General features: G+C 45.8%; 46 protein-coding genes, 2 tRNA genes and 1 riboswitch (2 of these 49 cut by a window edge). Of the genes, 25 read left to right on the top strand and 23 right to left on the bottom strand.

Translation table 11 applies throughout. The features are described 5' to 3' along the window. The 6 genes from M2134_RS10190 to M2134_RS10165 form a co-directional block, all read right to left on the bottom strand. Positions 1-449, bottom strand: partial view of an OmpH family outer membrane protein gene (locus M2134_RS10190; RefSeq protein ID WP_280752437.1) — the 5' portion only. 55 nt of this gene lie to the left of the window's left edge; only the first 449 of its 504 coding nucleotides appear in the window; it begins with the start codon at positions 447-449; the stop codon falls past the left edge of the window. 66 nt (positions 450-515) lie between these two features. Then, on the bottom strand, positions 516-1,031 hold the full coding sequence (locus tag M2134_RS10185) for an OmpH family outer membrane protein (protein WP_280752436.1): 516 nt from the start codon (positions 1,029-1,031) through the stop codon (positions 516-518). An 81-nt stretch (positions 1,032-1,112) separates the two neighbouring features. Then, positions 1,113-3,803: an outer membrane protein assembly factor BamA gene (bamA, locus tag M2134_RS10180; protein ID WP_280758173.1), complete on the bottom strand. Its 2,691-nt coding sequence runs from the start codon at positions 3,801-3,803 to the stop codon at positions 1,113-1,115. Between the two features lie 6 nt (positions 3,804-3,809). Continuing rightward, positions 3,810-4,559 (bottom strand): isoprenyl transferase, encoded by a 750-nt coding sequence (locus tag M2134_RS10175; protein WP_280752434.1) that lies wholly within the window; start codon positions 4,557-4,559, stop codon positions 3,810-3,812. Between the two features lie 36 nt (positions 4,560-4,595). Continuing rightward, positions 4,596-5,297 carry a DUF6089 family protein gene (locus tag M2134_RS10170; protein WP_280752433.1) on the bottom strand — a complete coding sequence of 234 codons (702 nt, stop codon included), beginning with the start codon at positions 5,295-5,297 and terminating at the stop codon, positions 4,596-4,598. Between the two features lie 105 nt (positions 5,298-5,402). After that, positions 5,403-6,773 carry a DUF6242 domain-containing protein gene (locus M2134_RS10165; RefSeq protein WP_280758172.1) on the bottom strand — a complete coding sequence of 457 codons (1,371 nt, stop codon included), beginning with the start codon at positions 6,771-6,773 and terminating at the stop codon, positions 5,403-5,405. A gap of 1,266 nt (positions 6,774-8,039) precedes the next feature. Between M2134_RS10165 and M2134_RS10160 the strand changes: the two genes are divergently transcribed. Continuing rightward, on the top strand, positions 8,040-9,680 hold the full coding sequence (locus tag M2134_RS10160) for a fumarate hydratase (protein WP_280758171.1): 1,641 nt from the start codon (positions 8,040-8,042) through the stop codon (positions 9,678-9,680). A gap of 465 nt (positions 9,681-10,145) precedes the next feature. Here M2134_RS10160 and M2134_RS10155 read toward each other — a convergent pair whose 3' ends face one another. From M2134_RS10155 to M2134_RS10145, 3 genes are all read right to left on the bottom strand, one after another. After that, positions 10,146-10,505, bottom strand: coding sequence for a DUF3244 domain-containing protein (locus M2134_RS10155; RefSeq protein WP_280751194.1), 360 nt, complete (start codon positions 10,503-10,505; stop codon positions 10,146-10,148). 120 nt (positions 10,506-10,625) lie between these two features. Continuing rightward, the gene (locus M2134_RS10150; protein WP_280758170.1) at positions 10,626-12,332 is read right to left on the bottom strand and encodes a tetratricopeptide repeat protein; all 1,707 of its coding nucleotides are present in this window, start codon (positions 12,330-12,332) and stop codon (positions 10,626-10,628) included. Between the two features lie 341 nt (positions 12,333-12,673). Then, the gene (locus M2134_RS10145; RefSeq protein ID WP_280758169.1) at positions 12,674-14,482 is read right to left on the bottom strand and encodes a long-chain fatty acid--CoA ligase; all 1,809 of its coding nucleotides are present in this window, start codon (positions 14,480-14,482) and stop codon (positions 12,674-12,676) included. Between the two features lie 439 nt (positions 14,483-14,921). Here M2134_RS10145 and M2134_RS10140 point away from each other — a divergent pair, with 439 nt between their 5' ends. Together M2134_RS10140 and M2134_RS10135 are read left to right on the top strand one after the other, a co-directional pair. Then, complete coding sequence (locus tag M2134_RS10140; protein WP_280751190.1) at positions 14,922-15,248, top strand: PadR family transcriptional regulator; 327 nt, start codon at positions 14,922-14,924, stop codon at positions 15,246-15,248. 11 nt (positions 15,249-15,259) lie between these two features. After that, positions 15,260-16,399, top strand: a complete 1,140-nt coding sequence (locus tag M2134_RS10135; protein WP_280751189.1) for a PspC domain-containing protein — start codon at positions 15,260-15,262, stop codon at positions 16,397-16,399. A 191-nt stretch (positions 16,400-16,590) separates the two neighbouring features. On the opposite strand, the gene M2134_RS10130 is transcribed toward M2134_RS10135, so the two are convergent. The 3 genes from M2134_RS10130 to M2134_RS10120 all read right to left on the bottom strand — a co-directional run bounded on the left by M2134_RS10130 (position 16,591) and on the right by M2134_RS10120 (position 18,821). After that, entirely contained in the window at positions 16,591-16,986 is a 396-nt protein-coding gene (locus tag M2134_RS10130; RefSeq protein WP_280751188.1) for an HIT family protein, read from the bottom strand. 11 nt (positions 16,987-16,997) lie between these two features. Continuing rightward, complete coding sequence (gene greA / locus M2134_RS10125) at positions 16,998-17,468, bottom strand: transcription elongation factor GreA (protein ID WP_280751186.1); 471 nt, start codon at positions 17,466-17,468, stop codon at positions 16,998-17,000. A 189-nt stretch (positions 17,469-17,657) separates the two neighbouring features. After that, positions 17,658-18,821, bottom strand: a complete 1,164-nt coding sequence (locus M2134_RS10120; RefSeq protein ID WP_280751185.1) for a TlpA disulfide reductase family protein — start codon at positions 18,819-18,821, stop codon at positions 17,658-17,660. 250 nt (positions 18,822-19,071) lie between these two features. Between M2134_RS10120 and hisS the strand changes: the two genes are divergently transcribed. The 4 genes from hisS (at position 19,072) to dusB (ending at position 23,674) form a co-directional block, all read left to right on the top strand. Continuing rightward, a complete protein-coding gene (gene hisS / locus M2134_RS10115; RefSeq protein WP_280751184.1) occupies positions 19,072-20,430 on the top strand; it encodes a histidine--tRNA ligase in 1,359 nt (452 codons plus the stop codon). A gap of 199 nt (positions 20,431-20,629) precedes the next feature. Beyond that, positions 20,630-20,899, top strand: a complete 270-nt coding sequence (locus M2134_RS10110; protein ID WP_280751183.1) for a co-chaperone GroES — start codon at positions 20,630-20,632, stop codon at positions 20,897-20,899. Positions 20,900-20,933: 34 nt separating this feature from the next. After that, on the top strand, positions 20,934-22,574 hold the full coding sequence (gene groL, locus M2134_RS10105) for a chaperonin GroEL (RefSeq protein WP_280751182.1): 1,641 nt from the start codon (positions 20,934-20,936) through the stop codon (positions 22,572-22,574). Positions 22,575-22,684: 110 nt separating this feature from the next. Continuing rightward, positions 22,685-23,674 (top strand): tRNA dihydrouridine synthase DusB, encoded by a 990-nt coding sequence (dusB, locus tag M2134_RS10100; protein WP_280751181.1) that lies wholly within the window; start codon positions 22,685-22,687, stop codon positions 23,672-23,674. Positions 23,675-23,882: 208 nt separating this feature from the next. Here the strand turns inward: dusB and M2134_RS10095 are convergent, their stop codons facing one another. The 3 genes from M2134_RS10095 to M2134_RS10085 form a co-directional block, all read right to left on the bottom strand. Then, positions 23,883-25,562, bottom strand: a complete 1,680-nt coding sequence (locus tag M2134_RS10095) for a putative transporter (protein WP_280751180.1) — start codon at positions 25,560-25,562, stop codon at positions 23,883-23,885. A gap of 372 nt (positions 25,563-25,934) precedes the next feature. Beyond that, positions 25,935-28,319, bottom strand: coding sequence for an ABC transporter permease (locus tag M2134_RS10090; RefSeq protein WP_280751179.1), 2,385 nt, complete (start codon positions 28,317-28,319; stop codon positions 25,935-25,937). A 174-nt stretch (positions 28,320-28,493) separates the two neighbouring features. Further along, positions 28,494-29,345 (bottom strand): LytTR family DNA-binding domain-containing protein, encoded by an 852-nt coding sequence (locus tag M2134_RS10085; protein ID WP_280751178.1) that lies wholly within the window; start codon positions 29,343-29,345, stop codon positions 28,494-28,496. Between the two features lie 199 nt (positions 29,346-29,544). On the opposite strand from M2134_RS10085, the gene M2134_RS10080 reads away from it, so the two are divergent. After that, positions 29,545-30,693 carry a DUF6051 family protein gene (locus M2134_RS10080; protein ID WP_280751177.1) on the top strand — a complete coding sequence of 383 codons (1,149 nt, stop codon included), beginning with the start codon at positions 29,545-29,547 and terminating at the stop codon, positions 30,691-30,693. A gap of 255 nt (positions 30,694-30,948) precedes the next feature. Here M2134_RS10080 and M2134_RS10075 read toward each other — a convergent pair whose 3' ends face one another. After that, positions 30,949-31,938, bottom strand: coding sequence for a hypothetical protein (locus tag M2134_RS10075; protein WP_280751176.1), 990 nt, complete (start codon positions 31,936-31,938; stop codon positions 30,949-30,951). Positions 31,939-32,166: 228 nt separating this feature from the next. Between M2134_RS10075 and M2134_RS10070 the strand changes: the two genes are divergently transcribed. Further along, positions 32,167-33,180 (top strand): ATP-dependent 6-phosphofructokinase, encoded by a 1,014-nt coding sequence (locus tag M2134_RS10070; RefSeq protein WP_280751175.1) that lies wholly within the window; start codon positions 32,167-32,169, stop codon positions 33,178-33,180. Between the two features lie 50 nt (positions 33,181-33,230). After that, the gene (locus M2134_RS10065) at positions 33,231-33,947 is read left to right on the top strand and encodes a hypothetical protein (protein ID WP_280751174.1); all 717 of its coding nucleotides are present in this window, start codon (positions 33,231-33,233) and stop codon (positions 33,945-33,947) included. A 125-nt stretch (positions 33,948-34,072) separates the two neighbouring features. Here the strand turns inward: M2134_RS10065 and pnp are convergent, their stop codons facing one another. From pnp to M2134_RS10050, 3 genes are all read right to left on the bottom strand, one after another. After that, on the bottom strand, positions 34,073-36,331 hold the full coding sequence (gene pnp / locus M2134_RS10060; protein ID WP_280751173.1) for a polyribonucleotide nucleotidyltransferase: 2,259 nt from the start codon (positions 36,329-36,331) through the stop codon (positions 34,073-34,075). A gap of 93 nt (positions 36,332-36,424) precedes the next feature. Continuing rightward, positions 36,425-38,191: a DEAD/DEAH box helicase gene (locus M2134_RS10055; protein ID WP_280751200.1), complete on the bottom strand. Its 1,767-nt coding sequence runs from the start codon at positions 38,189-38,191 to the stop codon at positions 36,425-36,427. 117 nt (positions 38,192-38,308) lie between these two features. Next, entirely contained in the window at positions 38,309-39,364 is a 1,056-nt protein-coding gene (locus M2134_RS10050) for a tyrosine-protein phosphatase (protein WP_280751172.1), read from the bottom strand. A 767-nt stretch (positions 39,365-40,131) separates the two neighbouring features. On the opposite strand from M2134_RS10050, the gene M2134_RS10045 reads away from it, so the two are divergent. Then, a complete protein-coding gene (locus tag M2134_RS10045; RefSeq protein WP_280751199.1) occupies positions 40,132-41,544 on the top strand; it encodes an arylsulfatase in 1,413 nt (470 codons plus the stop codon). Here the strand turns inward: M2134_RS10045 and M2134_RS10040 are convergent. Next, on the bottom strand, positions 41,519-42,184 hold the full coding sequence (locus tag M2134_RS10040) for a hypothetical protein (protein WP_280751171.1): 666 nt from the start codon (positions 42,182-42,184) through the stop codon (positions 41,519-41,521). The genes M2134_RS10045 and M2134_RS10040 overlap by 26 nt on opposite strands. An 84-nt stretch (positions 42,185-42,268) precedes the next feature. Beyond that, a riboswitch (TPP riboswitch) is annotated at positions 42,269-42,369 on the top strand. 84 nt (positions 42,370-42,453) lie between these two features. Here M2134_RS10040 and M2134_RS10035 point away from each other — a divergent pair. From M2134_RS10035 to M2134_RS10010, 6 genes are all read left to right on the top strand, one after another. Next, complete coding sequence (locus M2134_RS10035) at positions 42,454-44,673, top strand: TonB-dependent receptor (RefSeq protein ID WP_280751170.1); 2,220 nt, start codon at positions 42,454-42,456, stop codon at positions 44,671-44,673. Positions 44,674-44,675: 2 nt separating this feature from the next. Beyond that, positions 44,676-45,263, top strand: coding sequence for a nicotinamide riboside transporter PnuC (pnuC, locus tag M2134_RS10030; protein ID WP_280751198.1), 588 nt, complete (start codon positions 44,676-44,678; stop codon positions 45,261-45,263). Beyond that, on the top strand, positions 45,260-45,916 hold the full coding sequence (locus tag M2134_RS10025; RefSeq protein WP_280751197.1) for a thiamine diphosphokinase: 657 nt from the start codon (positions 45,260-45,262) through the stop codon (positions 45,914-45,916). Before pnuC ends, M2134_RS10025 begins: the two co-directional genes overlap by 4 nt. Then, positions 45,913-47,196: a DUF4861 domain-containing protein gene (locus tag M2134_RS10020; RefSeq protein WP_280751169.1), complete on the top strand. Its 1,284-nt coding sequence runs from the start codon at positions 45,913-45,915 to the stop codon at positions 47,194-47,196. The genes M2134_RS10025 and M2134_RS10020 overlap by 4 nt, the downstream gene beginning before the upstream one ends. 132 nt (positions 47,197-47,328) lie before the next feature. Beyond that, positions 47,329-47,403, top strand: a tRNA-Val gene (locus M2134_RS10015). A 39-nt stretch (positions 47,404-47,442) separates the two neighbouring features. Next, a tRNA-Val gene (locus tag M2134_RS10010) sits at positions 47,443-47,517 on the top strand. A gap of 102 nt (positions 47,518-47,619) precedes the next feature. On the opposite strand, the gene M2134_RS10005 is transcribed toward M2134_RS10010, so the two are convergent. Next, the gene (locus M2134_RS10005; RefSeq protein WP_280751168.1) at positions 47,620-48,573 is read right to left on the bottom strand and encodes a nucleotidyl transferase AbiEii/AbiGii toxin family protein; all 954 of its coding nucleotides are present in this window, start codon (positions 48,571-48,573) and stop codon (positions 47,620-47,622) included. Further along, positions 48,566-49,333, bottom strand: a complete 768-nt coding sequence (locus M2134_RS10000) for a hypothetical protein (RefSeq protein WP_280751167.1) — start codon at positions 49,331-49,333, stop codon at positions 48,566-48,568. The genes M2134_RS10005 and M2134_RS10000 overlap by 8 nt, the downstream gene beginning before the upstream one ends. Before the next feature lie 743 nt (positions 49,334-50,076). Here M2134_RS10000 and M2134_RS09995 point away from each other — a divergent pair. Together M2134_RS09995 and M2134_RS09990 are read left to right on the top strand one after the other, a co-directional pair. Continuing rightward, positions 50,077-50,292 carry a hypothetical protein gene (locus M2134_RS09995; RefSeq protein ID WP_280751166.1) on the top strand — a complete coding sequence of 72 codons (216 nt, stop codon included), beginning with the start codon at positions 50,077-50,079 and terminating at the stop codon, positions 50,290-50,292. Further along, a complete protein-coding gene (locus M2134_RS09990; protein ID WP_280751165.1) occupies positions 50,264-51,217 on the top strand; it encodes a hypothetical protein in 954 nt (317 codons plus the stop codon). The genes M2134_RS09995 and M2134_RS09990 overlap by 29 nt, the downstream gene beginning before the upstream one ends. A 772-nt stretch (positions 51,218-51,989) precedes the next feature. Here the strand turns inward: M2134_RS09990 and M2134_RS09985 are convergent. Next, a complete protein-coding gene (locus M2134_RS09985; protein ID WP_280751164.1) occupies positions 51,990-52,241 on the bottom strand; it encodes a hypothetical protein in 252 nt (83 codons plus the stop codon). A gap of 218 nt (positions 52,242-52,459) precedes the next feature. Here M2134_RS09985 and M2134_RS09980 point away from each other — a divergent pair, with 218 nt between their 5' ends. From M2134_RS09980 to M2134_RS09955, 6 genes are all read left to right on the top strand, one after another. After that, positions 52,460-53,086 (top strand): recombinase family protein, encoded by a 627-nt coding sequence (locus tag M2134_RS09980; RefSeq protein ID WP_280751163.1) that lies wholly within the window; start codon positions 52,460-52,462, stop codon positions 53,084-53,086. 142 nt (positions 53,087-53,228) lie between these two features. Further along, positions 53,229-53,387, top strand: a complete 159-nt coding sequence (locus M2134_RS09975) for a hypothetical protein (protein WP_280751162.1) — start codon at positions 53,229-53,231, stop codon at positions 53,385-53,387. Then, positions 53,380-55,008: a recombinase family protein gene (locus M2134_RS09970; RefSeq protein WP_280751161.1), complete on the top strand. Its 1,629-nt coding sequence runs from the start codon at positions 53,380-53,382 to the stop codon at positions 55,006-55,008. The genes M2134_RS09975 and M2134_RS09970 overlap by 8 nt, the downstream gene beginning before the upstream one ends. 164 nt (positions 55,009-55,172) lie before the next feature. Beyond that, positions 55,173-56,630 carry a site-specific integrase gene (locus M2134_RS09965; RefSeq protein ID WP_280751160.1) on the top strand — a complete coding sequence of 486 codons (1,458 nt, stop codon included), beginning with the start codon at positions 55,173-55,175 and terminating at the stop codon, positions 56,628-56,630. Between the two features lie 4 nt (positions 56,631-56,634). Next, positions 56,635-57,414, top strand: coding sequence for a hypothetical protein (locus M2134_RS09960; protein ID WP_280751159.1), 780 nt, complete (start codon positions 56,635-56,637; stop codon positions 57,412-57,414). 207 nt (positions 57,415-57,621) lie between these two features. Further along, a protein-coding gene (locus tag M2134_RS09955; protein ID WP_280751158.1) for a helix-turn-helix domain-containing protein crosses the window boundary here: on the top strand, positions 57,622-57,671 show its beginning. Its footprint extends 229 nt past the window's final position; only the first 50 of its 279 coding nucleotides appear in the window; its start codon is at positions 57,622-57,624; its stop codon lies off the right edge, out of view.

Below are 57,671 nucleotides of genomic sequence, written 5' to 3'. Positions count from 1 at the left end.
CCGACATAAATCAAATTGGCCACATCGATGATATAGGTAAATCCTTTTTCCGCGCCTACATCGCTGATCGCTTTCTGCAGTTTCTGATTCACAGGAGCCAGGAGTTCGCCTTGTTTCTTTTGAATATCCTGTTGAGCAAACTGGTACAACTCTTCAGAGCGAGCATTAATCTGTTCGATTTCCTGCATACGTCTCATCTTGATATTTTCACTCAGTGAATCTTGTTGCGCCATAAAGGCCTGGTATTTATTCTGAGCATCCTCTTGCATACCCTTCAATTCGACCATATACTCTTCGTTCAAAGCCTCCAGTTTCTTCATGGCCGCTTCTAATTCCGGCATAGCCATGTAAACCTCATTCGCTTTTACACAAGCAATTTTCGCACCACTCTGCGCGAACGCGCCTAAGGGTAATAACATAACAACCACAAGGGCAATAATCTTCTTCATCTGTATTCAATTATTTATGATTAATATTTCAACTATTTTAAGTCTAAAGTGCACAAATGTACATATTTATTTGGAATATCCTAACTTCACCAATACCTCGTTGCTGATATCGATCTTTGGTGAAGCATAGAGCACGCTCATGGCTGAGGCACGGTCGACCACCAACTGATAGCCCTGGTTTTCCGATATCTCCTTGATCGCGTTATAGATCTCGTCCTGAATAGGCTTCATCAGACTTTCACGTCTTTTGTAGAGTTCGCCTTCCGGTCCGAAATATTGTCGTTTCAGATCCTGCGCTTCCTGCTCTTTCTTGATGATCTCTTCTTCGCGTTTGGTTTTCATCTCCGCGGAAAGGAATACCAGGTCGCTCTGGTAGGTCTTATACATGTTTTGCGCCTCCTGCTGGATGGCTTCGACCTCATTCTGCCATTTCTGGGAGAGTTGTCCCAACTGCTCATTGGTCATCTCATAAGCCGGTATATTCTTCAGGATATACTCCATATCTATCAAGGCAAACTTCTGCGCCATTGCACCGACAGTAGTTAATACCATCAACATGCATACAATCATACTCTTTTTCATAACTTCTCCTTTTTTAATTATATACATAGGACTCATAAACAGATCCAAGGGTTTATTGCCTGGTCATTAAATTAGGTTAATTTAGAATTCCTGCCCTAAGATAAAGTGGAACTCCCCTTTACGTCCGCCACCACCGTAATTCGCATTGTCGAAACCGTATGCCCAGTCGATACCCATCAACCCGATCATCGGCAGGAAGATACGCACACCTACACCGGCAGAGCGTTTCAGGTCGAACGGATTGAAGTCTTTCAGGTCGGTCCAGGCATTACCCGCTTCTAAGAAAACAAGCCCGTAGATCGTGGAGGTCGGTTCCAACAGGAACGGATAGCGAAGCTCCATGCTCAGGCGGGAATAGGCATATCCATACGAGGCATATCCTCCATTACCGGCGATACTACCGTTGGCATACCCACGAAGCCCGATCGTTTCGGTCGCATAGGTACTGGAATAGCCACTCATACCGTCACCCCCCATATAGAAGGTTTCAAACGGTGTCTTCTTAGCGCTGGTGTATGATCCCAACAGTCCGTATTCGGCGCGTGCCATCAATACAGGCGTACGTTTGATGCCTGAGGTGATCGGAATCAACGGTACGAAGGTTTTTGCTTTCAACTTCCATTTATGGTATTCGATGAAACGATTCTTTTCCGGATCCTGGTCGCTCATGGAGGCAAAATCCTTGTTGGAAAACAACGAATAGGGAGGTGTAGCACTCACCGAGAACATAAACTGCGAACCGGAACGGGTGTACAGCGGGTTGTCCATAGAGTTGCGCTGAAGCATCAATTCCAGGTTGATATTGTGGCAAACACCATTCTGAACCAGGAAGTAATCCCAGTCTTTCATCTTATACATCTGGTAATTCAGCGTAGCCATAAACTGGAAATAGTCATCCGGCCAGTTCAGACGTTTCCCATACCCGGCAGCAATCCCCATCATAACAATGTATTGATCCGGGTCGTAGGCCAACTCATAGTTGTTATAGTAGCTATTGCCATAACCATAGTTTCCATAGCCATAGCCGTAGCCTCCATAACCTCCATAACCACCATATCCGTAGGTATAGGGATCGTATCCATAGCTTGTATTGCTGAGGTAACGGCTACTTACATTGGTCATCTTCGAATAGTAGGCGCTGACCGAGAGCGTGTTTGGGCGTTTGCCTCCAAACCAGGGATCCATAAAAGAGAGGCTGTATGCCTGGTAATACCGCCCGTTGGTTTGTCCGCTGAGCGTAAGTGTCTGCCCCTCACCCTGCGGGATCACCCCTTTGTAGGTCGTCGGGTTGAAGAGGTTCTTCATCGAGAAGTTGGTAAACTTCAAACTCAACTTACCGATAATACCTGTCTGCCCATACCCGGCAGAGAGTTCTATCTGGTCGTTCGCCTTCGATACCAGGTTGTATTCGATATCTACCGTTCCATTGTCCGGATTGGGAATAGGACGCGGATCCATATTTTCCGGGTCGAAGTGCCCCATCTGGGCAATCTCACGCAACGAACGCATCAACTCTTCGCGGCTAAACAGAGCGCCCGGTTTGGTGCGCAGTTCGCGGCGGATCACATCTTCATACAAACGGTCGTTCCCGTTGATGATGATACGATTGATACTTGCCTGCGGTCCTTCCTGAATACGGATCTCCAACGAAATGGAGTCGTTCTCCACCTCTACCTCCACCGGGTCGGCGCTGAAGAAGAGATAGCCGTTGTTCATATAGAGATTGGCTACCGCGTCATCTTCCACCAATAGGCGATCGTCCAGCTTCTTTTGGTTGTACACATCTCCGGCTTTCATCCCTAAAAGGTATTCCAACTGCTCGGTCGCATACTGCGTATTCCCCACAAAGCGTACATCTTTCAGGTAATATTGTTCCCCTTCGTCGATGTCGATGTAGATATCGACATACTTATCGTTGATATTGATCACACTGTCGACCAAGAGCACCGCGTCGCGGTAACCATGTTCGTTGTATTTGGAAAGGATATTGGCTTTGTCGTTCACATATTCTTCGGTCGTAAACTTCTTCGTACTGAAAAGCTCCCGCAAGCTGGTCATAAAGTCATGTTTGAAGTTGGCCTTTTCATTGGTCTTTTTCATGGCCTTTTTCAGATCTTTGTCTTTCAGCGCTTCATTACCGGCAAAATGGATCCGGTGAATCTTCGTCTTTTCGTTTTTGTCGATATTGATATTCAGGATCACCTCGCCTTCGTTTGTCAGGTCGTCCTGCTGGATGATATCAACATCTACATTCTTAAATCCTTTGTTGTCGAAATAGCGGTTGATGACTACCTTGGCGCGATCGACCGCGGCGGGGTGAATCTGCATCCCTTTACGCATGTTCAACGCGGCTTCCAGGTCTTCCCGTTCGCCCTTCTTTATGCCGGAGTAGTTGACCTGCGAAAGCTTGGGGCGCGGCTGCAAACGAAACTCCAGCCACACCTGATCGTCTTCGATTTTGGTCGCTAATATTTTCACGTCGGAGAACAGTCCATGTCGCCAAAAGCGGGTCATGGCACTTGTGATCTCATCGCCCGGAACAGAAATCATATCGCCTACCGACAGGCCTGAATAGCCGATCAATAGATAATCTTCATAATTGGGCATACCCGTCACCTGAATATCCGCAATGCGGTATTTTCGGGGTGAAAGGGTATACGAAATGGTCGGCACCTCCGCCGGCTTCTCAACCTGTGTCGTATCAATCTCCTGGGCAAAAGCACCCACAGCACAACTTACGACAATCAATAACAGCACTAATTTTTTGTACATAGACAACTATTCTTTATAGTTTAATTGCTCACTTATTTTTCCGAAACGACGCTCCCGTTTCTGGAAATATAAGATCGCCTCATACAGTTCTTCCTCTCTGAAGGCTGGCCACGCGATATCGGTGAAATAGAACTCCGCGTAGGATCCTTGCCATAACAGAAAATTACTGATCCGCTTTTCTCCACCGGAACGAATCAACAGATCCGGATCGGGGATCCCTTTGGTCGTCAGGTAGTCGGCAAACAGCTCTTCTGTAATGTCTTCCGGTGCCAGTTTCTTATCGGCCACATCAGCCGCTATCATTTGAGCCGCCCGGGTGATCTCCCAGCGCGAAGAATAGCTCAACGCCAACACAAGCGTCGTGCCTGTATTAGCGGACGTCTCCTCGATGCAACTCATCAAATTGGCATAGACCTCTTCCGGCAAACGGGAGAAGTCGCCTATTGCTTTCAAGCACACGTTGTTCTTCATCAGATCCGGTGTTTCCTTCTGGATGGCGGATACCAACAAAGCCATCAGGGCCAATACCTCGGCTTCCGGACGGTTCCAGTTCTCTGTCGAGAAGGCATACACCGTCAGGTAGCGCACCCCGATCTTCGAAGCAGCTTCCAGTACACGCCGAACGGAGACCACCCCTTCTTGGTGACCAAACGAACGATCTTTGCCCTGAGCCTTGGCCCAGCGACCGTTTCCATCCATAATAATTGCCACGTGTTGCGGCAATCCGTTTCTGTCTATCTGTTCAATCAACGACATGCTGTCCATCTATCAGCCGGCTATTCGCCGGTTTCTCTAAAAAGAAATGCTCTCGGCATTGTTGCAGGGCCTGTTGCGCGGTCCAAAGTCCCACGTGATGGAAAACATCAGGCTTGTGTACCAGTCCTTATTTTTCCAGACGCTGCTTTTTATCTCATACGGATCCTCCAGCGCCGCGTTCCCTTCCAGATTATCTTTGAATAGCTTCCGGAAAGCAAACTCACAGCCCAGGTTCACCCTGTTTTTTAACTTGTATTTCACACCTACCCCCAAGGGAATATGCACACTAAAAAAGGTCTCATCGCCACCCGGCGCCAGGGTTACGCCTAACCCGGTCAATAGGTATGGGGTTATCCTTTGCGTGTTCAGATAACCGAATTTATCACTGTAAGGAAGGAAGTTGAACTCCACATGCCCTCCAAACTCTATGATATTGCGGCTGAAAGAAATCTCCTCCTCAAAAGGAAAGACATTCTTCAAACCGGCTGTCGTGCCCGACACCCCCGCCCACATCAGATCGGCCTTAAAAGCCAGCCTGAAATTGGCATTATACCGGAACACGGCTCCAAAAGCAGGGTTTATCTCCTTGAAAAGAGAGGTCTTGTTGGCATCCCCCATATAGAGGTTGCCACCGGCCATCCCGCCTATTTCGTATTTATATTCCTGCGCATACGATGCCAGGAATAGGTTTACTCCTAAAATAATGAGGAAAAGACGTTGAAGAAAAGTCGAAGTCATATGCTGTTGTTATAATCTACACCTCTTTTCTTAACGCTAAAAGCCTCATAAAATTATATTTGCACCACGGATTCCCCCTTTGCCGGAAAGAATTGTGTAGTGAGATTAAAAGCCTAAGCGATTGATACGTCCTCTCCATATTTCCCGAAGCACGTTCCCATTCGCTGACGTTTTCCCTCCAAATATATTAATGTATTGATTCTTATCAACAATCACGGAACCATACCCACGCGCGCGGTAGGTGTCGGGCAGGATAATCAGCGCCGTCACCTTTTGCCAGGTTACCCCCTTATCGATCGATTCGTAGATGTCACGATAGGCATTGCCCGCGGCATCGATACCACCGATCAAGTAGATCTTATCGTCATAGGCGGTCACCATCACCCCTTCGCGGGCAGCAAAATAGCTGGCATTGATGTCGCTCAAACGAGCCCACAACACGCCGTCCATCGTGCCCCACGACTGATTAGTCAACTGATTAGACAGAGTACGTCCACCAACAATCATCAAATAGGAATTATAATGAGAGGAATAATACTCTTTGCCAAAACCGATCAGGGGGAAGTCTTCCGGAATAGTCTCACCCACGGTCCAGAGGCCTTCGCCGTCCATCGCCGCGAATTTCAGTTCGCCAGCCTCTTCAATCACGACAGCCAAAGCAGCCTTCGAGCGGCCACCCTCTTTCACATCGCTGATAATGTAGGCAACATAAGGCGTGTCACCAACCACCGACCAGCGCTGCCCATCCACTGATTTATAGAGTTTTCCATTGACAGAGGGGACATAAAGAGCCTGGTCAAAACAAACCATCTGATAGAGCATAATCTCATCAGTCGGCAATCCCTCCAGAGCAATCGGTTCCCAGTTGATCATATCGTCGAGCGCTGAGAAATAAAGGCGATAGGGCAAACCGGCACCGGCGGGTTGTCCGTAAAGGAGGTAGCCCTCCTGTCCGTTATATGCGAAAGGAACTACTTGTTGTTCCTTCATTTTAATGGGAAAGCTTTCCTCCTTAGCATAGAACTCCCACTCCAAAGTGTCGGGGATGATCTGATGCGTGTTTACCCGCGCCGTATAATTCTTCTTGGTCAGCCCGTCGTAAGCCGTCACAATAAATTTGACCGGCTTCGAGAAGTCGATCGAATCAGTCTCCGAATAGGTCATCACGGTGTCTCCGACAGCCTCCGGCGTATATTCAAGACTCAACACGGTAGAGGCATACGTCAGGTTACAAACAGCCATCTTCAGATCCGATCCATAGGGAAGGGAGTCCAGATTGAAAATCAATCCGTTGATCTGGTCTATCGTAAATTTAACATTGCTCAACTCTTCTACATCACCACTATTCAGCGTAAACTCCGTGATCTGACAGTCCTTAGCTGCCTCCGCTTCTATCGTAGAGCTACTATCGCCCAAACAAGAAGACATCAACCAAACAAAACCTCCTGTTATTAACAGTACTAAATTCTTTTTCATCCAAACAAAAGTTGTTGCATATTAAGGCACAAAAGTAGAAACATTTTTTGCTTTATCACCCATACCTACTAATATTTATGTTATTTTAGTTTACATAATGCTTTGTGTAAGCCTATTTTACAAAAAAAAGGGGCTCATCCGCTGAATGCGTGTTTTTTACATTATAATCAAATCGGAAAAGATGGAGAAGGAGGGAGGGGCTTCGGATAGGAGGGGAGTTGGAAGGGAGAAGGGAGAAGGGAGAAGGGAGAAAGGAAGGGGGAAGATGTGAAGATTGCGGGGATGCACGCCGCAGGCGTGAGATTATGCATAACCGTATGCAAGCGTAGCGCAGCTTACGGTAGTGAATCCTCTCTATAAAAAGCCCCGCATGGGGCGGGATTATGGCAGATCTCGCACCTGCGGCGCTTGATTGATAGAGAGTCGCTATACCGTAAGCTGCGCTATGCTTGTATACGGTTATGCATAATCTCGCGCTTGCAGCGCGATCCCCACCTTCAAATTTTGTAAAAATTGAAGATTTGAAGGAATTGGGATATATATTCATGGCTGAAGGCCACAGAGGGCCTGAAGGGCCGAGTCCCAACGGGACGAAGACTTAGCCCACGGGTAAGCAGGCTGAAAGACTGCGCCACCCTGGGTATCAAAACAATACAATAAATGGAGTTCTGAAAGAACGATAGATATTATGATAGGATAGCGCCTGTAAATATTGGTTTTCTTCTTTCGTTCTTACAGAACTCATTTTTTATATATCCATGGAATCCCAGGGTGGCGCAGTCTTTCAGCCTGCTTACCCGTGGGCTAAGTCTTCGTCCCTTCGGGACTCGGCCTTCCAGGCCCGCTGTGGCCTTCAGCCATGAATATAATATCCCCGCCTTCCAATCTTCCCAAATTGGAAGATCCTATTTTTGATCCGCATCCATCAGAACAATCATATTAAATCAACTCAATCACATCCCGAAAATCCCCCAATCAGCGTAATCACGGTTCTGACATTTTGTCAAATCCGCCCGACTATTTTCCCAAAAACGTAGGGGTATTTAAAATTAGTCCTGCGAGTAACACTTTTTAACGTATCATATTGTAAAGCAAAATGGCATTTTTGCTTACACTTTGCAAAAAGGACCTTAAAGACTTTAAAGACGCTGGGGACTTTAAAAGAACCTATCCCCTAAATCCCCCTATCGGGGTAGCTATTATCTGAATAATTGCGTACTTTTGCAGCTATTGAAAAATCAATTAAAAAACTAATAGTTAAGTAATATGGCAACACCTCCTTTTAAGTATCAGGAACCGTTCCCTATGGGGAAAGACACGACCGAATACTATCTGTTGACAGATGAACATGTTTCGGTAAGTGAGTTTGAAGGAAAAGAAATGTTGAAAGTAGAAGCGGAAGGGCTGACAAAACTAACAAAAGCCTGCTTCCATGATGTGGCGTTTTATCTTCGCCCGGATCACCAGCAACAGGTGGCTAACATCCTGTCTGATCCCGAGGCAAGCGATAACGACAAGTTTGTGGCGCTTACCTTTTTGCAGAACGCAGAAGTATCGGCCAAAGGACAGCTTCCTTTCTGCCAGGACACGGGAACGGCTATTATCGTAGCCAAAAAGGGACAACAGGTATGGACCGGTTATAACGACGCGGAAGCCATGTCGAAAGGGGTCTATGAAACCTATACCGAAGACAACCTGCGCTATTCCCAGAATGTGCCTTTGAATATGTACGACGAAAAGAATACCGGAACCAATCTGCCGGCACAGATCGATATCTATGCCACAGAGGGGATGGAGTATAAATTCCTTTGCGTAGCCAAAGGGGGCGGATCGGCCAACAAGACCTATCTGTTCCAGGAAACAAAAGCGCTGTTGAATCCCGACACCTTGGTTCCTTTCCTGGTGGAAAAGATGAAGACCTTGGGAACGGCTGCCTGCCCTCCGTATCATATTGCGTTTGTGATCGGTGGTACATCGGCCGAAACCAACCTGAAAACGGTGAAACTGGCCTCGGCACACTACTACGACAACCTGCCAACCGAAGGCAACGAAGGCGGCCAGGCTTTCCGCGACATCGAACTGGAAAAGAAAGTGTTGGAAGAGGCACAGAACATGGGCTTGGGTGCTCAGTTCGGCGGTAAATATTTTGCACACGATATCCGCATCATCCGTTTGCCGCGCCATGGCGCTTCCTGCCCGGTGGGTATGGGTGTTTCCTGCTCGGCCGACCGTAATATCAAGGCGAAGATCAACAAAGAGGGAATCTGGATCGAGAAGCTGGAAACCAATCCCGGTCGCCTGATTCCGGAAGAATACCGCAAAGCAGGCGAAGGCGAAGTGGTTAAGATCGACCTCAACCAGCCCATGGCGGATATCCTGAAGGAGCTGGATAAATATCCGGTATCAACCCGTCTCTCATTGAACGGCACCATCATCGTTGGTCGCGACATCGCGCATGCCAAACTGAAAGAGCGTTTAGACCGCGGAGAAGGTCTGCCGCAATACGTGAAAGACCATCCGATCTATTACGCCGGCCCGGCAAAGACACCGAAAGGCATGCCCTCCGGCTCGTTTGGCCCGACAACGGCAGGACGTATGGACTCGTACGTGGATCTGTTCCAGGCAAACGGCGGCAGCATGATCATGATTGCCAAAGGAAACCGCAGCCAGCAAGTGACCGATGCCTGCCACAAACACGGCGGCTTCTACCTGGGAAGCATCGGAGGCCCGGCGGCTATCCTGGCACAAGACAGCATCAAAAAGGTAGAATGTCTGGAATACCCCGAATTGGGTATGGAGGCCATCTGGAAGATCGAAGTAGAAGACTTCCCGGCCTTTATCCTGGTCGACAACAAAGGCAATGACTTCTTCAAGCAATTGAAACCCCGTTGCCCATTAGCAAAATAAAATAGAATGACTAAACCCCGAAAGTTGTAAAAGCTTTCGGGGTTTTTTCAAGTAGTTAGGCCACTAAATCATTTGAATTTTAACACCATAACTACACCATTATCCTCTTCATCCAGAGTCGAAGCAAGCTCTTTTAGTGCACCGGTAAATCGGTCTGCGTTGTAATAATCGACTAACGATACAATATCTAAATTCACCACCCCATAGTCATTCCGGCTACTATAATTGATCATCTCCGCATCAAGGATTATCGGGTATTCAGGCCAATCTTCAAACAGTATTTGATATTCATGGATAGTATTCTTCTCTTTTAAGGTTTTCAGAATTTTATATCTACAGTAAATGTATAATTATCAGAACAAACAACAGCATAAACGACCCAGAGAAAAGGGTAGAGTAGAGAGGGTCGTTTATTACTGTTGTATAAGTCAGGGTTTTGGTATGTTGTATTATTTGGTATGCTATTTATTCTATTTCAAACTGTCCTGTTAAAATGCCCCAATAATGGGATAGTACGATCGTGTATTCCCCGGCAGAGAGTGAAACCGGAACAATAAAAGACTTACCGCTTGTCGGAGAAGAGATAGGTGCCTGATAAACCAGGTTGCCATTGGAGTCCCGCAGCGTTATTGTCAGATCGGATAGGGCATCTACAAAATAGACAGAGAGGATACCATTTTCCAGATAAACTTCGGGTGGGGAAGGCATGGAAGAACGTAAACCGCTCTCATCCCACTCTCCCGTGATTGGTATTTTATCGGCTAAAACAGATTGTGAAAACAAACAGGTAAAAAGAAGCAGGATGATAAGATGTGTAGATTTCATGACTGTATGTGAATTTAGAATTATGACTGGGACAAACCTAATAAAAAAATATCTTCTAAATGAGAAAAACGGAACCTCCGTATTCACACTCGTATTCACATTTTTGTAACGAATTATAAATCAATAGATAGCACGGATCACTCTCTTCAAATCGTTAGCGTCAAATCCCCTGTTTTGTATCTTATCGAGTAGTCTTTTTTGGCGCATGGCGATGCCGGAAACGGAAACGGCAGAGATTTTACTTATGTTGGCTTGCGAAATTTCCGCTTTTATATAATAGCAAAGCTCCAACTCTTTTTCCGAAATGACAGGGAGAATTCGGGTAAGCGTAGTCTTAAAAGCCGGATAGATCATGTCGATCGTTTGGATTAACTCCATTTTGTTTTCATTTGTGATAGTTCCCAGGTTGGCTGTGTTCTGGTAAAAGTGATAAATAGACGTGTTATGGAGAAGTGCGTCTAACTCTTGTTTTTCTTTATTTTCCAGGTCGATTAAGCTATTTTTCAATTCCAATATCTGTTTTTCCAACAGGAACAGATCATCTTCTTGATTCTCTTCCATTGTCAGGCTCTCTTCCAAATCCTGGATCCGCTCTTTATTAGAGGCTTTTTCCTGTTCTTTTTCTTCCAGCTTATTCAATAAAGACTGAAAGCGGTCGACCCATTCATTGTGTTTTTTATGGAAATAGATATATAAAAGCAGGCAGAAAAAGGCTATCAGGAAGGAGGAGAGAATCAACACATACATCTTTCGCTGGCTGGCCAGATGTTTGTATTTGTATAGATTGGCTTCATTTTCCACCAATTTATAATCATACAGGTGTTGCATGCGTCGTATCGACTCGGCATGATTTTGTTCCGTGATGGAGTCGCGCAATGCTTCGTATTGATCTTTCAATAAGCTCAGTTCTTCCCATTGTTGGTTTTGGCGGGCTATCCGGGAGAGGTGATAATAGGCAGAGGCCCGGGTGTTTTTCGTAGGGCTATCCAAGCTCTTCTGCAAGTAATAATGTGCAGAATCGGTGTTGCCCACTTCTATATAATATTTCCCCAGAGTCAGATAGACGGGAAATGAGCGATGAAAATGGGACGAGTTTTGTAAGGCCGCGGAGATATACACATAAGCGCTATCATATTGCTGCGTATCAATAAAACAACTTCCCAATTCTTGCATAACAGAAGCGCGACTGGAAGCGCTTGCCACCTGCAAAGCCTGTTGATAAGAAGCAATAGCCTGTTCTAAGCTATCCATTTGATAATAAGTGCGTCCCATATCGCGCAATACAAAAGCCTGTGAAGCGGAATCGCCTATCTGCTGCAAATGATCGATCGCCCGTTTCATCTGAGGCAGGGCCAACTCATAGGCCTCCTGATAGGTGTATAACATGCCCAGGTTATTACAGATGCGAGCCAGTATGGCATGATCCGTGCCGCCGGCATCCAACGCTTTTAGATAGAATTCCTGTGCCTGCAGCGCATCCCCGTTATTCTGATAGATACGTCCCTGAGAATAGTAGGCCATCATCAATCGTTCCGGGTTGGGCTGTTTTTCATAATAGTTGACTGCTAAGCGGATAAGAGAGTCATTGGCATGTGTCTGATAGTTTTTATCACGTGCCTGGGTGAGGAAGAGAGCCCAGTCGGCCTGTTGCCGGGCAGAGAGTCGTTCGGGCAATATGTCGTTTTCCAATAGCCAGAGGGCGCTATCGGGGTGTTCGTTCATCCATGCCTTTGCCTGATCCAACAGCGCCTGCGAAGGCGCGTCCTCCCGACAGGAGAACAGACAAACTGCGAAGAGAAGTAATAGTAAAACCGGTTTATTCTTCATCCTATATATATGGCTGGCTACACATGTTACAAATATAGTCACTATTTATCTATAAAAATTGGCGATTCGTCGATTTCATTCCCCCTCCCCAGCCTTCTCCTCTATCTTTACCTTCGCATTATTTATCAAAAGAAATTTAAATGAAGAAAGTAGTTTTATTTTGTTTGTTGGGGTTGACGTGCAGCCTGTATTCGTGTGAAACGGATGATGTGTTGGATTGAAACGGAACAGACAACGGATCGGTATCGACACTCGGATCCACCAATTCACCGGGCGGCGGAGGCCCCGGGCGACCTTGGTAAAACAAACGAGCCGTTGCTTAACACAACGGCTCGTTTGTTTTATTCCGCATACATCTCTTCGATGCGGTCGGCATATTTTTCGAGGATCACCGGGCGCCGCAGTTTCAGCGTATCGGTCAATTCGCGACCGGCTGAGGTGAATGGCTCCGAGAGCAGGACAAAGCGCTTGATCTTTTCAAAGGAGGCCATATCCTTCTGATGCTCTTCCAGGCGGGATCCGTAGAGACGTAAGATCTGCGGATCCTTGATCAACTCCTCTCTGGAGGCATAAGCAATGCCTTTCTGGGTCGCATAGGCTTCCAGGCTATCGAAATCGGGCACGATAAGGGCACCGACAAATTTGCGTTGATCGCCAATAACAGCCACCTGCGCGATGTATTTATCGGCACTCACCGCGTTTTCGATGGCTTGCGGAGCAATGTATTTTCCGTTAGAGGTTTTATAAAGGTCTTTGATTCTCTCTTTGAAGAACAACACATTACCCTCCAAACGACCGGCATCACCGGTGCGCAGGTAGCCATCTTCCGTAAAGGATTTCTTGTTCTCTTCGGGTTTCTTGTAGTAACCGCTGGTAATGGTCTTGCCTCGTACCAATATCTCATCGTTGGTCGGGTCGATCTTGACCTCCACATCCGGCATCACCTCGCCAATGGAACCGATCACAAAACCCTGCATCGGGCAAAAAGAGACGGTTGCGGTGGTCTCACTCAGTCCGTATCCGTAGACAATAGGTATATTCACCGACTGCAGGAACACATTGATCGTATCGGAGAGAGGCGCGCCGGCCGTAGGGAACAAACGCCCGTTGACCACGCCTAATACGCGCTTCAATACCCGGAAAATGGTCTGGTCATAAAACTTAAATTTACAAGACAAGCCAAAGGGAGCTTTCTTGCCCAGATTCTTATACTCCAGGTTGTAGGCGTGTCCTGTCTTCACCGCATCCATCGCCATTTTGCGCAGGAGGCCGGGGAAGCTGTCGATTTTCTCATGCACACCGATGTAGACCTTCTCCCAGAAACGTGGCACATTGCACATCATGGAGGGTTGGATCTCTACCAAGGTTTGTTGAATCATTTTGGGATCACGATTGATCGCTACGGTTACCCCTTTATGCAGACAGAGATAGGTCCAGGCTTTCTCGAATATATGTGTCAGCGGGAGGAAACACATGGAGGTCTCTTTATCGGTCACGATCGGCAAACGGATATCATGAATACGCATTGCTTCCAGGAAATTGGAATGATGAAGCATTACCCCTTTTGATTCTCCGGTGGTGCCGGAGGTATAAATGATCGTAGCCAGATCCTCGGTCGACGCCTCTTGTATGCGTATCTTGACGGTCGATTCCGCCAGGGCGTTATCGCCCAATTTGATGAAGTCATCGAAATAGATGGATGTTTTATCTTCCGGATTCAGCTTGACCTGCGAATCAAAGACGATGATGCGCTTTAACACATCCGATTCTTTCTGCACCATGTAGGCGTTATTATATTGCAACTGTTCGCCCACAAACAGGGTATGAACGGATGCATCCCGGATGATATAGTCGATCTGCGCAGGAGAGCTCGTCGCATACATCGGAACCGAAACAGCCCGGTTGGCATAAGCCGCAAAGTCGGCGTAAAGATACTGGGGCATATTCTGCGAATAGATCCCTAATGTGTGATGCTCTTCTATGCCAAAGGCGGCCATCGCTTTCGCCGCTTGCATGATCTTGTCTGAAAACTCACGCCAGGATATCTTAAGCCATTTTCCAGTCGCATCGTCACGATATTTCAAGGCCGTTTTCTGACCATACTTTTCTGCTTGACGATGAATGAGTTCAGCGTAATGATAATAAACCATATCTTTCTGTTTTTATGTCGTTGCAAAGGTAGGGTATTCTTCGTTTACACCCTCTTTTTCAACTCTTTTTTTACACACTATCTCCCGTTTTGTGCAGTTTTTATCTGTAACGATTCAGTAAAAGTCCGCAAGGACTTATATGTGGATAGCCCCGTGCAAGCCGTCAGGCGCGGCTCGGGGTGGCTGTCTATCCCACACAATACAACCCCGGAGCGGGTTGAACCCACTTCGGGGTTCAGCGAGGGAGTGACCTGCTGCCCCGGGTTGGCACCCGGGGTTATCCAAATGAAAGTCCTCTCGGACTTTGGCTGAACCGAAGGTCACCGCTCACGACGATAGCTCTTTTTATCCGTAAACCGGTTAATAATAGTTAAACCACAGTAGTATGTATTGCAAAGTACCTTGTCTTTTGTATATTTGCAACATAAAAGGAGAAAAAATGAACGCAGAAAACGTGAAATCACAGATGAGAAAAGGGATACTCGAGTATTGTATCCTTCTTCTACTGAAGAAAGAGCCGGCTTATACGTCGGACATTATTCAGAAGCTGCAGGAAGCGAAACTGATCGTTGTCGAAGGCACGCTATATCCTCTCTTAACCCGTTTGAAGAATAGTGGTTTGTTAGGATATCAGTGGGTCGAATCCAATCAGGGGCCTCCCCGGAAATATTATCGACTAACGGAAGAGGGCGAGGCCTTTCTCGGCGAGTTGGAAAATGCCTGGCAGGATTTAAATAATACAATCAACCACATCAGAAACAATTAAAAGGAACGAAAATGAAAAAGACACTTACAGTGAATTTAGGTGGAACTGTATTCCATATTGATGAGGATGCTTACCAGCTATTAGAAAAATACCTGTCCAATTTGCGTATCCATTTCCAGAAGGAAGAGGGATCGGACGAAATCATGAACGACTTCGAACAGCGCATCTCCGAGCTGCTTAACGACCGGATACGCCTGGGCTACGAGGTGATCACCCTGGAGCATGTGGAAGATGTGATTAAGCGGATGGGTAAGCCGGAAGAGATCTTCGGAGACGATTATACCGAAGAGCGCAAAGAGGAATTCAAAACCAAGGCTGATCCTCAGACAGCGGCCAAGAAACGCCTTTTCCGCAACCCGGACGACCGCATTATCGGCGGGGTAGCCGGTGGTCTCTCGGCCTACCTCGGATGGGATCCGACGGCTGTGCGTATAGCGATGCTCTTATTGATGTTTTTCTATTTTATATCCATCCCTATCTATCTTCTCCTGTGGCTGATAATCCCGGTAGCCCGCACGGCGACTGAGAAGTTACAGATGCGTGGTGAAAGCGTTACGCTGGAGAATATCGGGAAGACCGTCACCGACGGATTTGAAAATGTATCCAACAATGTGAACGACTATATCAACTCGGGCAAGCCCCGGTCGGCGGTGCAGAAAATAGCGGATGGCTTTGTCGCCGTTGTTGGTTTCCTGATCAAGGTGGTGGGTATTTTCTTTGCCATTATACTGATTCCGCCTGTGGGCTTTGCGTTGATCATACTGGTTATCGTATTATTTGCCATCTTTATCGGATTGATCGGTGGAAGTATCGGACTCCTGGGAGGAGGATTAGGGCTTCTCTACAGCCTGTTCCCATTCGCCGATTGGAGCTCCGTCAGCGCGTATCCCGAAACGACATTGATCATTGCGACGATCACCATGATCCTGGCCATAGGCATTCCGCTTTTCTCGTTGGCTTATCTGCTCTGCGGAAAATTATTCAAATGGAAGCCGATGCCAACAGCCGCCAAATGGATTTTGCTTATCCTTTGGTTTGTCTCTGTCGCAACAACGATAGTCATGGGAATTAATTTCGGCTGGCCTATTATTGACAATCAAGGTTGGCATTGGAACTCGTATCATCCAATCCGGCATATCCGTTTTTGGTAACAGACTATTTTTATTACTTATATATGGTTTATGTATTGTGTGTTTAAAAAAGAAGGCCGCTCTGTCTCAGAGGGGCCTTTCTTCTAAGGTTAACAAATTTATGAGTAAAAACCACTAATGAATCTTATAAAATAAAATTTTATAGTCTGCAAATATACGGATTGTTTTTTTACATTGAAAACTTTTTTCAATTATTTGCAGTTCTCCTGTATTTTAGCTGCCAATTCGGCCATTTTTGCATGGTCGGCCGGCCCTTTTTCTTTTCCAAAATATACATCAGACTCCTTGTTGATCGGCACCAGATGAATGTGCGCATGTGGCACCTCCAACCCGATCACCGTAAGCCCGACCCGCTTGCAGCTGATGGTCGCCTGCAAAGCGGCAGCTACCCGCTTGGCAAAAACCATCATACGCCCCAGTTTCGCATCGTCGATATCGAAAATATAATCGACCTCCTCTTTGGGAATGACCAGGGTATGTCCCTCTGCCAAGGGGTTAATATCCAGAAAAGCGAAGAACTCATCGTTCTCCGCTACCTTATGACTTGGGATCTCGCCCGCTACGATCTTGCTGAATATAGTTGCCATAGCGATGCAGATTAGATTGAGATGTCCATCACTTCAAAACTCATCATACCCGAGGGCACCTTGATGTCGACCGTGTCGCCTACCTTCCGTCCCAGCAATCCCTGTGCAATCGGGGTGCTGATAGCAATCTTTCCCTCCTTCAGGTTCGCTTCCGAATCAGCCACAAGGGTATAGGTCATCACCGCGTTGTTCTTGGTGTTTTTGATTTTCACTTTATTCAATATCTGAACCTCTTCGGTCTGAAGCCTTGTTTCGTCAATCAGGCGCGCGTTGGCCAATAACCCCTTCAACTGGGCCAGCTTGGCTTCCATAATTCCCTGCGCTTCCTTGGCCGCATCATATTCTGCATTCTCAGACAGATCTCCTTTGTCTCTTGCTTCCGCAATTTGAGCTGAAATTTCCGGACGTTTTACATTTTCGAGATAAGCAATATCCTCCAACAATTTGTTGTAGCCATCCTCTGTCATATAACTAACAGCCATATCAATTCCTCCTTTTATAGATTAAATTAATTGTTTATAATACGCAAATAAAAAAAGAATCCCGGCCACGTCGTAGCCGGAACTCCCTATATTTCACTATGTCCTTAGTATGCAAAAGTAGTCTTTCTTTTCAATCGGAGCAAACCTTTACAGGTGCTTTATAACATATTCGCCCCGATCCGCCTTGCCTTATTTCATAAGAGCTTTGACGTCTGCCTCGAGTTGAGCGATATCTTCTACCCGCTTGCTTAGGTTGCCTTCACGGTCGATCAGGAAGAGCGCCGGCAGCTGACGCACGGCATAGAGCGCCGCGATCTGGGAGTAGACCGATTCCGGGTCGTGCACACATACCCACGGCAGGTTGATCGCCGCGTTTTGCCACAGATGCTTATCCGTATCCAGCGATACCTGATAGATCAACAGGCCTTTGTCACTATAGGTTGTATACAGCTCACCCAGCTCCATATTTAACGCCGGGGACCACTCTGTTTGGTAAGCGGTGAAGTTTACCAGGGTCACCTTTTTGTCGGACACCTCCGAGAGCTTGATCACCTTGCCGTTCACATCGGGCAGGGCAATATCCAGGAAGCTGACCGTCTGCACATTCACATCGTCCAGGTTGATCTCACGTTGCGCACGGGTTACTTTCAGCGATTGCAGCGCCAGGTTGTGCAGGTGTACGGAGCGCTCCGTTTTCGGGTAGTAATGATCATAGCTGGTGGCTACCGCTCCAAAGGCGCGGGAGTCTTCCTTGTCGTACATATTAAAGAAAAGCATGCCATCGATCTGTTGGAACAATGCAAAATAGGCTGCTGTCGACATGGGAGCCGCATAGATATACTGACGAGCCACCTCTTTGTAGCTCTTGGCAATCTCCTGTACCGCTGTTTCGTAGGCCTCATCGCTTACCTCTTTGTTTTCATATTCTTTGCGCAAGCGGTTCAAAGCCTGATTGGCATCGAGCTGCGCCAGGGTGATGCTCTTTATTGCCTGGCTATTTTCTGATCCTTCCACCGAATAGGACACCGCAAAGGTGCCGGCATCGGCAATAAACGAAACCGTCTCCGTCGAGTCGATCGCGAAATTGATCAGTTTATCATTCAGTCTCAACCGGTAAAATTCAGGAGCCTCCGGCCGTGGTTTCTTAAACTTGAATTTCCCGTTCGCCTTCAAACGCACCGAATCGAGAAGCTCAACAGAGGCCACCCGCACATTCTCCAGGTACATCGTCTGTCCATCCGCACCGGAAACCGTTCCTGTCACCGTAAATTCGGAATCGCCCGAACAAGAGGAAAACAATAACCCGAGAAACATCCCGCAAAACAAAACCAGTTGCAACGTTCTTCTTTTCATACTTCGTATCCTATTTTTTTCGTTGCAAATATACATCATTTACATTATATACATAACAAACACCCCCAAATAAGCCAAAGAGAAAAGAAGAAATCAGCCTGCAATTTTAGGCTTTAAGCATTTTTTCTCACGACTTTTTTGAGCCTGAGAAAAAATTCTCACCCGCGTGAGAAAAAATTCTCATGCGGGTGAGAATAAAAAAAACGCTACCTTTGTCGCGGTTTTACTAATTTATAGAACAATTCGAGATATGCAGAAACCATCGATCCCCAAAGGTACCCGAGATTTTTCGCCGGAAGAAATGGCGAAACGTAATTATATCTTCAACACGATTCGCGACGTATTCCATCTATACGGCTTTCAACAGATTGAAACACCGGCCATGGAGAATTTATCCACGTTGATGGGTAAATACGGAGAAGAGGGCGACAAATTATTGTTTAAGATACTGAACTCCGGGGATTGTTTCGCAGGCATTAGCGATGAAGAGTTGACAGAGAAGAACCCGGCTAAGCTTGGTGCCAGGATGTGCGAAAAGGGACTGCGCTACGACCTGACCGTTCCGTTTGCCCGTTACGTGGTGCAACACCGTAACGAGATTTCTTTTCCGTTCAAGCGTTATCAGATACAGCCCGTATGGCGTGCCGACCGCCCACAGAAAGGGCGCTACCGTGAGTTTTTCCAGTGCGACGCTGATGTGATCGGTTCCGATTCGCTTCTGAACGAGGTGGAGCTTATTCAGATCATGGACGAGGTGTTCCACCGGTTAGGCATCCGCGTGGCGATCAAGATGAACAACCGCAAGATCCTCTCGGGCATCGCGGAGATCATAGGTGCCGCCGATAAGATTATCGACATGACGGTGGCGATCGACAAGCTGGATAAGATCGGACTGGACAAGGTAAACGAAGAATTGAGCAGTAAAGGCATCCCGGCGGAGGCGATCGATCGCCTGCAACCAATCATCAGCCTACAAGGAACGAACGCGGAGAAGATACAGATATTGAGACAGACATTGGCCGGATCGGAAACAGGCCTGCAGGGGGTCGAAGAGATGGATTTCATCCTGGAACGCCTGCAACACGCACCTATTCGTAGCCGGTTGGAGATCGACCTGACATTGGCTCGCGGATTGAACTATTATACCGGAGCTATCTTCGAGGTGCGAGCATTGGATGTAGAGATCGGCAGCATCACCGGTGGTGGACGCTACGATAACCTGACGGGTGTGTTTGGCATGGATGGAATGTCGGGTGTCGGATTTTCATTCGGAGCCGACCGCATTTTCGATGTGCTCAACCAATTAGATCTCTATCCGAAGGAGTCGTTGCAAACGACACAGCTCCTGTTTGTCAATTTTGGCAGCCGCGAAGAGACCTGGCTGTTGCCCATCTTGCAACAAGTACGTCAGGCGGGCATTCGCACCGAATTATATCCCGAGCCTGTTAAGATGAAAAAACAGATGGGCTATGCTGATACGAAGAAAATACCTTTTGTAGCCATTGTGGGCGAAACAGAGATGAGTGAAAACAGGATCACCCTGAAAAATATGCACACAGGAGAACAGACGCCACTCACCGTGGACGAGCTGATCGCCACCTTTTCCTGACTTGTCAACGACATACGCTGTCATTTGAGAGCAAAAAACTGACAGTCGAAAGAGGCCCGGTTGTCAGTCGTATGCCATTTTTCCCTTTTTGGCACAGAATTCGCATAGCTGTTTTCAGGATGCTTGAAATGGGCTCATTGCATGTGGCTCATAACAGGTTAAAAATATAACATATTAACTAATTAAAAATATCAAAGAGATGAACATTAAACCATTAGCAGACCGCGTGCTTGTAAAGCCGGCTGCAGCAGAAGAGAAGACAGTGGGTGGCATTATTATTCCTGATTCAGCCAAAGAAAAACCGCTGAAAGGAGAAGTAGTAGCCGTAGGTAACGGAACAAAAGATGAAGAAATGGTGGTTAAACCGGGTGACAACGTATTGTATGGCAAATATGCCGGAACGGAGATCGAACTGGATGGCGAGCAATACCTGATCATGCGTCAGTCTGATATTTTAGCAATTATTTAATTCAACAAAAACAAAAAAATAAATCATAAACATCATGGCAAAAGAAATCAAGTATGATATGGAAGCCCGCGACCTTTTGAAGAAAGGTGTGGACGAATTGGCGAATGCCGTAAAAGTAACCTTAGGCCCGAAAGGTCGTAATGTGATTATTGAAAAGAAATTCGGCGCGCCGCATATCACCAAAGACGGTGTGACCGTGGCTAAAGAGGTAGAGGTGGCTTGTCCGTTTGAAAACATGGGTGCTCAGTTGGTGAAAGAGGTGGCCTCGAAAACCAATGACAATGCCGGTGACGGAACAACAACAGCTACGATCCTGGCACAGTCGATCATCACCGTAGGCTTGAAGAATGTAACAGCCGGTGCGAACCCGATGGACCTGAAACGCGGTATCGACAAAGCGGTGGTGAAGGTAGTTGAATGCATCGCCAGCCAGGCGGAAGCTGTAGGCGACGACCTGAATAAGATCGAAAACGTAGCGAAGATCTCTTCCAATGGCGACGAAAGCATCGGTAAACTGATTGCTGAAGCTATGCAGAAGGTGAAAACTGAAGGTGTAATCACCGTAGAAGAGGCAAAAGGAACGGAAACAACGGTAGACGTGGTGGAAGGTATGCAATTCGACCGTGGCTATATCTCTCCGTACTTTGTAACCGATACGGAAAAGATGGAAGCTCAGATGGAGAATCCGTTTATCCTGATCTACGACAAGAAGATCTCTGTATTGAAAGAACTGCTTCCGATTCTGGAACAGACCGTACAAACAGGACGTCCGTTGTTGATCATCGCCGAAGATATCGATAGCGAAGCGCTGGCTACTCTGGTAGTAAACCGTCTGCGTGGTTCGTTGAAGATCTGCGCAGTGAAAGCTCCGGGATTCGGCGATCGTCGCAAAGCGATGCTGGAAGATATCGCTATCCTGACCGGTGGTACGGTGATCTCTGAAGAGACTGGTATGAAGCTGGAAGGTGCTACGATGGATATGCTGGGAACAGCCGAAAAGATTGTGGTAAACAAAGACAACACCACCATCGTAAACGGTGCCGGCGACAAAGAGGCTATCCAGGGACGTATTGCCCAGATCAAAGCGCAGATGGAAACAACAACTTCTGATTATGATAAAGAAAAACTGCAGGAACGTCTGGCTAAAATGGCAGGTGGTGTAGCGGTTCTTTACGTAGGTGCTGCTTCTGAAGTGGAAATGAAAGAAAAGAAAGACCGTGTGGATGACGCGTTGAGCGCTACCCGCGCGGCGATCGAAGAGGGAACAGTACCTGGCGGTGGTGTTGCTTATATCCGCGCGATCGAAGTATTGGAAGGCCTGAAAGGTGATAACGAAGACGAAACAACCGGTATTGAGATCGTGAAACGCGCGATCGAAGAACCGTTGCGTCAGATCGTTGCCAACGCGGGCAAAGAAGGTGCTGTGGTAGTACAGAAAGTAAGAGAAGGCAAAGGCGACTTCGGTTACAATGCCCGTACGGATGTGTATGAAAACCTCTGCGCAACAGGGGTGATCGACCCGGCGAAGGTAACACGCGTTGCGTTGGAAAATGCCGCTTCTATTGCCGGTATGTTCCTGACCACCGAATGTGTGATCGCAGAAAAGAAAGAAGATACACCTGCCATGCCGATGAGTCCGGCAGGCATGGGTGGAGGCATGGGTGGCATGATGTAATTCATCCATCCGCATTCCGGGATGACTCCGTCTCCCGAACATATATATCGAAAAGGCTATCCGGTTGGATAGCCTTTTTTTGTACTTTTGTCCCTCTAAAACAAGCTATAATGAAGATAGGCTCTATAGATTTGGGGAAGCAACCCGTGTTATTGGCTCCGATGGAGGATGTGACGGATATATCATTTCGCCTGATGTGCAAACGCTTTGGGGCAGATATGGTGTATACCGAGTTTGTGTCGAGCGATGCCCTGATTCGCCATGTCAATAAAACGCAGCAGAAACTGACTGTTTCGGAGGACGAACGCCCGGTGGCCATACAGATCTACGGCCGGGAGGTCGACGCCATGGCGGAAGCGGCGCGGATATGCGAAGCAGCACGTCCGGATATATTGGATATCAACTTCGGATGCCCGGTGAAACGGGTGGCCGGCAAAGGTGCCGGAGCCGGTATGTTGCGCAATATTCCCCTGATGCTTGAGATCACGCGGGAGGTGGTGAAAGCGGTGAATATCCCGGTAACGGTGAAGACGCGCCTGGGGTGGGACATGAACGACCTGGTGATTGTCGACCTGGCGGAGCAGTTGCAGGACTGCGGCATCGCGGCGCTCTCGATCCACGGACGCACCCGTTCGCAGATGTACACCGGCGAGGCCGACTGGACACTGATCGGCGCCGTGAAGAATAACCCCCGGATGCATATACCGATTATCGGCAATGGCGACGTGACATCGGCCGAACGATGCCGGGAGTGCTTCGATCGCTATGGGGTCGATGGCGTGATGATCGGGCGCGGAAGCATTGGCCGTCCCTGGATATTCGAAGAGATAAAACATTTTCTTACGACAGGAGAGGCGTTGCCCGGCAGGGAATTTCAATGGTACCTGGATATACTGAAGCAACAGGTGGTACAGAGTGTGGAACGATTAGACGAGCGAAGAGGCATTCTGCATATCCGCCGTCACCTGGCGGCGACCCCTCTTTTCAAAGGGATTCCTGATTTTAAATCAACCCGGATCGCCATGCTTCGCGCGGAGACGGTGGAGCAATTGTTCGATATCATGGACAATATTCCTCATCTATTGAAATTGAAGGGCTGAAATAGTCCAAATATATAATATAAGCGTCCATATTTGATGTGAAATTCCAATGCAAACAGGAATTTTGCATTATCTTTGCAACGAGTTTTTTTCATAGTATTTTAGATCTAAGGTTAACAAGTCTTTGTCATGAGAGAGTCGCGAGATTGTCCCATGAGAAAGCATAAAAACCGTTCGCACGCGAACGGTTTTTTATTTTTAAATGTGATTATACATAAAAGAGTAATATCAACAACTGCGCCACCAATACGCGCAGGAACATGGTCATCGGGTAGACCGTGGCGTAGCTCACCGCGGGCGCGTCGTTGCCGGCTGTTGCGTTGGAATAGGCGAGGGCTGGCGGATCGGTCATACTGCCGGCCATCAGCCCCATCAGGGTGAAGTAATTGAGTTTGCAGAAGTGGCGTCCGATAAAGCCAATGATCAACAAAGGGATCGTTGTGATAGCAAAACCATAGCCCACCCAGGCCAAGCCGCCTTTATTGACAATCGTATCCACAAAACCACCACCGGCACCCAGTCCCACGCAAGCCAGGAAGAGCGTGATACCCACCTCGCGCAACATCAGGTTGGCGCTTTGGGTGGTGTAGGTGACTAATTTGTATTTATATCCGAAACGGCTGATCAAGATCGCCACAATCAGCGGACCTCCTGCCAGCCCTAACTTCACCGGCTGCGGAATACCCGGGAAGAAAATGGGTATACTTCCCAACAATACCCCCAGGGCAATGCCTAAGAAGATCGTGATTAGGTTAGGATGATCCAACCGCTTCAAGGAGTTGCCCAACAGCTCTTCTACCTTGCCCACGGCAGGCTCACTCCCTACCACCGTCAGTTTATCGCCCATTTGCAGCGTCAGGCGAGGGGTACCCACCAGATCAACACCGGCACGACTCAAGCGAGTGACATTGATCCCATGCAGGCGACGAAGCTGTAGATCGCCTAAGCGTTTGCCATTCAGTTCCGGTTTCGTGACCACGATCTGTCGGCTGATCAACTGACTCTTACCCGGAATCCATTGCTTACGATCCATTTGTATCTCTTCGCCCACAAAGGTTTTGATGGTTTCCGCGTCCTGCTCGGTGGTAACGACAAAGATCTTATCGTCTTCATGCAAGACCGTATCGGCGGAAGCGATGTCGACCTCGTTGCTGCCGTTATACATAATACGTGATATGACAAACTCGCGGTGTTTCAACAGTTCAGAGAGTTGCATAAGGGTTTTGCCGCAGATGGCCGGATTCTTCACCACCAAAGAGATGGGCTTGGCCTCTTGGGAGAGATTTTCTTCCTCCAGCGCCAATCGCTCGTTTTCCTTCTGCAAATTGATACGAAACAGGTAACGGATGAGCAACATAGAGAGAATAATACCCACCACCCCTAACGGATAGGCTACCGCATATCCCAGAGCGATCGTATCGTCTACCTGTCCGAACAGGTCGCTAAAAGCTTGTTGAGCCGCCCCCAAACCGGGCGTATTCGTAACAGCTCCCGACATCACACCCACCATGGTGGCCATCGGCGTGCCGGTGAGGAAATGGATCGACAGAGTGACCAGCGCACCCAACAGGACAATGCCGGTTGCCAATAGGTTTAAGGTGATTCCACCCTGCTTGAAAGAAGAGAAGAAACCGGGACCAACCTGCATCCCTACCGAAAAGACGAATAGGATCAAACCAAATTCCTTGACAAAATGAAGCACTTCCGGATCCATTTGAAACCCGAAATGCCCCAACAGAATCCCCACAAAAAGGACCAAAGTAACACCCAGGGAGATTCCAAACAGCTTGATTTTCCCTAATTGAATTCCTGCCGCAATCACAACTGCCAACAGAAGGACAGAATGCGCTACGCCCTGCCCCCATAATAACTCATTAAACCAATCCATATATACCTTTATTAAAAACCGGCGGCAAAGGTAACCATTATTCAGGAGATTCCATTTTATTCGTATGGAAACACACTTTCTTACCTAACAAATTGCAATATTAGAAAAAGCTCTTTTGTTTAATTTCGGAAAACGAAGCTACAACTAATTTGTTTTACACAAAATAGGGAGGACTATTTCTGATACTGTCTGATTACGTTCTATTATAGGAGATGAAAACCAATACCTTTGGATAACCATAATGATAGGTTGGTACTTATTCGATTTGATGCCATAACGATGAAAAAATGAATTACTTAACCACATGAAAAACACTTTTCAAACGGCTTTGCATCTTTTGACGCAAAGCCGTTTTTTTATTGAATCGCTTCTTTATTCACTCCGCAAGGCATTGACAGGGTTGCGCGAAGCCGCCCGGTAGCTATGCCAGCTCACCGTTAATAGGGTGACACAGCCTACAAGTAATCCGCTCAATAAAGCCACTCCCACCGATACATGTACCCGATAGACAAAATTCTCCAGCCAGCGACCAATCAGCCACCAGGTCAGAGGCAAGGCAATCAGAAAGGCGATGCCCACCCACACCAGGAACTGCCGGTTCAGTAACAGCATAATCTCTGTCGTTGTGGCACCGTTCACTTTCCGTATGCCAATCTCTTTTGTGCGTTGTTCCATCGCATAAAGCGCCATGCCGAACAAACCAAAGCAGGTCAGGAACAGGCTGATCAGGGAATACATCCAAAGCAATCGCGACATGGAAAAGACCTTGTGATTGCGCTCTTTAAACTCGTCCCACACATGGCGGTAACTGAAATAACTACCCGGGAAATGCTTTTCCCACACCGCCTTCACCTCCGACAGCAGTTCCGGGCGGTCGCGATTCAGGCGGAAATAGATACAATACACATCCTCCGCGTTTCTTTCTATCTGAATAAGGGAAGGAAATACGGCATCCTCCAGTGTATTGGTGTAGAAATCTGTCAACACACCGGCCACGACGAAAGGCGGTGCCTCTTCTCCCTTTCGATCTCTGCCCACCACCTCTTGGTAATGTTGCAGTGGCTGTCCTACCGGATTCTCTCCTTCGGGAACAAATAGTCGAACAAACGTCTCATTCACATAGACGGGACGCGCCCATTGTCCAAGCCCCTCTTCCGGAGCAAATCCCTGTTTGAGTTGAATACGGAAGGTCTCCAGATAATCTGTGTCGCCTTTGAAAAACAATAAGGGGTAATAGGATTCATTTCCATGTTCATCGGTAGTAACGACCTGTTGCAGGCCACTATTCAACACGGCAAACCCGGTCGCGGTGACCTTTCCGATGCCCGGAATCGCCTGTATCTCCTGTACTAACGGACGAATGTCCTTATCGCTCCACTCTCCCACTTCGATCAGTCCCTGGTACGCCTCGCCGCCTCGTTTGATCAGCCCCACCTGTTGGTTGACAATCAAGGTGCCCATAACCAGCCCGATCGAAATGGCGAACTGCAGAACCGTCAGTGATGCCACAATAACCTGCCGTTTCCCTCCTCTGAAAAAGGCATAATAGCCTTGCAGCGAAAAGCGGGTCACCTTCCGACCGACATAGAGTGCCGGCACGATCGACAGGATCAATACAAACCCACACAAAATAGGAAATACCTGCCGGTTCAACAGGAAGGCCGTTTGCATCCGTCCCCCGACAATCGCGTTGAAATGAGGCAGGAGTGTGTATATGATCAACAGCGAAAACAGAAAGCCGACCACGACCGTCAGAAAGGTGTCTAAAAACAACTGCCCGATGATATGCCCTCGATCGGCGCCCATCAGTTTCTGTGTATGTATCATCTTCACCTGTTGTAACAGGCGGGAGAAATTCAGGTTGACATAGTTAAAACAGGCGATTAACAGGATCAGTATGGAGGAGAAAACGCCTACATATAATAACGGCTTCTGCTGGGTAACAACAAAATTGAATCCTTCCATAGTGTAGGAAAGAAAATAACGTTCGCGAAGCGGGATAAAATAGTATTGCCCGATATCGCCTTGTATGGTCGGTATTCCATCCGCCTTCACCTGTTGGGCGAATGCCTCCGTATCGATCGGATGTTCCGTAAGCAATATGGCGGTTCCTCCTTGATAGTCTGAAGGGATCATGCCGATGGCATCAAAAGAGAGGATCGACTGATCGCGCGCTTTGATAACCGCCACAACCTGGTAATCAACAGTTGATTCTTTTCCGCCACCAAAGAAATCCTCTTCCATTATCGTATAGGAAATCGTTTGTCCCAGCGGGTTCTCACCGCCAAAATAAAGCTTCGCCACCTCTTCTGTTAGTGCTATCTTATTGGGTTCAGTCAACGCCTCCCGGAGGTTGCCATAAACCACTTCGTACGGAAAAAACTGCCAGAAAGAGCTGTCCGCCTGCATGGACAGGATCGGTGGATAGCTGTTTTCACCCACCCAAACCGATTGCATATAGACAGAACCTAACCGCAAATAATCCTTGACAAAAGGATAGCCATCTTTCAATTTCGGTGCAATATCAGACACGATATAAGCCACCTGCTCGCCGGATTGCAGGGGCGAGTCCTGGCTCATAAAATAGATATGATCCCGGTTCGGATTTTCGGTTTCCACATTATATTCATGGATTACAAACGCCGCCAGCATATTGGTGCATGCCAAGCCGATGGCCAGACTTAATACGGAAATAACCGTAAACAACTTATTGCGCCGCCAGCTTCGGAAAATCAATTTGAAAGAAACCTGTTTCATCCGCTTATATTTTCTTGCTCCAAATCTACGAATTAAACGTAATTCTCACTCTTAAAATATAATAAAAATGTTATTGTTCCATTCGGTAGGAGAGTCCTGTTTAGTGACCTTTCCCATCTGAAGATTATAACCCAAACATCTGCCGGATGAACTGATATGCTGAAAATGAAAGATTCAGGATGACCAGGTCATAAACCAATGAGTGGCTTTTTCGCTATATGTTTTGGAGATGGGGATGTCGGGCACTTTTTCGATGCCCAATTCCAGGTAGATGCCGTCTTTTTCGCGGCGAAGGACTTTCACCTGATCGAAATTGACCATATAGGAGCGATGACAACGAAGTATATTGGTCGACACCAAGTGCTCTTCCATATATTTTAGTGAGTTGCGCAACATGAATTTGGCGAGCTGTCCTTTGTTGAGGTACCAGATGCAAACGTAGTTGTCGGCCGATTCCAGGTAAAGCAGGTGATCGCGCCTGACCGAAAGGCGCAGTTCGTTTTTCTCATCGTAAAAGGAGATCACCTCTTGCTTGCGGGTGGTTTCGGCGTTTCCCTCTTCCAACTGTCGCAAGCGGCTCTCTTTTTCCTGGTAGGAGAAGATCAGGTGAAGCACAAAATAGGGGATCAGTAACACCAGGCTGGTATTGATGGCCGATTCTTTGAAGGCGCTCAGCCACTCGCGCTCCGGATTCAATGATAAGGTGTAAATGGTATAAAACAGCGACATACAGACTATCTCCAATAATATCCATACCCCATATTTCCCGGCTGTTATAGCGTGTTTCTTCCCCCAATGATACATGATGATACGGCTGATCACCACAACCAATACCCCCGTCAGGATTACCAGGCTCGAAAAGACGAAGAATTTAAACTCCGATACCGGATACCAAGAGGGGGAATTAAACGGTTTGTAGATATTGATAAACACCAAAGCAAAAAGAGCCGTCCAAAGAATCAACTTGATGCTGTTCTGCCGGCTGTAGATATAGGGAGGGATCTTTTGCTTCAGGAGTTCGTCCATGCGCCTACTTTGTCTGTTTACTTTACAAACATACGAAAACAAATCCTACCACTCCCTTCCAGCGCCCCCTATTTTCACCCCGTATAAACGAATTTCATCCCTGAATTGCCTCTTTTGTCCCCCTTAACGTAGGCCGGCACCTTTCATTTGGCAGATTCTCTTTTCTACGCTTTATTTGCTCTCAAACAATCGTGAGCCTATGGATCTTTTCACCCGTTCCCAATTGCTGAGTAGACTTTTTTCGTATGAAAAGAGGGTCTCTGTGGGCGACAGCCGACAGGAGATCATACCCTTCCGGTTCACGCAAAAGAATGGCGACCGGGAGATACAGGCTTTCCAACAGGAGCTGGCAACCGCCGGGTTCTGTCCGCAGACCGACGATCATATCCTCGAGAACAGGGCGTTTAATTATACCGTTTTTGCTCCTTGTCGAACGAAACAGTATGAACAGGCAATTATCCTGTTGCATGGTCTGAACGAGCGCAACTGGAACAAATACCTCCCCTGGGCGGAGTTTCTGGTCAGGGAGACGGGTAAGCCCGTGATTCTTTTTCCGATTGCATTCCATATGAACCGGAGTCCGCAGTTTTGGTCGAACCCGCGGGATATCCTTCCTTGGGTGAATCTGCGAAAGCGGGAGGTGGCCGATAACGACAACCTGACCTTTGCTAATGTGGCCCTGAGCAGTCGTCTGTCGCGCCATCCACTACGTTTCTATGCCTCCGGGCGCGAGTCGGTGTTCAATCTTTGCCAATTAGCACAGGAGATAACCGATGGCGAACATCCGTTGTTTGAAAAGAATACGCATATTGATCTGTTGGCCTATTCCATAGGAGCCTTGTTGTCGCAGGTGGTATTATTGGCCAATCCGAACAACCTCTTTCGTGACTCTCGGTTGTTTATGTTTTGTGGAGGTTCTATTTTCTCCGAGATGAATGGCAACGCCCGCGATATTATGGACAAAGAGGCTTACGGGCGGTTAACCCATTATTATATGACCGATTTCCTACAGCAGGGGAATCTGCCTCAGCCCTTTCGTGAAGATGATTTTGAAAAAGCGTTTAAGGCGATGATACGTCCGGACCATATGCAGACGGAGCGTGAATCGTTTTTCGCACAGGCATGCCACCGCATCCGGGCGATCTCCCTGAAACAGGATCGGGTGATGCCGACAGAGGGCATCCGGAAGGCCTTGGGGAGGGCGGCGCATAAGATATTAGAAGAACTGGATTTCCCGTTTGCTTATACCCATCAGGTGCCGTTCCCCATGCAAACAACCAAGGATAAAGAGCTGGTGGAAGATGCCTTCCAAACGGTCTTTAATAAGGCAGCCGCATTTCTCCTATGAAACAAAAAAATCCCCCTGGTCCATCACTGGAGCAGGGGGACAGTAGAAAGTTAGTTCGTCACAATTTTTGTTCTTATTCTAATCTGATTTACATAGTTCCTTATTATCGCTCTCCGCGGCCCTCATTCCGCAGATCTATATTTTATTAACCCTTTCTTTATCGCTGTTTATTATATTTTTGTATACCTTATTGAGCTGATTGTTCCCTCAATTTCCCTCAATTTCTCAATTTTTGTATATCTCTTTTGTTTCTTATTATTGTACTTCTACCAATGTAGTTTCGAATTCGTTGTACTGCCAATCCAGTGTGTAGCATTTAACGGAACATTCTACCTTGTCACCTACTACTTTTACAGACACATACAGTTGGTAGATGTTACCAGCTTCCACGTAGTTGTGACCGATTCCAGCTAAGCCGTTCGGATTGATTGTATATGTTCTTACTTCTTCTCTTTCACCTACGTTGAAAGTCAGCTTCAGAGAAGTCAGGTTGCTTGTGTCAGCGTTCGGATAAGTAACGAAAGAAGCGTAAGCGTCTTTACCGAAATCATCAGCAGTAACTACTTCGTTTGTGAAAGAAGAAACGGTTTCGTTCAGTTTTCTTGTTGTGTTCTTGTTTACTAATTCAACGCTTGTCAAAGCAACTGTTGCTTCTTTACCTTCTGTGATGGTTGAGTTGAATTCTACCAGTTCTACCTGAGCAGTCAGTTGTTTCAATACGATAGCGATTGTTTCTACATTACCGTTCTTTGCGTCAGCGATTGTTTCGAAACCTTGTCCTTTATTGAAGCTAAACTCTTTGCTTTTACCGAATTTTACCATGTTAGAAAGATCAGCAGCGCCGTAAACAACATCTTCTACCTGATCTTTTGTTGTCATGCTTGCGAAAGAGATAGTTGTATTCGCGATTACATATACTTGGTAAGTGCGGCCTGTTTTTACTAATACGTTCAGTTCGTTGAAGTTTGTTACGTTATCTTTAGCGAAGAATACATTGTTGCCTTCCAAAACAACAACAGAAGCGTTTTCGAACGTGTCCATTTTTTCGCCATCCCAAGAAGAGCTACTGGCACGTGTTGCCATTTCGCCAGATACATTAAAAGAAACATACAGTTGAGTGTCGTCAGCAGAAACAGTAGCAGCTTCAGAAGTAGAAGCAACGATAAGCATATCATCTTCCATAGAACATGATACGGCAGCTACTAAGAATAATGAAACAGCTAATAATACATTTAAGAATCTCATGACGGTAATTATTAAAACGGTAATTTTCTTTTTGTCTAAACTTTCTGATGCAAAGATATGGTGGGTTTCATCGCAGGGAGATAGGTGAAAACTTCATCTTTCAGCGGTGATTCTACCTATTTTCGACCTTTGATAAGTTTACCGCTCACAATGATAGGAACGCCACCCTGTCTTAAACCGGGATTTATTCATTTTTTTTATCTTTGTAGCATAAATGCTGCGAATCAAATGAAAATAGGTATTCTTTCTGCAGGAGGTGATTGCCCGGGTATCAACGCGACGATCCGGGGAGTCGGCAAGACGGCTTTGATGCATTATGGCATGGAGGTGGTCGGTATTCACCGGGGTTATTCAGGGCTTATTACCAAAGATGTGGAGATGTTTACCGAGCGAACCCTCTCAGGTATCCTGAACCTGGGGGGGACCATCCTGGGTACCTCCCGTGAAAAGGGACTGCGCAAACGGCTGAAGTCGCCCGACAGTGATCTGCCACAGATCGTATGGAATAATTATAGGGAGTTGGAGCTGGATGCCGTGGTCTGCATCGGTGGCAACGGAACCCAGAAAACAGCCCATCTGCTTTCGAAGATGGGATTGAATATCATTGGTGTGCCCAAAACGATCGACAATGACATATGGGGCACCGATATCTCTTTCGGCTTTGATACGGCGGTGAATATCGCAACCGAAGCGATCGACAGGCTCCATTCCACCGCCAGCTCGCATAAGCGGGTGATGGTGGTAGAGGTGATGGGGCATCATGCCGGATGGATCGCCCTGTACGCGGGCATGGCAGGGGGGGCGGATGTGATCCTCTTGCCGGAGCTGGGGTACGATATGGATAGGGTAAACGAAGCCATCCTCGATCGTACACGCCGTGGGAAACCCTACTCGATTGTGGTAGCAGCCGAAGGTGTTGCCACACCGGATGGAAGCCGACCGGCCGATTATATCACCAAAGCCATCGAAGAGGGCACAGGCATTGAAACGCGCGATACGGTGTTAGGTTATACGCAACGCGGAGGCAACCCGTCGCCTTTCGACCGCAACCTGGCGACCCGCCTGGGCGGATATGCTACGGAATTGGTTGCCAACGGCCAGTTTGGGCGTATGGTGTGCATGTGTGGCGACAAGGTTCGCTCTGTTCCTTTGGAAGAGGTGGCCGGCAAATTGCGCGTCGTTACCCCCGACCATGAACTGATCACGCAGGGAAAAAGGATGGGGATTATGTTTGGACGATAGGTATAGGTATAATTGAAACTCACATATTGTTACATTAATAGAAAGATTACATGAAGAAATCAAGTTTGTTATTTGTGTTATTAGCCATCTTTGCCGTACAAGTGTCCGCGCAGGACGACGCAAAACCGTTTGAACATCTGTCGATCTCCGCCAACGCGGGGACCATGGGGGTGGGTGTGCAGGTGGCAACACCGATGACCCGTTTCCTTACCCTGCGCGCCGGTGTGATGATGTTTAAGTACAGCTACGACTACGAGTACGACGGAATCATTCGTTATGAAGATTATGAAGGCACCGCACCTATCCCAATGACAGCCAAGGCGGATATGGTGAATGGCTTATTGCTGGCGGATATATTCCCGTTTCGCAACGTGCCGATCCATATCACCGGCGGATTCTATGTCGGTAAAACGGATATTATAAAAGTCTCGACTGACGCTTTGGCTGGCCGTCCGATAGAGATTGGTGACCTGATTATTAATCCTGAAAACGGTAGGGTCTCCGCGGATATCGAAACCAAAGGCTTCAAACCCTATGTGGGACTCGGCTTCGGACGATCGATCACCAAGAATAACCTGGTCGGTTTCAAATTCGAACTGGGCGCTATGTTTCATGGAACCCCTACCTTTATTATCAAGGAGGGAAAGGACGTCACCGACTTGGTGAACCTGGAAGCAAGTGAAGAACTCGACAGCTTCAATAAATTCCTGAAAAACTTTGATGTCTACCCGGTCTTAAACCTGCAATTGCATTTCCGGGCTTTCTAAGGGAAGGGGTAAAATATAAAAAAAGACCTTAAAGACGTTGAAGTCCTTAAGGTCTTTTTGTGTTATTATCATTTCTCCGAACACACCCCTCTCTTGTGGAGAGGGGGCGGGGGAGAGGTGTTCTTTTAATAGCGCGGTCCGCGGTTTCCTCCGCGATCTCCGCCACGGTCACCACGGTCGTTGCGTGGTCCGCGATCGAATCCACCCTGACGAGGGCCACGATCACCACGGTCTCCGCGATCAGCACGAGGAGGACGTTCTTCGTAACCTTCCGGTTTCGGCATCAATACTTTGCGAGAAAGCTTGAATTTGCCTGTCTTCGGATCGATATCCACCAGCTTCACCTCTACGATGTCGCCTTCCTGCAGACCGGCTTGTTCTACGGTTTCCAGACGTTTCCAGTCGATTTCCGAGATATGCAACAAGCCATCTTTGCCCGGCATAAACTCAACGAAGGCACCGTAAGGCATCACCGAAGAGATCTTTCCTTCGTACACTTCGCCGATTTCCGGCACAGCCACGATCGCTTTGATCGAGCGGATAGCCGAGTCGATCGTATCTTTGTTGGTGCCTGATATCTCGATCACACCTACACCGTCCACCTCTTCGATGGTGATGATAGCGCCTGTCTTCTCCTGAATACCCTGAATAATCTTTCCACCCGGGCCAATAACGGCACCAATGAATTCCTTAGCGATCGTCATCTTCTCGATACGCGGAGCGTGCGGTTTCAGGTCTTCGCGTGCTTCAGGCATTGCATCAGTGATCTTACCCAAGATGTGCATACGTCCCTCTTTCGCCTGTGCCAATGCATTTTCCAGGATCTCGTAAGAAAGTCCGTCTACCTTGATGTCCATCTGCGTGGCCGTGATACCGTTTTCAGTACCTGTCACCTTGAAGTCCATATCACCCAAGTGGTCTTCGTCGCCTAAGATATCAGAAAGGATCGCATAGTTTTGTCCCTTATTTTCAGAGATCAATCCCATTGCAATACCCGATACCGGCTTCTTGATCTGTACCCCTGCGTCCATCAAGGCCAGTGTACCGGCACAAACAGTTGCCATAGAAGAGGAACCGTTTGATTCCAGGATATCAGAAACAACACGGATCACGTATGGATAATCTTCCGGAATCATGCGTTTCAAGGCGCGATGAGCCAGGTTTCCGTGACCGATCTCACGACGTCCCACGGCGCGTTGCGGGCGGGCTTCACCGGTTGAGAACGGAGGGAAGTTATAGTGCAACAAGAAACGTTCCTTGCTATGGTTCAATACATCGTCGATCATCTTTTCATCCGACTTGGTTCCCAGGGTAACCGTAGTCAATGATTGTGTTTCTCCACGGGTAAATACGGCAGAGCCGTGAGGTCCCGGCAGGTAATCGGTCTCGATCCAGATCGGACGAATTTCTGTTGTCTTACGACCATCCAGACGTTTCCCTTCGTCCAGAATCGCGCGACGCATGGCTTCTTTCTCTACGTCGTGGTAGTAACGACCGATCATTTCAGCCTTTTCAGCCAGTTCTTCTTCTGTAAACGTGGCTTTATATTCGTCAACAATCGCTTTGAAAGCATCTGCACGCTGGTGCTTGTCGCTTCCTGAAACGGCTACGGCATATACTTTATCGAAACATTTTTCGCGTACATCCTTGCGCAGTTCGTCGTCGTTCACCTCGTGGTCGTATTCACGTTTCACGGTGGTACCAACAGCTTCCATCAGCTCTTGCTGAACCTGGCACTGTTGTTTGATCGCTTCGTGAGCTACCTTGATCGCTTCGAGCATTTCAACTTCCTGTACCTCGTCCATTTCGCCTTCCACCATCATGATGTTGTCCATCGTCGCACCAACCATCATGTCGATATCGGCACGTTCCAGTTCTGCGAATGTCGGGTTGATCACGAACTGACCATCGATACGCGCTACGCGCACCTCAGAGATCGGTCCGTTGAACGGAATATCCGAAACAGCCAAAGCAGCCGAAGCAGCCAATCCGGCCAGCGCATCCGGCATATCTTCCCCGTCGGAGGAGAAAAGTATGATGTTTACAAAAACTTCTGCGTGATAGTTATCCGGGAACAATGGGCGAAGAACACGGTCAACCAGACGTGATGTCAGGATCTCGTAGTCGGAAGCCTTCCCTTCTCTCTTAGTGAAACCGCCCGGGAACCGTCCGAAAGCGGAAAATTTTTCTTTGTACTCAACTTGTAGTGGCATAAAGTCCACACCGGGGTTTGCATCTTTTGCGGCAGTTACAGTGGCCAACAACACGGTGTTGTTCATGCGTACGGTTACTGAACCGTCGGCCTGTTTCGCCAATTTCCCGGTTTCGATCGTGATGGTTCTTCCATCACCTAAATCGATCGTCTTGTTAATTGGATTAAGCATAATCTTCTTTTACTCTAAATATATTTTTTTCTCTCTTAAAATCTCGCAAAGGTAATGAAAGTTTACCTCTAATGATATGAAAATGAAAAGAAATTAACGTTTGTAAGATTTCTTCCGCGCTTCTCTTTCCGATGGTGAACGTCTCCAAGGTTTATCGCTGTTTTTGCGCTTGTCGAAACGGTCGTAGAAATGGCCATCGTCACTCCGACCACCTTTTCCTTTGCGGGCATAACTGCCGCCGCCTTTGCGTCCGCCACCCTCGCCTTTGCGTCCTTGCGCAGGCTCAACGGAGATACGCTTTCCGTCGATCTCAAAACCGTTCATGCCGTCCATCACACGCCGGCTTTCCGATTCTTCCACTTCGAAGAAAGAGAAGTTTTCCATCAGATCGATCTTGCCAATGCGCACCTTACCCGGCACACAACGGTTGACCAGTTCGATCAATTGATTCGGATAGAGCCCATCCGCTTTCCCGAAGTTGAGGAAGAAGCGTGTGAATCCCGCTTCCGCGTCAAAAACACGACGTCCGGCATGGCTATTTCGTCCGGAATTTCCCTTTTCATCGTACTCTTTCCGGGGCTGACGCTCGTCGACCTCTTCGATTTCATCGGCGTCACGGTAGTAGTCGAGCATCCGGTTGAACTCCAACGACACCACCCGCTTGATGATATCCTCCTTATCGAGCCATTCCAGCTTGCGATAGATCGAGGGCATCAGGCCTTCAATCTCCTCCTCGTTCACCTTCACCTTTTCGATCTGATCGACCAGGTTCATCAACTGCTTTTCGCAGATCGAGCTTCCGCTTGGGATATTCTCTTTTTCAAACTTTTTATTGATGATGCGTTCGATCTCGCGGATCTTTCCTTTTTCTCTGACATGACAGATCGAGATGGAGATCCCTGTCTTGCCCGCCCGTCCGGTACGTCCGCTACGGTGGGTATAGGATTCGGTCTCATCGGGCAATCCGTAGTTGATCACATGCGTCAGGTCGTCTACGTCCAGTCCGCGTGCAGCCACATCGGTAGCCACCAATAGTTGCAGGTTCTTGATACGGAACTTCTGCATCACATAGTCGCGTTGTTGCTGGCTCAGTTCGCCATGCAATGAATCGGCGTTATAGCCGTCCTGTATCAGCTTGTCGGCAATTTCCTGTGTCTCTTTCCGCGTGCGGCAGAAAATGATCCCGTAGATATTGGGGTAGTAATCGGCAATACGTTTCAGCGCTAAATACTTATCCTGCGCGCGCACCATATAATAGATGTGGCGGATATTCTTATTGCCTTCGTTCTTTTTCCCGATCACGATCTCTTTCGGATTCTTCATGTATTTGCGGGTGATCTGAGCGATCCCCTGCGGCATGGTAGCCGAGAAAAGCAGCATATTACGTGATTCAGGCACCTGTGCCAGGATGGCATTGATGCTTTCGGTGAAGCCCATATTGAGCATCTCGTCGGCCTCATCGAGGATCACGTTTTTGACCATGCCCAGGTCGACTGTTTTGCGTTCCAACAGGTCGAGCAAACGTCCCGGTGTGGCTACTACCACATGCACGCCGCGTTTCAATGTCTTTATCTGGCTATCGATACTCGATCCCCCGTAGACCGGCAATACCTTCAGCTTTTCCATATACTTGGAATAGTCGTTCAGATCGTCGGCAATCTGCAAACAAAGTTCACGTGTGGGGCATAATATCAAAGCTTGTGGATAGAGCTGATCGATTTCTATTTTCTGCAGGATGGGCAACCCGAAAGCGGCTGTTTTACCCGTACCCGTCTGGGCCAATGCGATCACATCGTTATCTTCTCCCAGTAGTAAAGGAATCACTTCCTCCTGTACCGGCATGGGCGATTCGTAACCCATTTCTTGAATTGCCTTCAAAATCGGTGAGGCAACTCCTAATTCTTCAAATGTTTTCAAAAAAATATGATTTATAAATGTCTAGAGGGCGCAAAGGTAGCTAAATTATTCGAATTCACACTAATAAAGCAAAATATCTTTTAGCCGCTCCTGGTCTTTTTCTGAGAAACTGAGTGCCGTTTCTACAAAATTATCAAACGAGGTATAATCCCGCAATATTTTCTGTCGTACGGGCTGCATAAAGAGCTCGTTTACAGAGAGCAGCGTGGTGATCGCCTCCTGCGATTCGAAGCTCAGATTGCGCACCATATAGGCATAGCGCTGCATAATGATGTATTCGTTGGAAGCCAGGTAATCTCTTATCACCGTCTGATCGGGGACATCCAGCAGCTGAAGCAATAGAGAGGAGAGAAAGCCTGTCGCGTCTTTCCCCAGCGAGCAGGAGAAGAGGATCGGATAATTGTCCTTGTCCAGGAACACCTGCAAGGCCCGGGCAAAGGCTTCGTGGTTGTCGGTAATGAATTTTAGGTACATATCCTGCATATAGACCGTTGCGTCGCCTTTGCGCATCTTGCCCTCGCGCAGGAATGGCTCAATATTATCCAGGTTCCCGACGGTCAGGGGCAATGCTACGATCTGCGCCTCCTCGAAGGTGACGGGCGAAGCGTTTATCTCGGCGGCGGTTCTCAGGTCGATAATAGTCTTGATATGCAGATCGCTCATCCGCAAGGAGTCCTGTATGCTTAAACGGCTCACATCGCCCGACCGGTAGACCCTTCCCCAGCGGGTCATTCGCCCTTTTTCTCCCGGGTAACCACCCAGGTCGCGCAGGTTTTGCACACTATCCATCAATACGGAGCGCGCGCCGACAATCTGCGCATGTTTATCGTTGAAGGTAAGACAAAAATACTGGCGCGTCACATTATCGTTGGTGATGTAGGTAGCCACACCCTGACTGATATCCGCGTAAATGGAGGGATCTTTTCGGGCAAACCTATCCGGATTATTTGATACATAGATCTTAGCGACTCCCTCCATAGGAGGTGTCGTTTCCCATTTGATCATATAATTACCAATCCCGTCGCGTAAGCACAAGGTCTGAATTTCCGTCGTGTTGTGCTGGCATCCAACCAGAGTGGCTAACAGAACGAATGATGTAAAAATCTTTTTACTCATAGTATCCTTTGTCCGTGTATTTCTACAAAGATAGCAATTCGGTACGATTCCGGTTTCCTGTTAAGTATTTTTAGGGGATGGAGGGGAGGAACCAGGAGGTATATTCGGGTTTTGGAAGATTTGAAGGAGAAGGGAGAAGGGAGAAGGGAGAAAGGAGAAAGGAGAAAGGAGAAAGGGGTGTCTTCAGATATTGTAAAGTTTGAAGGTTCTAAAGTCCGCAAGGACTTAGATGTGGATAACCCCGTGCAAGCCGCTAAGGCGCAGCTCGGGGTTGATTGTGTCATAGAAACGAGCTCCGTAGGTGCTCAACAGTTGACCTCCTACGGAACTCATGATATATATATTACGTCTACCCCGAGCTGCACCTACGGTTTGCACGGGGTTATCCGGGTTGAAGCCCTTTCGGGCTTTCTAAAACCTTCCCATTTCCTCCGATTTGAAGAAAAACCTGCGTAATCTGCGTTCCCCCTTTCTTATGAAACTCTCAAAATACAAAGTGTAAGCAAAATTGCCATTTTGCTTTACAATATGATACGTTAAAAAGTGTTACTCGCGGGACTAATTTTAAATACCCCTACGTTTTCGGAAAAATTCTCGGGCGATTTTGACAATTTGTAAATCGCTTAGCGAAGCGTAAAGCAAATTGTCAATCGAAGATCGCTTAGCCGAAGGCGTAAAGCAAAAAGACTTTAAGGACCTTAAAAACGAAGAATCATTCGACCATTTTTTCACTATATTTGCATAAAATTCAACGTATCATGAAAGAGATGAAAAAAATAGCCTGGGCTTGTATGCCGCTTGCGGCAACGGCCGCGCTGACTGGTTGTGTGGAGAAAGCACCCGAACAAATGCCCATGAATGTGATCTATATCCTGGCAGATGACCTGGGTTATGGCGACTTAGGTTGCTATGGACAACAGAAAACCAAGACACCTCATCTCGACCGGATGGCTTCCGAAGGTATGCAGTTTACGCAGCATTATGCCGGATGCACCGTGAGTGCGCCCTCCCGTTGTGCGTTGATGACAGGCCTGCACACCGGACACGCGCAGATCCGCGGCAATGTGCGCATCCAACCCGAAGGGCAACAGCCGATGGAGGCGGGCACCTATACGATAGGGCGCCTGATGCAATCGGCCGGGTATACGACCGGTATGTTTGGGAAATGGGGTTTAGGCCATCCGGGATCGGAGTCGGTGCCGACCAAGATGGGCTTCGACCGTTTCTTCGGCTACAACTGTCAGACCCGGGCGCATAGCTATTGGCCCGATCATCTCTGGAGCAATGAGGAACGGGTGGACTATCCGGAGAACGATAATAACGGACGGCAGACCTATGTGCACGATATCATCCACGAACAGGCAAAGGCCTTTATCCGCGACAACAAAGACAAGCCCTTCCTGGCGATGCTGACCTATACCCTGCCGCATGCCGAGATGAACCTGCCGCACGACTCCATTTACGCGATCTACGAAAATGCCTTCGAGGAGGTGCCTTACGAGAAACCGGCCAACGGCACCTATCACTCTTCGGAAAAGCCTTACGCCTCGTTTGCCGCGATGGTCAGCCGCTTGGATATGCATGTGGGTGAGATCATGGCATTGGTAAAAGAACTGGGCATCGATCAACATACCATCGTGATCTTTACCAGCGACAACGGTCCCCACAGCGAAGGGGGCGCCAACCCTGATTATTTCCAAAGCTACGGACCGCTGAAAGGCACCAAACGCGATGTGTACGAAGGCGGTATACGCGTACCGATGATTGCCTGGTGTCCGGGCACGATCGAAGGAGGCGTGAAAAACGATCATGTAGGCGCTTTCTGGGATATGATGCCGACGCTGGCCGAACTGACCGGCACCACCCTACCCGTCGCAACAGATGGCATCTCCCTCTTGCCAACACTCCTATCCAAAGAAGGGCAACAAGAGCACGACTACCTCTACTGGGAATTCCATGAACGCAACGGACGCAAAGCCCTACGCAGTGGCAACTGGAAACTAATACGTCAGCCGATCGTCGGCGAGACCATCGTCGAACTATACGACCTCAGCCAAGACATCCACGAAGACAACAACTTAGCAGAAGCCTATCCCGAGAAAGTAGCCGAACTGGCCCTCCTGATGGACAACGCCCGAGAACCGTCTGCATTGTTTAATTTCGGAGTGAAGAGGGAATAGATGTCAGATCAGAAGTAAAGAAGCTTTCTGTAAGATAAAAAACGGTATCAATAAAGAAGAGGACTTTATTATGCGATAAAACATTCTCGTCGTGCAGGTCTTCAAAAATAATTCCAAGTTCAGGATTATAATAGTCGTTATTTCTGGTGTTTTGAAAGCCGTTAAATGCCAGAAACTGTCTGACAGAGTTCAAGTTTGTAGGTTCGTTAGCTACAATAAAATCCTGTCGAACAACGGCAGACAGGGTATTTTCAATTAGAACAAATCCCATAAAACTGTATGCCGTTGCCGAGAAAAAATAATTATGGATTAAAAGACTGTTCAAATAATCGAGCCATGTTTCGTAGAAAATGGTTCCGTTCGTTTTAATGATTTGGGTATCGTTTAGTCGATAAACCTTTTGTTCAGCACCTTCGGCAACAAAATTCTCTTCAGATATTTTGCCCGAATAAAACAGTTTTTGAGTAGTGGCGAAGTGTATTAAATGCTTTTCTTCTTCTTTTTTGACAAGCTTTTGCTCTTTACTTCCGTAGCCGATTTCCGCATTTCTTCTAAGGAAATTTTGGACGGCTTTGAGTTTGCCTGCATCGCCAACTTGTTCATCTCCGAGAATGATACGTTGTAATTCATTTTTAATCATTTTAATAGTGTAATAAGACAAGCCTCTCTTCACAAAGGTAATAAAAGTATTTGGATTTATCACCTATTTTCCTTTCCTTTGCCCCCGAATAGACAGGGGTGCTTGTGAAAAATTCACAGGCTGAGATTATACCCATAGAACCTGAAGCGGGTAATGCCGTCGTAGGGAAAAAGAATGAAGTGCCGGCCGGGCTTCATGGTATATCCTTCCAAAAACAACACTCCTCTTATTCATTTGATTCGTTTCACTTAAAAAAAGAGCAGAAAAAAATGAAAAGAGTTTTATCTATGATCGCCGCGGTCGTAATGGCGAGTTGTATGTCCGGATACGCTATAGATCCGGTTGATTCCTTGAAAATTGCTAAAGATATCTCGCTGGACGAAGTGATGGTCACGGCTACCCGTGTGACCAAAGAGACACCCGTTGCTTATAGCGAGATCTCGCAGCAGGAGCTGTCGCGTCGCAACGACGGGCAGGGCATTCCTTACCTGATTGCTACCTCACCTTCCGTGATTATGACCTCCGACGCCGGCACAGGCATTGGTTATTCCGGGTTCCGTATTCGCGGTACGGATGCAAACCGTATCAATATTACGGTAAACGGGGTGCCACTGAACGACGCCGAATCGCACGGGGTGTTCTGGGTGAATATGCCCGACTTCGCCTCGTCAGTCGACAATATCCAGATCCAGCGCGGTGCAGGTACTTCGACCAACGGAGCGGCGGCCTTTGGCGCCACGGTCGCTATGCAGACACAAAAGGCCTCGTTGAAGCCCTACGCACAATACTCGTTGTCGGCGGGTTCGTTTGGTACACTCAAGCATACGGTGGAAGGGGGTACGGGACTGTTATATGATCGCTTTGTGATCGATGCCCGCTATTCCGATATCCGCAGTGACGGGTTTATCGACCGCGCCTCGGCTAAGATGAGTTCCTATTTCCTGTCGGCCTCTTATTATGCCGACAACTCCCTGATCCGCTTTCAGACCTTCGGCAGTAGCGAAGCGACCTACCAGGCATGGAACGGGGTGCCCTCCGAGATGCTTTCTACAAATCGGACCTATAACCCCTGTGGCGAATATAAAGAGAATGGCGTAACCAAATATTATGACAACCAGACGGATAACTACTGGCAGCAGCACTATCACCTGATCGCCAACCACCGGATGGGCGATTATTGGAATATGAACGTCACACTCCATTATACACCGGGAGAAGGCTATTATGAAGACTATAAAGCCGGAGCAAAATTCAGTAGCTACAAACTGCCAAGTTTCACCGATTCGGAGGGGAAAGAGGTAAAGAAGAGCGACCTGGTGCGGCGCAAATGGCTGAAGAGTGATTTCTACGGCGGGATATTCGGGATTAATTACCTGAATACCAACCTGCATGCTACCCTGGGTGGAGGCATCAATCGCTTCGTATGCGACCACTTCGGACGGGTGATGTGGATGAAAACCGCTCAGAACCTGCCTCAGCCCGATTATGAATACTACCGGAACCGGGGTGATAAGGTCGACTATAATGTGTATGTCAAAGCGAATTATCGGTTAAGTAAGACATTACACGGTTATCTCGACCTGCAATACCGCGGCATCGATTATACGATCGACGGGAGCGATGACAAGGCAGGTGACAATGTGCATATCGACAAACACTGGGATTTCTTTAACCCGAAAGCGGGGTTGAATTTCCAAAAGAACGGGCATAATGCCTTTGCCTCGTTTGCCATCGCCAACCGGGAGCCCAACCGCGATAACTTCACCGAAGCGGGACCGAACGAACACCCAACGCATGAAACACTCTATGACTACGAACTGGGCTACAGCTATACGCATCCACGCTTCAACGTGGGAGTGAACCTCTATTATATGGATTACAACAATCAATTGATTCTGACCGGAAAGATTAGCGAGATCGGAGAAGCCCTGACAAGCAATATCAAAGACAGCTACCGGGCAGGGATCGAATTGACGGTCGGCGCCAAAATAACCAATTGGCTGGGTTGGAGCGGGAATATGACATTGAGCCGGAATAAAATCCGTCATTTTACGGAGGTGATAGAGAACTATGATGCCAACTGGACACCCATTGCGGGACAGGAGGTGATCGAAAACAACCTGGGAACAACCGATATCGCCTTTTCGCCCGCTACGATTGCCAATAGTATTTTTGATTTCAACTGGAAGAAATTCTCTGCCAGCTTTACCTCTCAATATGTAGGACGGCAATACCTGGATAATACCTCTGCCAAGAGCCGGTCGGTCGATCCCTATTTTGTGAATAGCCTGCGGGTGGGGTACACTTTCACGCCTTCGTTTATGAAAGAGATTGCCTTGGACGTAACAATCAACAACCTGTTCAACGAGAAGTATGAAACCAACGGTTGGGTCTATTCGGCCATGGTCGATGGCGAACGGTATACGGAAGATGGATTATTTACCCAAGCAGGGACACATGCGATGGCGCGCGTAACGTTTAAATTCTAATGATGGAACAAATCCTTGAATACTTTGGTGTTATAACCGGATTGCTTTATCTCCTGCTGGAGATAAAGCAGCACCGGGCGATGTGGGTGGTCGGTTTCCTGACCTCGCTGACCTATGTGTTTGTCTTTTTCTTTGCGAAGGTATATGCCGATATGGGGCTGAATATCTATTATGTGGTGATCAGCATCTATGGTTTTATGCAGTGGAGCCGACAAAAGAATGCCGTGCAGGCGGAAGAGAAAAAAGAGGAATCGATTGTCTACAAGCATATAACTCCCTGGATGTTTGTCGGGGTATTGGTGGCTATCGGCATCCTTTTCTTTCTGATATGGTATGTGTTGGCGCATTATACCGATTCACCCATTCCGGTAGGCGATGCCTTTACGACGGCGGCAAGCATCGTAGCAACCTGGATGCTGGCGAAATGCATCATCGAACACTGGGGATTCTGGATCGTGATCAATCTGGTATCTGTTTATTTATATTGGCTGCGTGACCTCTATCCCACGATGTTTCTTTATCTTTGCTACGCTTTATTGCCCATTATCGGATGGTACACATGGAAAAAGAAAGGAATCAAGGCTGGATGATCGGACAGGCTCCCTGCATCGTGGTGGCCGATGGACTGTTTCCCTCCCTGCCGTTTCTCCCGGATCTATTGCGCGAAGCAAAACGGGTGATTGCCTGTGACGGCGCTGTCGTGACGCTGCTGGCGCATGGGGTGACACCGGATGCGATTGTGGGCGATATGGATAGCATTCCGGAGGAGCTGAAAGAGCGCTTTGCCGATCGCATACACACCTATTCGGAACAGGAGACCAACGACCTGACCAAGGCGGTTCATTTTGCCAAAGAGGCAGGCGAGAAAGAGCTGTTAATCGTGGGGGCAACAGGCCTGCGCGAGGATCATACCTTGGGTAACATCTCGCTATTGGCGGATTACGGCCCCTTATTCGACCGGGTAGAGATGCTGACCGATTGGGGGGTGTTTATGCCTACCAACCGCACAGCGACATTCGACAGCTATCCCGGCCAGCAGGTATCGATCTTTTCCCTTACGCCCGATACGAAAATCACCACGGAAGGACTGCGCTGGCCTTTGCAAGAAAGAGGCTTAAACAGTTGGTGGCAGGGTACACTCAACGAATCCCTGGCAGATCAGTTCACCATCCACCTCTCCTCCCCTGGTCGATTGATCGTATATCGATTGCTTCAATCGTCACAAAATAAAATAAAGATATGAAACACGGACTATTTTTTTTATTAGCATGTATTGTTTGTTCCTGTACCCCCAAAGGGGATACAATTACGTTGGTTAACCCATTGAATCTGGAGCATCCGGATGCTCCCGTTGTGATTGCGCGCGATCAGTTGGCAGAGCAGGCAGCAGGCTTGCTGCCTCTTCTCATCGATAAAGATGGGATGGTAATTCCTTCTCAAACCGACGACCTCGATGGCGACGGACAATGGGATGAGCTTTCCTTTGTTTATTCACTGCCTGCAAACGGAAAGGCGGAGATCAGCCTGACCTGGGCGGAAGAGGGAGAAATGCCCTCCTTTGTGCGACGCACCAATATCCGTTATGGCAAAATGACCAGCCCGGGCAAGGTGGAAGAATTGCAATCGGATTGGCTGGCCAAAGAAAACCTGCCCCGTGGCGAAGGATATCCTTTTCAGATGGATGGGATCGCCTGGGAAAACGATAAAGTAGGATTCCGTCACTATTTTGATGGAAGAGACTGCCGGGATGTGTTTGGCAAACGGGTGACCGATATGGTATTGGATACCGTGGGAATCAAGCCGGACGGATGCCCCGGAGATACCTATCATGTATTGCAGGAATGGGGACGTGATATTCTGAGTGTAGCCACCTCCTTCGGTCCCGGCGGACTGGCGGTGCAAAAAGGGGATAGCCTGATCCGTTTGGGCGTTCGTGCCGGCGTAGTGAACGGCAATGTGGATACGGCCCGTTTTCATATCATCTCGGAAGGGCCGGTCAGAAGTCTGTTCAACCTGGAACATATCGGATGGGATGTGGATGGCGAAAAGGTAAATGTGCAACAGACCGTTACGATCTGGGCCGGAAGCTATGCGTATGAAAACAAAATGACCACCTCTCCGCTGCCTGCCGGATGCGCTATGGTGACCGGATTGGTTCGCAACAACAACCATCAGCCGCTGGTGGAAAAGACTTGGCAAAACCAGCATAGAGGTATGGTTGGCATGGTTACCCATGATAAACAGTCGTATAATAAAGAATATTATATGGGATTGGCTCTGTTGTTGCCCGAAGAACAAGTGGTGGAACTCTATGATATACCTGAAAAAGGCAAAGGCATTGACTATACCTGGTGCGTTAGGATGAAGCCCGACAGCCAAGGCGAATACAACTACAAAGTGTATGGTACCTGGGAGCTGAACGACCCGCGTTTTGCTGACAGAGCGTATTTCCTCGGCCTGATAGATCAGGATGGAGATCGGATGATCAATCCGGTGCAAGTCGCTGTGAATATCCGCAAATAAGAGGCAGTTATTGTTTTTTTTTGTTTGCTGCCTACTTTTTATTTCCAAATGTTTGGCAGCAACAAAAAAAGACCTATCTTTGCACCGTCTTAAGCGAAAGGCAATTATTCATTTTGATGAATTCAAAATTCCGGGCGTTTAGCTCAGCTGGTTCAGAGCATCTGCCTTACAAGCAGAGGGTCGGCGGTTCGAATCCGTCAACGCCCACCCAACGGAATCCATTCAAATTCATCATTACACACATTCGGGCGTTTAGCTCAGCTGGTTCAGAGCATCTGCCTTACAAGCAGAGGGTCGGCGGTTCGAATCCGTCAACGCCCACAAAAAAGTCTGTTAGTCGAAAGATTAACAGACTTTTTTGGTTTCTATACAATTAGGGATAGCCCATCATGGGGAACCCATAATTCAGACATATAAATCCTTCTATTTGTTATTCCTCATCTTCCAAATAGCCATTGGATGATCTTTGATTCGCTCTACAATTTCTGCATCTTCAAACAGTAACTCCGGTCGATAGACATTCTTGTTGAAGTCTTCAATAAACGACTTTTCTTCTTCAGTAAATACCATCAGTTTCATAAGAAAGACTTTCACTTCTACTTTTGCTGATTCAAAGTCAAATCGTTCGCTTTTCTTGAGGACGGGAAGTAAAGAGCTTCTGATTTGTGCAAATTTCAGGTTATCAATACTCTCAAAACTATAACCGCTTGAAGGTTTATCACTTCCTCCTACAGCAAGATAAAATAATACAATTTTGCGGAGTATATCCAGCTCATCAGGATGGATGATATTATACCTCAACATGTTGTGAATATCATACAAATCCCGGGGAGCTTTCCGTTCAATAAGAGCTTTAATTTTACTCCCAAATAGTTCAAGGGTCGAAAGTGTTTTTACTTCAGAGTCAAATTGTAGAAAGTCTATATTCACTTTCTTTTCTACTATTGGCAAGATATGATTTCGCAAAGAGTAGTTTATTTCGACTTTCAGGTTATCTTTATTCCCTCCTGCGTTCTGGAAATAGAACACCCATGAGTCAAGAGAATGCGGACTTTTCATATTAGGACTTAAGGCATATCCTTGCGTAAACATATAGTTCAGAAAATCCTGATTGATATTTTCCCGGATTGTCATCATTTCCTCTCGTGAACACTCTTTGGTAAAGTCCAAGTCGATATCAACCGATAAACGCGGAAGATTAAAAACTGTCAGGTTAATTGCGGTTCCTCCTTTTAATGCCAAATGCTCGGCAAATAACGGGTTTTCATTTAAGTGTTTCAAGATATCACAAAGACGGAACACTTTTTCCAGATTATCCCGGATAAAAGCCGTACCGGAAGCTATTCTCTCCAAATCAGTTTTATTATAATTATACATTGATGCTTCCTCCTTGTTCTAAAAATGAAAGAATATTTTTAGGAGCGTAAAGCTTCCATTCACTAAAATACACATTGGATTCTTGTTGATCTGTCAGATAGCGGATACTTTTCCCAATCTTGGATTTACAAAAATCAAAGAAAGCATCACTTAACTTCATTTCCCTTTGAAAGTAGCCAAGAACAAATCCTGTCTTTTGATAAAGAACCTGTTTATTGAATTGCTTCAAATAGTCTTGTAGTTTATTCTCATTAATATAAGTGATAAGGGCAAAACATGCTATCATTTCTTCCAGTCCGCCACTTCGGTCTATTTGATTAATACAGTCTAAAACAGTACGTTCCAAATCGGTTACTCTGATTAGTGTATCAGCAGGAGGAGTAATAACTCCAGCATCTAATTTCGATTCCGAATAAATATAACTAATCCCATCGTACTCAAAGTTGTTGAACCTCTCTTTGGATGAAACCTGCATTTCATAAAATACCTGATGAGCCAGGCCATGATATTCCAATGCAGCATGATAGGATAGATAAGAAGAAGTATTTATTTGACTGGCTATTTCGTACTTTGAAGCGGAACTGGTTTTTGTAGCCAAATCCGTTGCAACGTAAAGGTCTCGCCTTACTTGTGATATTAATCCTTGCTGTTTATACCTTCGCAAGAGTCCTTTTGCTGCATTTTCGTTGTCAGTCAAGGAAACAATATCTTTTTTATGGAAGATTTTAAGCTTATGAAATTCTTCGATATATTTGTTCATACCCTCTTATTCTATTTTATTTTTCACACAAAGGTATACACAAATGTACATTATCACGCACAAAACAAAAAAAATATTAGGAGATTCACATTTTTCATTTAATGACCGATGAATATATCAGTGTCGGCCTGGGAGAATTTGAGCAACACGACGGCATCCCTATTTCATTAAAGGCAATGCTTTTCAACAGGTATGCGAAATGCAACAACTCTTTATTTGATTCCGTTGAGCCGTTCAAAGAATTCTATCAACAGTATTACAAATGAAGTGGACAGCATAGCCTCTTCCTATCATCAAAAGCACCATCAAATCATTATCACGGGAAAATAGCCAAAAGAAAAACGCCAACAGCTTGATAATAAGCTACTGACGTTAAAATATGGTACACGAGAGGGTTGAATTATTGAACCTTTGGGAAGACCTGCTTTCCCTCCTCCATTTTGTTGAGTCCACCCCTTCTATCATATCTATTTTAGATACTAATTAAAAGCCCAATCCACACCCTGGGTTAGGGGATTTTTCCATAATATAAAAATAAGCACAAAACAGCAGCATAAACAACTGTATATCAACCATTAGCAAAAGAACCCACCTTTCCATTAAGGCCTACCTATAGGGGGCATTTTGACCCCAAGCGGTTAGGTGTATAAATTCTTTTTGCAAAAAAAAATATCAAAAAAGTCGCCTATTAGTCTTTACTTTTCTATCTAACCTACTATTTATATATAGAAACATATAAAGCGATGGATAATAACAAACGCACATATCGTCAGTTAGACGATACAACCAAGAAGAAGATAAGCCAGTCTCTGAAGGGGAAAGGGAAATCTTTCACACACGCCCAGGCAATTTCAAAGGGTCTGAAGGATTATTGGGCAACAATACCCAATAAGCCAACGAATAATAACACAGATAATACGGAAAACAGTGATGAGCAAAATATACGGATTACACATTGATGCACTACGTCTATGCTACGAAGTGGTAGAACCTTTTCATATTGAGGCTTTGAAACAAGTCGAGGTAGGAGAAACGTACGATGAGTTTGAGACCTTCTATCTCCTTCGGATTGCAGGGAAACATTTTGACTATGTCTACCAAGTACGCTACAATGAGTTCGGCGAAAACCTTCTTTTTGGTGAGTTGAGGCTTGGCATTAACAAAGATGCAGAAGCCAACAATATACACACAAATGGATGTGTTAAGGCATGGATAAATGTTTCCAATCGGGTTCTGTACAACGACGAAATCCATTATCTGGATTTTATAACCTGTTGCTTAGGGCTTGAAGTGCACAACATCACCTGTTTAGACATTTGCGCAGATGTTTCTGTAAATGTTGCTCGCAGACTGAAGAGGCTGATTCGGAATAAAAATATAACAACTATCCTGAACGGATGTGTTGTACGTGATAGGTCAGTAGACCGTCCTGAGATTACGTTCCAAACAAGTGGCGACATGGACAGGGATAAATACCTGACAACTATGATTAAGCAACGGAAAGCGATAAGAGATAAAAGCAGAGGTACTACCATAGTCGCATACGACAAACGGGCAGAAATCCTCAACAGCTCAAAGAAAAGCTACATATTAGATTGTTATGATAACCCAACTTCGCTTTATCGGGTTGAGGTTCACCTCAACAACGATGAGGTGAAGGACTATCTGAAAAGCCATGTAAAGGATGAGCATTTCCATTATTATTCACTTATTTTCAATGAGGAGCTCCTGTGGAAAATATTTAGCTACCACTTACACGGTATTATATATTTCAAGGATGGAAACCGGAAAATCGATTGGGCTGACATTCTGTTAGGGGATATAACAACCACCCCTGCGAAACAAGTTCCTCAAAGGGTAAAAGCTGAAAAATCAGCCGTTTAAATAAAAATAAATGTATCAAAAAAAAAGTGTGTCAAAATAATCTGAAAAAGACTATCTGACACACCTTTATTTTGTATCACAATAACCTAAAAGAATTATCGATAAAAGACCATGATTCAACACTGTACTTATCAGCGGCATTACCTACGTATACAATGATTTCCTGTATTTCGCCTGGTTCCATATTCTGCAAATAACAGGATGTTGTTGTAGATGTACCATTTTTCAGACGAACTTTCACTTGAAAGTCTATATTTATAGTTTTATTTGAGATGTTTTTTACTTTTGCTTTTTTTGAGACACCATGAGGGCCATAATACTCCTCCTCAACCTTTAAATAATTACTTACTTTAGCTCTTTTTGTTGATTGTTCATACTGTGCACCATCATATACTTCCGTCGATGGTTTTTCATTTACTTTGAAAAAAAACAGTGTAGATTTGGTAGATTACGCAAATTGACACAAAAAATGTAATCACATTTAGCTTATTCATGACAAATATGTATTAATTGTTTGTCAGTTCTCTCACAAACTACCATAAGAAAAGAAGCGTGAGAACTGTAATCTTATTCACCTCGAGGCTCTGGTAAGCCCATGTAGCAAATAGACACAGCCCTACGCCAATTATGACGTGGAACGCTTGTCTATCACCCAGCTACATTTTGAATTTACCAGATTCCGAGGTTGGGATAATATTAACGCTCCTAATGTTCTAATAAAACGAAATACGATAACTCTTTACTGTATTTCAATGCAAACATAATCATTTTTTTACATTTTGCCATTTTTTTTCGCTTTTGTATGTAAATGGGACTTCTTTATTCGGCATTTCGTGTTTTCGTAAACAGGATTTGTTGCCTCATCCAAGTTTAGGTTGTAAAGACTGCTGGCTGCTATTCCTATCAGGGTTTTATCGAAACATTCATATATTGCTGATATGCTGCCAAAATAGTAATCTTCTTTTGTTGCAAAAAAGTGAAGATGATATATCGTGATTGCTTTTTTTTGTTCCGGTGATTTCATGTTCCTATTTTTACTCAAAGATAAAAAAGAAAGAGAATATGTCGGATATATCAACTAATTTTCCAAAAAATTAACACAACATATAGTTGTTATATCCGTTATATCAACTATTTTTGCTTGCAGTTACTTAGCGGGGGAGGAAGTCCTGTCTCCTCGGAATCTGGTAAAATCCCACTGTAGCACAGGGCTACTCCTCCGCTTTCAAATCATTCAAAAAGATGGAAACAGCAGTAATATTAGCACGTGTAAGTACATTAAGTCAGGACTACGACAGACAGGTAGCAGAATTGTCAGATTTTGCAGCAGAAAGAAATATAACGGTACTCAAGGTCTTTGCAAATAAAGTAAGTGGGGCAAAGAAGAACGAAGAGCGACCTGAAATAACAGACATGGTTCAGTTTGTCAAGAAAAATCATGTGGATAAAGTCTTGGTTCTAGAAATCAGTCGCTTGGGGCGTGATACCTTGGAGGCATTGAAAGTGATTGAACTGTTGAATAATGAACAGATATGTCTATACGTAAAAAACTACAACATAGAAACATTAGATAGCAAAGGGAATATCAATCCTATGGCACAGTTTCTCATTACCATCCTACTGGAGGTCGGCAGGATGGAAAGAACTACTATCCGACAGAGAATGCAGAGTGGATACGAGAACCACCTAAAAAACGGGGGAAGCGTCGGTAGGAAAGCTGGCTATCGAAAATCAGATGATATAATGAAAGAGCAATATAAAGAAGAAATAAGATTGTTAAAAAAGAATATTTCATATAGAAATATTCATAAAATAACAGGAACATCACCAAATACACTGAGAAAATTAAAAAAAATTGAGCTTTATTGAAAAATAATTGATTTTTCATTTTGATTCAGTGTCATCAGGTTGTATATTTACAACAATCGGGTTAAACACAATCGATTGTCAAGCCGTCGATAAGGGCTATATCTTTGATAAGGTGCTTGCACCACAGTAATTACAATTATGAATGACATTAGAAGATGAGGAAAATTTAATTTATGATGAAAACAAAGAAATCATATCTAACGAGACTGAAAGCCAGAGTTTTATCGCTGATTTATCATTATTGTCAGCATTAGCATATAACGCATATAATAATTATTTAAATTCAAACATAAATGAATAAATATTTTCAAAAGTTTGCAAAAGGGGATAAAAATGATTCACAGCTTATTACCCCAGGGAATGCTGTGCTATACAACAGGGTTTCGACAAAAAAACAAGAAGATAATCAAAGCCTTGAATTGCAGGTTGAAGCCTGCAATAGATACGCTGAAAGATACGGTCTTAATATTGTAAAACATTTTGGAGGAGTATTTGAAAGTGCTAAATCTGATAAAGAAAGAAAAGAGTTTACAAAGATGCTGTCCTTCATAAGAAGGAATAAAAGGCTCAATATCAGATATGTTATTGTTTATAGAACTAACAGGTTTAGTAGAAGTGGCAGCACAACAATCATTGAAGAGTTGGAGGCTATGGGTATAGCAGTATTATCCGCAATGAGCAACTACAACCCCAAAACGGCATCAGGAAGGTTTAACCAGCGAATGGAGTTGGCCTGTGCAAAACAGGAAACGGATGAAAAAAGTCAACTCACAAAAGACCATGGGCTTAGGAGGCTAATGGAAGGACGTTGGATTGGGAAAGCCCCTAGGGGTTATGAGCAGAAAACCACTTTTAAAAAGCAGATAATTACTATCAATCAAGAGGGAGCTTATATAAGAAGGGCATTCCATTGGAAAGCGTATGAAAAATTGTCGAATGAAGAGATACGGCTAAGGCTGGAAAAACAAGGTTTCAAAATAAATAAGCAAAAATTATCAGAAATGCTTAAAAACCCCTTTTACTGTGGGCTTATGGCTCATAATTTCTTGCAAGGTCGGATTGTGCAAGGTAATCACCCTCCTATTGTCAGTGAAGAAGTGTTTTTGATGGCTAATGAGGTCTTAAATACTAAGTATACTGGAGGGTATGAGCAGAGAAAGCAAAAAGAATGGGCGCCACTTTTAGGCTCATTAAAGTGTCCTTGCTGTGGTAATAACATCTCGGCTTCTATGTCAACTAAAATGAAAAAAAAATACAATAAAGAGATATACTATTATGTCTGCTCCCGAAAAGGATGCAAGTATAACAACCGTGTCGTTCATGTGCACGAATCATTTTGCCGGTACTTATCCAACTTGACTACTACTGATATTGATAAAGACGTCCTTAAATCTCAATTAACCAAAACATTTAATACCTTGACCGAAGACAGAAAGCATGATACTCAGAAGCTAAAAGAAAGAGCCAACTTGTTAAAAAGACAAATGAGAAAGATGGAAGAAGACTGGGCAATAGAAGGTCATCCTAAAAAGAAAGACATCTTATGGCGGCAAATAGAAGAGACTGAACAAAAAATCAGCCAAATTGACATCGATTTAGCAAATACAAACAATTCTATATTGAACCTCAATGATTTTCTGGAATACGGTATAGATGTAATATGTAATCCTTTGAAAATGTGGGAAATGCTAAATCTTTCAGACAAACAAAAGCTACAAAATGTTATATTCCCCAAAGGTTTCACTCATAATAAGGAAATGAAGCATATTGAACCCATAGAGACTAATAAAATATTTGCGCTAAACCGCTTGTTTACAGATGATTTTGAGAATAAAAAAAGAGAACAAAACAGTGAAAATACTGATTTGTCCCCTTCTGTACTCGGAGCGGGAATAAAAGAAGTGAAATCCTATGAGATATAATCCTATCGGATACCTCTTTAAATCTATAAAGCACAGAAATACAGCATTTCACGGGATTGCATTAAAATTGCATGGGATTTTATCGAAGTGACATTTTGGTGACACAAAACTTTTTCATGTCACCTATTCTCTGTATCTTCGTAATGCGATTAAAATATTTTGGCATGGCTAAGATTGACTACATTAAACTTTCAAAGGTTCGTGATGATGGTAAATCCGAACTGATTGTTAGACTTTATATCTCAAAAACATTTCGCCCACAGTTCCGAAGTGGCTTGTTTATCAATCCAGATAGGTTTATATCTCTGGATGATACAGATAGGTGCAGACGGTATGAGATAGATATTCCAAGAGAAGGCACACAGAATTTTGTGGAAATAAAAGATCTGAAAGAGGTAAAGCGTAAATTCGCCCTCTATCTTGAACGATTACAGGCGATATGTGACGTTACAGCAGAAAGGCACAAAGACAAACTCACAAAAGAATGGATTGACGAAGCCTTACACCTCATCAATAAAGACAACACTAACATAGAGGACATAACCTACCAGCACCTTGTGTTACTGACCGAGAAGGAAAAGAAAGAGGTTGAAAAAACTTCTGCTAAATCATTCTTTGACCTTATGGAAGAGTATTTGAGAAGTACCAAATATTCAGAAGTACGTGAAAAGAACTTCCGGGTGCTGATCCGGGCATTGATGAGGTATGAGAAGTTTATTCCTCTGTTTGATAAAGAACGTAAAGATTTCAAGCTGGATGTTGACACGATGGATAAAGATACTATCACCGATATTGAGAGCTTTTTCCGGAACGAACACTCATTGCTCGAAGAATACCCCAATATCTTCAAAAAGATACCGGCAACAACAGACACGAAGCGGAGAAGCCCGAAGCCTAAACCAAGAGGCAATAATACTATTTGCGCATTGTTCAATAAACTACGTGCTTTCTTCAACTGGCTGAACGAACAGGGCATTACGCATAACAGACCCTTTGCCGGGTATGATGGTGTAACTACGGAAAAGTACGGAACGCCTTATTATATCACATTAGAAGAACGCAATCAGATCGCTGATTTTGACTTGTCTAGTAGACCATTTTTAGAAGTTCAACGTGATATCTTCATATTTCAATGCCTTGTCGGATGCCGTGTGTCAGACCTGATGCGATTGACCCCGGCAGATATTATTGACGGTGAGCTACAATACATAGCCCGTAAAACAAAAGATAAAGATCCGGTTACAGTCAAGGTTCCACTAAACGAACGTGCGGCCAAGTTGGTGGAGAAGTATAAAGGTGTGGATCAGTCCGGCCGGTTATTCCCATTCATTTCAAGTCAAAATTACAACGAGGACATCAAAGACATATTTACAACGTGTGGAATAACTCGCATAGTAACTGTTATTAACCCAACTACTGGAGAAGAAGAAAAGAAGCCTATAAACGAGGTCGCCAGTTCCCACATGGCAAGACGCACCTTTGTTGGCAATCTTTACAAAAAACTGAAAGACCCGAATATAATCTGCCCGATGAGTGGGCATAAGGTAGGAAGTGCTGCTTTTGCCCGATACCGGGAAGTAGATAGAGAGATGAGGAATGAAGCTGTTAAATTAATAGATTGAGAAGATGAAAAGTGAAGTAAATAGTAAAATTATAGTATGTTGTTCTTTATTTCATGATTATTCAATAAAGGATTTGAATCAGGAGCAAATAGAGGAATTAACATTGTTTGCTCATGACTATCTATCTACTGATATCATAGAAGAGTTGGAATGTGAGTGTCAGAGCGCCAATACCTTTAATGAGTATTATAGCGTTTGGTACAAATCTATTTCATTTCAGAAGAGTATAGGCGGACTGATTCGGTATCAAGAACCGAATAAAATATCTGATATAATAATGGCTTTGAATTGTGATACTGAAAGAAAAAGACAAATACTAAATATTTTAGGTGTTGTAGGAATGCGCCTGGCCATTACTTTAACAAATATATCGGAGAAATTGAATCGGTTAAAGATCGCATCCGGCAGCAGTGTTGATATAAACATTTATCGAGATGAGGTGGAAATCGATTTAACGGCGTTTAGCGGAATAGAGAATAAATCACAATACAGCGTGGTTTTACAAGGAATATTCTTGAATGATACAACTATCATTGATAAGTTCTTTGAGCGAATAAAAGGGAAAAAGGGGACAAAGGTTGTAAACGAAATTATTGCACTTCGGGAACTAAAAAAGATGGAGGGAGCAGACAAAACATCAAACCAACTTCTCCTTGATGAAATATCAAAAATTTGCGCTATTGGGAAAATCAGTGCTTTTAACAGCGCTTTTGATCTTGGAAGTGGAAATACAAAACTCAGGCGGAAAAGGGAAATAGAAGAAGCTAAAAAAGCATATCAATAAGATCGTAAGAATTGAGGTTAACAAGTCGGCATTTATGTGTCGGCTTTTTTTTATTGCAAAAAATCGGTTGAAAAATCGGTTTTTCGGTTTGTTTTTCGGTCTCTTATGCGAATGTTTGCACAAGCTTATAATGGGCTTTTCCTTTGTGGTATAAACCTGAAAGTCAGGATGTGGCCACTGAAGGACTTTCCTAAAAAACAAAGGAAAATGTCAATACAAGAACTATTGAAAACAAACGCTAATGTATCTATTACAAT

The sequence above is a fragment of the Parabacteroides sp. PM6-13 genome (assembly GCF_029892605.1).
GTDB lineage: Bacteria > Bacteroidota > Bacteroidia > Bacteroidales > Tannerellaceae > QVMG01.
Note: the sequence above shows the minus strand (reverse complement) of the source record. Positions and strands in the feature narration are given on the sequence as shown.

What these genes read in the sequence shown, in the direction of transcription:
- M2134_RS10185 (WP_280752436.1), bottom strand. Translation starts at nt 1,031, where the DNA reads ATGAAAAAGAGTATGATTGTATGCATGTTGATGGTATTAACTACTGTC.
- bamA (WP_280758173.1), bottom strand. Translation starts at nt 3,803, where the DNA reads ATGTACAAAAAATTAGTGCTGTTATTGATTGTCGTAAGTTGTGCTGTG.
- M2134_RS10175 (WP_280752434.1), bottom strand. Translation starts at nt 4,559, where the DNA reads ATGTCGTTGATTGAACAGATAGACAGAAACGGATTGCCGCAACACGTG.
- M2134_RS10170 (WP_280752433.1), bottom strand. Translation starts at nt 5,297, where the DNA reads ATGACTTCGACTTTTCTTCAACGTCTTTTCCTCATTATTTTAGGAGTA.
- M2134_RS10165 (WP_280758172.1), bottom strand. Translation starts at nt 6,773, where the DNA reads ATGAAAAAGAATTTAGTACTGTTAATAACAGGAGGTTTTGTTTGGTTG.
- M2134_RS10160 (WP_280758171.1), top strand. Translation starts at nt 8,040, where the DNA reads ATGGCAACACCTCCTTTTAAGTATCAGGAACCGTTCCCTATGGGGAAA.
- M2134_RS10155 (WP_280751194.1), bottom strand. Translation starts at nt 10,505, where the DNA reads ATGAAATCTACACATCTTATCATCCTGCTTCTTTTTACCTGTTTGTTT.
- M2134_RS10150 (WP_280758170.1), bottom strand. Translation starts at nt 12,332, where the DNA reads ATGAAGAATAAACCGGTTTTACTATTACTTCTCTTCGCAGTTTGTCTG.
- M2134_RS10145 (WP_280758169.1), bottom strand. Translation starts at nt 14,482, where the DNA reads ATGGTTTATTATCATTACGCTGAACTCATTCATCGTCAAGCAGAAAAG.
- M2134_RS10140 (WP_280751190.1), top strand. Translation starts at nt 14,922, where the DNA reads ATGAACGCAGAAAACGTGAAATCACAGATGAGAAAAGGGATACTCGAG.
- M2134_RS10135 (WP_280751189.1), top strand. Translation starts at nt 15,260, where the DNA reads ATGAAAAAGACACTTACAGTGAATTTAGGTGGAACTGTATTCCATATT.
- M2134_RS10130 (WP_280751188.1), bottom strand. Translation starts at nt 16,986, where the DNA reads ATGGCAACTATATTCAGCAAGATCGTAGCGGGCGAGATCCCAAGTCAT.
- greA (WP_280751186.1), bottom strand. Translation starts at nt 17,468, where the DNA reads ATGGCTGTTAGTTATATGACAGAGGATGGCTACAACAAATTGTTGGAG.
- M2134_RS10120 (WP_280751185.1), bottom strand. Translation starts at nt 18,821, where the DNA reads ATGAAAAGAAGAACGTTGCAACTGGTTTTGTTTTGCGGGATGTTTCTC.
- hisS (WP_280751184.1), top strand. Translation starts at nt 19,072, where the DNA reads ATGCAGAAACCATCGATCCCCAAAGGTACCCGAGATTTTTCGCCGGAA.
- M2134_RS10110 (WP_280751183.1), top strand. Translation starts at nt 20,630, where the DNA reads ATGAACATTAAACCATTAGCAGACCGCGTGCTTGTAAAGCCGGCTGCA.
- groL (WP_280751182.1), top strand. Translation starts at nt 20,934, where the DNA reads ATGGCAAAAGAAATCAAGTATGATATGGAAGCCCGCGACCTTTTGAAG.
- dusB (WP_280751181.1), top strand. Translation starts at nt 22,685, where the DNA reads ATGAAGATAGGCTCTATAGATTTGGGGAAGCAACCCGTGTTATTGGCT.
- M2134_RS10095 (WP_280751180.1), bottom strand. Translation starts at nt 25,562, where the DNA reads ATGGATTGGTTTAATGAGTTATTATGGGGGCAGGGCGTAGCGCATTCT.
- M2134_RS10090 (WP_280751179.1), bottom strand. Translation starts at nt 28,319, where the DNA reads ATGAAACAGGTTTCTTTCAAATTGATTTTCCGAAGCTGGCGGCGCAAT.
- M2134_RS10085 (WP_280751178.1), bottom strand. Translation starts at nt 29,345, where the DNA reads ATGGACGAACTCCTGAAGCAAAAGATCCCTCCCTATATCTACAGCCGG.
- M2134_RS10080 (WP_280751177.1), top strand. Translation starts at nt 29,545, where the DNA reads ATGGATCTTTTCACCCGTTCCCAATTGCTGAGTAGACTTTTTTCGTAT.
- M2134_RS10075 (WP_280751176.1), bottom strand. Translation starts at nt 31,938, where the DNA reads ATGAGATTCTTAAATGTATTATTAGCTGTTTCATTATTCTTAGTAGCT.
- M2134_RS10070 (WP_280751175.1), top strand. Translation starts at nt 32,167, where the DNA reads ATGAAAATAGGTATTCTTTCTGCAGGAGGTGATTGCCCGGGTATCAAC.
- M2134_RS10065 (WP_280751174.1), top strand. Translation starts at nt 33,231, where the DNA reads ATGAAGAAATCAAGTTTGTTATTTGTGTTATTAGCCATCTTTGCCGTA.
- pnp (WP_280751173.1), bottom strand. Translation starts at nt 36,331, where the DNA reads ATGCTTAATCCAATTAACAAGACGATCGATTTAGGTGATGGAAGAACC.
- M2134_RS10055 (WP_280751200.1), bottom strand. Translation starts at nt 38,191, where the DNA reads ATGGGTTACGAATCGCCCATGCCGGTACAGGAGGAAGTGATTCCTTTA.
- M2134_RS10050 (WP_280751172.1), bottom strand. Translation starts at nt 39,364, where the DNA reads ATGAGTAAAAAGATTTTTACATCATTCGTTCTGTTAGCCACTCTGGTT.
- M2134_RS10045 (WP_280751199.1), top strand. Translation starts at nt 40,132, where the DNA reads ATGAAAAAAATAGCCTGGGCTTGTATGCCGCTTGCGGCAACGGCCGCG.
- M2134_RS10040 (WP_280751171.1), bottom strand. Translation starts at nt 42,184, where the DNA reads ATGATTAAAAATGAATTACAACGTATCATTCTCGGAGATGAACAAGTT.
- M2134_RS10035 (WP_280751170.1), top strand. Translation starts at nt 42,454, where the DNA reads ATGAAAAGAGTTTTATCTATGATCGCCGCGGTCGTAATGGCGAGTTGT.
- pnuC (WP_280751198.1), top strand. Translation starts at nt 44,676, where the DNA reads ATGGAACAAATCCTTGAATACTTTGGTGTTATAACCGGATTGCTTTAT.
- M2134_RS10025 (WP_280751197.1), top strand. Translation starts at nt 45,260, where the DNA reads ATGATCGGACAGGCTCCCTGCATCGTGGTGGCCGATGGACTGTTTCCC.
- M2134_RS10020 (WP_280751169.1), top strand. Translation starts at nt 45,913, where the DNA reads ATGAAACACGGACTATTTTTTTTATTAGCATGTATTGTTTGTTCCTGT.
- M2134_RS10005 (WP_280751168.1), bottom strand. Translation starts at nt 48,573, where the DNA reads ATGTATAATTATAATAAAACTGATTTGGAGAGAATAGCTTCCGGTACG.
- M2134_RS10000 (WP_280751167.1), bottom strand. Translation starts at nt 49,333, where the DNA reads ATGAACAAATATATCGAAGAATTTCATAAGCTTAAAATCTTCCATAAA.
- M2134_RS09995 (WP_280751166.1), top strand. Translation starts at nt 50,077, where the DNA reads ATGGATAATAACAAACGCACATATCGTCAGTTAGACGATACAACCAAG.
- M2134_RS09990 (WP_280751165.1), top strand. Translation starts at nt 50,264, where the DNA reads ATGAGCAAAATATACGGATTACACATTGATGCACTACGTCTATGCTAC.
- M2134_RS09985 (WP_280751164.1), bottom strand. Translation starts at nt 52,241, where the DNA reads ATGAAATCACCGGAACAAAAAAAAGCAATCACGATATATCATCTTCAC.
- M2134_RS09980 (WP_280751163.1), top strand. Translation starts at nt 52,460, where the DNA reads ATGGAAACAGCAGTAATATTAGCACGTGTAAGTACATTAAGTCAGGAC.
- M2134_RS09975 (WP_280751162.1), top strand. Translation starts at nt 53,229, where the DNA reads ATGACATTAGAAGATGAGGAAAATTTAATTTATGATGAAAACAAAGAA.
- M2134_RS09970 (WP_280751161.1), top strand. Translation starts at nt 53,380, where the DNA reads ATGAATAAATATTTTCAAAAGTTTGCAAAAGGGGATAAAAATGATTCA.
- M2134_RS09965 (WP_280751160.1), top strand. Translation starts at nt 55,173, where the DNA reads ATGGCTAAGATTGACTACATTAAACTTTCAAAGGTTCGTGATGATGGT.
- M2134_RS09960 (WP_280751159.1), top strand. Translation starts at nt 56,635, where the DNA reads ATGAAAAGTGAAGTAAATAGTAAAATTATAGTATGTTGTTCTTTATTT.